Annotated in this window: 54 protein-coding genes, 3 tRNA genes and 1 pseudogene (2 of these 58 cut by a window edge); 19 read left to right on the forward strand and 39 right to left on the reverse strand. The window is 57.9% G+C overall.

From position 1 onward, the window contains the following. Positions 1-131 carry the 3' portion of a helicase HerA domain-containing protein gene (locus NW822_RS07720; protein WP_414404051.1) on the forward strand. It extends 1585 nt beyond the left edge of the window, so only the last 131 of its 1716 coding nucleotides appear in the window; the start codon falls outside the window, past its left edge; the stop codon is at positions 129-131. Here NW822_RS07720 and NW822_RS07725 read toward each other — a convergent pair. The 3 genes from NW822_RS07725 to NW822_RS07735 all read right to left on the reverse strand — a co-directional run bounded on the left by NW822_RS07725 (position 101) and on the right by NW822_RS07735 (position 3039). Continuing rightward, entirely contained in the window at positions 101-1345 is a 1245-nt protein-coding gene (locus tag NW822_RS07725; RefSeq protein WP_414404052.1) for an FAD-dependent hydroxylase, read from the reverse strand. The genes NW822_RS07720 and NW822_RS07725 overlap by 31 nt on opposite strands. Positions 1346-1351: 6 nt before the next feature. Continuing rightward, entirely contained in the window at positions 1352-2329 is a 978-nt protein-coding gene (locus tag NW822_RS07730) for a methyltransferase domain-containing protein (protein WP_414404053.1), read from the reverse strand. Positions 2330-2622: 293 nt separating this feature from the next. Next, complete coding sequence (locus NW822_RS07735) at positions 2623-3039, reverse strand: DUF4278 domain-containing protein (RefSeq protein ID WP_414359871.1); 417 nt, start codon at positions 3037-3039, stop codon at positions 2623-2625. A gap of 196 nt (positions 3040-3235) precedes the next feature. Between NW822_RS07735 and NW822_RS07740 the strand changes: the two genes are divergently transcribed. After that, complete coding sequence (locus NW822_RS07740) at positions 3236-5155, forward strand: cation:proton antiporter (protein WP_414404054.1); 1920 nt, start codon at positions 3236-3238, stop codon at positions 5153-5155. On the opposite strand, the gene NW822_RS07745 is transcribed toward NW822_RS07740, so the two are convergent. Further along, on the reverse strand, positions 5152-6516 hold the full coding sequence (locus NW822_RS07745; RefSeq protein ID WP_414359877.1) for a CRTAC1 family protein: 1365 nt from the start codon (positions 6514-6516) through the stop codon (positions 5152-5154). The genes NW822_RS07740 and NW822_RS07745 overlap by 4 nt on opposite strands. A 72-nt stretch (positions 6517-6588) precedes the next feature. Here NW822_RS07745 and rpsT point away from each other — a divergent pair, with 72 nt between their 5' ends. After that, entirely contained in the window at positions 6589-6891 is a 303-nt protein-coding gene (gene rpsT / locus NW822_RS07750; protein WP_414359880.1) for a 30S ribosomal protein S20, read from the forward strand. A gap of 25 nt (positions 6892-6916) precedes the next feature. On the opposite strand, the gene NW822_RS07755 is transcribed toward rpsT, so the two are convergent. Beyond that, complete coding sequence (locus NW822_RS07755; RefSeq protein WP_414404055.1) at positions 6917-7378, reverse strand: hypothetical protein; 462 nt, start codon at positions 7376-7378, stop codon at positions 6917-6919. Between the two features lie 138 nt (positions 7379-7516). Between NW822_RS07755 and NW822_RS07760 the strand changes: the two genes are divergently transcribed. Then, positions 7517-7589: transfer RNA gene (locus NW822_RS07760), tRNA-Arg, on the forward strand. Here NW822_RS07760 and NW822_RS07765 read toward each other — a convergent pair. The 4 genes from NW822_RS07765 to zds all read right to left on the reverse strand — a co-directional run bounded on the left by NW822_RS07765 (position 7551) and on the right by zds (position 14161). Further along, on the reverse strand, positions 7551-9857 hold the full coding sequence (locus NW822_RS07765) for a GAF domain-containing protein (protein ID WP_414404096.1): 2307 nt from the start codon (positions 9855-9857) through the stop codon (positions 7551-7553). The genes NW822_RS07760 and NW822_RS07765 overlap by 39 nt on opposite strands. A gap of 575 nt (positions 9858-10432) precedes the next feature. Next, positions 10433-11563 (reverse strand): citrate synthase, encoded by a 1131-nt coding sequence (locus tag NW822_RS07770; protein ID WP_414359885.1) that lies wholly within the window; start codon positions 11561-11563, stop codon positions 10433-10435. 67 nt (positions 11564-11630) lie between these two features. Continuing rightward, positions 11631-12590, reverse strand: coding sequence for a sugar phosphate nucleotidyltransferase (locus NW822_RS07775; RefSeq protein WP_414404056.1), 960 nt, complete (start codon positions 12588-12590; stop codon positions 11631-11633). 125 nt (positions 12591-12715) lie between these two features. Beyond that, positions 12716-14161 carry a 9,9'-di-cis-zeta-carotene desaturase gene (gene zds, locus NW822_RS07780; RefSeq protein ID WP_414404057.1) on the reverse strand — a complete coding sequence of 482 codons (1446 nt, stop codon included), beginning with the start codon at positions 14159-14161 and terminating at the stop codon, positions 12716-12718. Positions 14162-14298: 137 nt separating this feature from the next. Here zds and NW822_RS07785 point away from each other — a divergent pair. Further along, positions 14299-14370 (forward strand) — tRNA-Gly (locus tag NW822_RS07785). A gap of 48 nt (positions 14371-14418) precedes the next feature. Here NW822_RS07785 and NW822_RS07790 read toward each other — a convergent pair. The 4 genes from NW822_RS07790 to NW822_RS07805 all read right to left on the reverse strand — a co-directional run bounded on the left by NW822_RS07790 (position 14419) and on the right by NW822_RS07805 (position 16620). Continuing rightward, on the reverse strand, positions 14419-15024 hold the full coding sequence (locus NW822_RS07790; protein WP_414359894.1) for a D-alanyl-D-alanine carboxypeptidase family protein: 606 nt from the start codon (positions 15022-15024) through the stop codon (positions 14419-14421). A 178-nt stretch (positions 15025-15202) separates the two neighbouring features. Then, positions 15203-15640: a peroxiredoxin gene (locus tag NW822_RS07795; RefSeq protein WP_414359897.1), complete on the reverse strand. Its 438-nt coding sequence runs from the start codon at positions 15638-15640 to the stop codon at positions 15203-15205. A 45-nt stretch (positions 15641-15685) separates the two neighbouring features. Next, entirely contained in the window at positions 15686-16324 is a 639-nt protein-coding gene (locus tag NW822_RS07800; protein ID WP_414404058.1) for an HD domain-containing protein, read from the reverse strand. A gap of 83 nt (positions 16325-16407) precedes the next feature. Continuing rightward, entirely contained in the window at positions 16408-16620 is a 213-nt protein-coding gene (locus NW822_RS07805; RefSeq protein WP_414404059.1) for a hypothetical protein, read from the reverse strand. Positions 16621-17373: 753 nt separating this feature from the next. On the opposite strand from NW822_RS07805, the gene treY reads away from it, so the two are divergent. Further along, positions 17374-20175 carry a malto-oligosyltrehalose synthase gene (treY, locus tag NW822_RS07810; protein WP_414404060.1) on the forward strand — a complete coding sequence of 934 codons (2802 nt, stop codon included), beginning with the start codon at positions 17374-17376 and terminating at the stop codon, positions 20173-20175. A gap of 5 nt (positions 20176-20180) precedes the next feature. Here treY and tpiA read toward each other — a convergent pair whose 3' ends face one another. The 3 genes from tpiA to NW822_RS07825 form a co-directional block, all read right to left on the reverse strand. After that, on the reverse strand, positions 20181-20945 hold the full coding sequence (gene tpiA / locus NW822_RS07815) for a triose-phosphate isomerase (protein ID WP_414370455.1): 765 nt from the start codon (positions 20943-20945) through the stop codon (positions 20181-20183). Between the two features lie 92 nt (positions 20946-21037). Next, a complete protein-coding gene (locus tag NW822_RS07820) occupies positions 21038-21757 on the reverse strand; it encodes a hypothetical protein (protein ID WP_414404061.1) in 720 nt (239 codons plus the stop codon). 7 nt (positions 21758-21764) lie between these two features. After that, positions 21765-22442 (reverse strand): hypothetical protein, encoded by a 678-nt coding sequence (locus NW822_RS07825; protein WP_414404062.1) that lies wholly within the window; start codon positions 22440-22442, stop codon positions 21765-21767. A 138-nt stretch (positions 22443-22580) separates the two neighbouring features. Here NW822_RS07825 and NW822_RS07830 point away from each other — a divergent pair, with 138 nt between their 5' ends. Next, on the forward strand, positions 22581-22961 hold the full coding sequence (locus NW822_RS07830) for a hypothetical protein (protein WP_414359912.1): 381 nt from the start codon (positions 22581-22583) through the stop codon (positions 22959-22961). Between the two features lie 19 nt (positions 22962-22980). Here NW822_RS07830 and NW822_RS07835 read toward each other — a convergent pair whose 3' ends face one another. Both NW822_RS07835 and NW822_RS07840 read right to left on the reverse strand, forming a co-directional pair. Beyond that, the gene (locus NW822_RS07835) at positions 22981-24096 is read right to left on the reverse strand and encodes an aldo/keto reductase (RefSeq protein ID WP_414404097.1); all 1116 of its coding nucleotides are present in this window, start codon (positions 24094-24096) and stop codon (positions 22981-22983) included. A gap of 88 nt (positions 24097-24184) precedes the next feature. Next, positions 24185-25474: a cysteine desulfurase gene (locus NW822_RS07840; RefSeq protein ID WP_414404063.1), complete on the reverse strand. Its 1290-nt coding sequence runs from the start codon at positions 25472-25474 to the stop codon at positions 24185-24187. 143 nt (positions 25475-25617) lie between these two features. On the opposite strand from NW822_RS07840, the gene NW822_RS07845 reads away from it, so the two are divergent. Both NW822_RS07845 and psb35 read left to right on the forward strand, forming a co-directional pair. Further along, positions 25618-25836 (forward strand): hypothetical protein, encoded by a 219-nt coding sequence (locus NW822_RS07845; RefSeq protein ID WP_414404064.1) that lies wholly within the window; start codon positions 25618-25620, stop codon positions 25834-25836. An 88-nt stretch (positions 25837-25924) separates the two neighbouring features. Beyond that, positions 25925-26221, forward strand: coding sequence for a photosystem II assembly protein Psb35 (gene psb35, locus NW822_RS07850; protein WP_414359919.1), 297 nt, complete (start codon positions 25925-25927; stop codon positions 26219-26221). 100 nt (positions 26222-26321) lie between these two features. Here psb35 and NW822_RS07855 read toward each other — a convergent pair whose 3' ends face one another. Both NW822_RS07855 and NW822_RS07860 read right to left on the reverse strand, forming a co-directional pair. Then, positions 26322-27473, reverse strand: coding sequence for a glucose-6-phosphate dehydrogenase assembly protein OpcA (locus NW822_RS07855; protein ID WP_414404065.1), 1152 nt, complete (start codon positions 27471-27473; stop codon positions 26322-26324). Positions 27474-27598: 125 nt separating this feature from the next. Next, on the reverse strand, positions 27599-29197 hold the full coding sequence (locus NW822_RS07860; RefSeq protein WP_414404066.1) for a glucose-6-phosphate isomerase: 1599 nt from the start codon (positions 29195-29197) through the stop codon (positions 27599-27601). 156 nt (positions 29198-29353) lie between these two features. Between NW822_RS07860 and ribD the strand changes: the two genes are divergently transcribed. Further along, positions 29354-30460 carry a bifunctional diaminohydroxyphosphoribosylaminopyrimidine deaminase/5-amino-6-(5-phosphoribosylamino)uracil reductase RibD gene (gene ribD, locus NW822_RS07865; protein ID WP_414404067.1) on the forward strand — a complete coding sequence of 369 codons (1107 nt, stop codon included), beginning with the start codon at positions 29354-29356 and terminating at the stop codon, positions 30458-30460. Between the two features lie 10 nt (positions 30461-30470). Here the strand turns inward: ribD and NW822_RS07870 are convergent, their stop codons facing one another. Beyond that, positions 30471-30698, reverse strand: a complete 228-nt coding sequence (locus NW822_RS07870; RefSeq protein ID WP_414359929.1) for a hypothetical protein — start codon at positions 30696-30698, stop codon at positions 30471-30473. Between the two features lie 193 nt (positions 30699-30891). On the opposite strand from NW822_RS07870, the gene NW822_RS07875 reads away from it, so the two are divergent. Further along, complete coding sequence (locus NW822_RS07875; protein ID WP_414359932.1) at positions 30892-31137, forward strand: hypothetical protein; 246 nt, start codon at positions 30892-30894, stop codon at positions 31135-31137. Here NW822_RS07875 and NW822_RS07880 read toward each other — a convergent pair. From NW822_RS07880 to crtE, 4 genes are all read right to left on the reverse strand, one after another. Then, positions 31101-31961, reverse strand: coding sequence for a DUF1350 family protein (locus NW822_RS07880; protein ID WP_414404068.1), 861 nt, complete (start codon positions 31959-31961; stop codon positions 31101-31103). The genes NW822_RS07875 and NW822_RS07880 overlap by 37 nt on opposite strands. Positions 31962-32149: 188 nt before the next feature. Continuing rightward, positions 32150-32749: a hypothetical protein gene (locus NW822_RS07885; protein WP_414404069.1), complete on the reverse strand. Its 600-nt coding sequence runs from the start codon at positions 32747-32749 to the stop codon at positions 32150-32152. A 42-nt stretch (positions 32750-32791) separates the two neighbouring features. Then, positions 32792-33253 carry a divergent PAP2 family protein gene (locus NW822_RS07890; protein WP_414359940.1) on the reverse strand — a complete coding sequence of 154 codons (462 nt, stop codon included), beginning with the start codon at positions 33251-33253 and terminating at the stop codon, positions 32792-32794. 58 nt (positions 33254-33311) lie between these two features. Next, on the reverse strand, positions 33312-34205 hold the full coding sequence (gene crtE, locus NW822_RS07895) for a geranylgeranyl diphosphate synthase CrtE (protein WP_414359943.1): 894 nt from the start codon (positions 34203-34205) through the stop codon (positions 33312-33314). A gap of 234 nt (positions 34206-34439) precedes the next feature. On the opposite strand from crtE, the gene hemE reads away from it, so the two are divergent. Further along, positions 34440-35540 (forward strand): uroporphyrinogen decarboxylase, encoded by a 1101-nt coding sequence (gene hemE / locus NW822_RS07900; RefSeq protein ID WP_414404070.1) that lies wholly within the window; start codon positions 34440-34442, stop codon positions 35538-35540. A 182-nt stretch (positions 35541-35722) separates the two neighbouring features. Here the strand turns inward: hemE and NW822_RS07905 are convergent, their stop codons facing one another. Beyond that, on the reverse strand, positions 35723-36145 hold the full coding sequence (locus NW822_RS07905; RefSeq protein ID WP_414404071.1) for a hypothetical protein: 423 nt from the start codon (positions 36143-36145) through the stop codon (positions 35723-35725). Positions 36146-36819: 674 nt separating this feature from the next. Here NW822_RS07905 and NW822_RS07910 point away from each other — a divergent pair. Then, on the forward strand, positions 36820-37305 hold the full coding sequence (locus NW822_RS07910) for a transposase (protein WP_414404072.1): 486 nt from the start codon (positions 36820-36822) through the stop codon (positions 37303-37305). Between the two features lie 110 nt (positions 37306-37415). Here NW822_RS07910 and NW822_RS07915 read toward each other — a convergent pair whose 3' ends face one another. From NW822_RS07915 to NW822_RS07945, 7 genes are read right to left on the reverse strand one after another with little or no spacing between them, the layout of a single operon-like run. Next, the gene (locus NW822_RS07915; RefSeq protein WP_414404073.1) at positions 37416-37868 is read right to left on the reverse strand and encodes a molybdopterin synthase catalytic subunit; all 453 of its coding nucleotides are present in this window, start codon (positions 37866-37868) and stop codon (positions 37416-37418) included. Beyond that, complete coding sequence (locus NW822_RS07920) at positions 37869-38132, reverse strand: MoaD/ThiS family protein (protein ID WP_414359954.1); 264 nt, start codon at positions 38130-38132, stop codon at positions 37869-37871. It abuts the gene before it with no gap. 8 nt (positions 38133-38140) lie between these two features. Beyond that, complete coding sequence (gene moaC / locus NW822_RS07925; RefSeq protein WP_414404074.1) at positions 38141-39208, reverse strand: cyclic pyranopterin monophosphate synthase MoaC; 1068 nt, start codon at positions 39206-39208, stop codon at positions 38141-38143. 4 nt (positions 39209-39212) lie between these two features. Continuing rightward, positions 39213-40151 (reverse strand): GTP 3',8-cyclase MoaA, encoded by a 939-nt coding sequence (moaA, locus tag NW822_RS07930; RefSeq protein WP_414404075.1) that lies wholly within the window; start codon positions 40149-40151, stop codon positions 39213-39215. A 1-nt stretch (position 40152) separates the two neighbouring features. Beyond that, positions 40153-41316, reverse strand: a complete 1164-nt coding sequence (locus NW822_RS07935; protein WP_414404076.1) for a molybdopterin molybdotransferase MoeA — start codon at positions 41314-41316, stop codon at positions 40153-40155. A 55-nt stretch (positions 41317-41371) separates the two neighbouring features. Beyond that, the gene (locus NW822_RS07940; RefSeq protein ID WP_414335726.1) at positions 41372-41839 is read right to left on the reverse strand and encodes a nitrate reductase associated protein; all 468 of its coding nucleotides are present in this window, start codon (positions 41837-41839) and stop codon (positions 41372-41374) included. 26 nt (positions 41840-41865) lie between these two features. Then, positions 41866-43944, reverse strand: a complete 2079-nt coding sequence (locus NW822_RS07945; RefSeq protein WP_414359966.1) for a molybdopterin oxidoreductase family protein — start codon at positions 43942-43944, stop codon at positions 41866-41868. Between the two features lie 943 nt (positions 43945-44887). Between NW822_RS07945 and NW822_RS07950 the strand changes: the two are divergent. From NW822_RS07950 to NW822_RS07965, 4 genes and pseudogenes are all read left to right on the forward strand, one after another. After that, positions 44888-45166 (forward strand): annotated as a pseudogene (locus tag NW822_RS07950) (hypothetical protein); the annotation flags it as partial. An 80-nt stretch (positions 45167-45246) separates the two neighbouring features. Next, complete coding sequence (locus NW822_RS07955; protein WP_414359968.1) at positions 45247-47454, forward strand: phosphoketolase; 2208 nt, start codon at positions 45247-45249, stop codon at positions 47452-47454. Between the two features lie 26 nt (positions 47455-47480). Continuing rightward, positions 47481-48815 carry an AAA family ATPase gene (locus NW822_RS07960; RefSeq protein WP_414404077.1) on the forward strand — a complete coding sequence of 445 codons (1335 nt, stop codon included), beginning with the start codon at positions 47481-47483 and terminating at the stop codon, positions 48813-48815. Then, positions 48808-49452 carry a Rho termination factor gene (locus NW822_RS07965; RefSeq protein WP_414372602.1) on the forward strand — a complete coding sequence of 215 codons (645 nt, stop codon included), beginning with the start codon at positions 48808-48810 and terminating at the stop codon, positions 49450-49452. The genes NW822_RS07960 and NW822_RS07965 overlap by 8 nt, the downstream gene beginning before the upstream one ends. Before the next feature lie 37 nt (positions 49453-49489). Here the strand turns inward: NW822_RS07965 and NW822_RS07970 are convergent, their stop codons facing one another. After that, positions 49490-50044, reverse strand: a complete 555-nt coding sequence (locus tag NW822_RS07970; protein WP_414404078.1) for a GDYXXLXY domain-containing protein — start codon at positions 50042-50044, stop codon at positions 49490-49492. A 130-nt stretch (positions 50045-50174) separates the two neighbouring features. Here NW822_RS07970 and NW822_RS07975 point away from each other — a divergent pair. Beyond that, positions 50175-50246: transfer RNA gene (locus NW822_RS07975), tRNA-Met, on the forward strand. 65 nt (positions 50247-50311) lie between these two features. On the opposite strand, the gene NW822_RS07980 is transcribed toward NW822_RS07975, so the two are convergent. Further along, positions 50312-50794 carry a DUF29 domain-containing protein gene (locus tag NW822_RS07980; RefSeq protein WP_414404079.1) on the reverse strand — a complete coding sequence of 161 codons (483 nt, stop codon included), beginning with the start codon at positions 50792-50794 and terminating at the stop codon, positions 50312-50314. Between the two features lie 25 nt (positions 50795-50819). Beyond that, a complete protein-coding gene (locus NW822_RS07985; RefSeq protein WP_414404080.1) occupies positions 50820-51263 on the reverse strand; it encodes a DUF29 domain-containing protein in 444 nt (147 codons plus the stop codon). A 142-nt stretch (positions 51264-51405) separates the two neighbouring features. On the opposite strand from NW822_RS07985, the gene NW822_RS07990 reads away from it, so the two are divergent. Next, the gene (locus NW822_RS07990) at positions 51406-51702 is read left to right on the forward strand and encodes a DUF2470 domain-containing protein (protein WP_414359976.1); all 297 of its coding nucleotides are present in this window, start codon (positions 51406-51408) and stop codon (positions 51700-51702) included. A gap of 71 nt (positions 51703-51773) precedes the next feature. Here the strand turns inward: NW822_RS07990 and grxC are convergent, their stop codons facing one another. The 3 genes from grxC to menB form a co-directional block, all read right to left on the reverse strand. Continuing rightward, the gene (grxC, locus tag NW822_RS07995; RefSeq protein ID WP_414359978.1) at positions 51774-52034 is read right to left on the reverse strand and encodes a glutaredoxin 3; all 261 of its coding nucleotides are present in this window, start codon (positions 52032-52034) and stop codon (positions 51774-51776) included. A gap of 37 nt (positions 52035-52071) precedes the next feature. Continuing rightward, entirely contained in the window at positions 52072-54870 is a 2799-nt protein-coding gene (gene polA / locus NW822_RS08000) for a DNA polymerase I (RefSeq protein WP_414404081.1), read from the reverse strand. 61 nt (positions 54871-54931) lie between these two features. Beyond that, a protein-coding gene (gene menB / locus NW822_RS08005) for a 1,4-dihydroxy-2-naphthoyl-CoA synthase (RefSeq protein WP_414359983.1) crosses the window boundary here: on the reverse strand, positions 54932-55360 show its 3' portion. The gene runs 396 nt beyond the window's last position; the window shows 429 of its 825 coding nt (coding positions 397-825); its start codon lies beyond the right edge, outside the window — the gene reads right to left on this strand; its stop codon occupies positions 54932-54934.

The following is a 55360-nucleotide window of genomic DNA, read 5'->3' on the forward strand; positions in this document are numbered from 1 at the left end:
CGGTGGTGGTGCAAACCCGACCCTACGACGAAAAGTTCTACGCCCAGATCGCCGATCCCGACTGGTCACAGGCCGAGGATGCGGAGGTGTTTCGGGCGGCTCAGAAGGCCAAGGAGGAGCTGGGGCTGTAGGGAGAGCTTCCCCAGAGGCCAGTCATCAAGCGCAGCAAAAAGCGCCGCAGCGGCGGGAAGAGGATCATTCCTTGCAAAACCAAGCGCCGCAAGACCACTAGGGGCCAGTAGGAGTTGGAGAAGGTGCGGGTAAGTAAATCTGTGAAGAGTAGCACCAGCCAGTTTTCCCAGCGGCGCCGGCGGCCGTAGCGCCGTAGGACTTTGACATCCCCCAAATCCTCGTGCCGTCTATAGGCCTCCAGCAGCACCTGGGCCAAGGCAGCGGCATCGCGGATACCGAGGTTTAGCCCTTGGCCCGCCACTGGATGGCAGTGGTGAGCTGCATCCCCCACCAATGCCAGGCGGTGCTGATAGTAGCGGCGGCTCTGCCGCAGGCGAGCCGGGAAGAGCTGGGGGGAGTTCAACAAAGTAAGGCCGCCGCCCTGAGGGCCATAGTAGCGCTGCATCTTGGCCAAGAAGTCGGCCTGGGGGAGCGCCAGGGTAGCCTTGGCCTGCTCATGGGGCAGGATCCAGACCACCTGGCAGCGATTGCCGGGCAGGGGCAGGATGGCAAAGGGTCCAGCAGGCCAGAAGCGTTCGTAGGCGATGTTTTGGTGATCTTGGGCAGGGGCCACCAGGGCGGTGATGCAGGACTGCCAGTAGTCCCAGCCGTCGCTAGGGATCCCTGCCCCCTGGCGCACCTGGGAGCGCAGGCCGTCAGCAGCCACCACCAGGGAGGCGGCCAGCCGGCATCGGCCTTGGGTCGTTTCCAGCTCCACCTCAGCCGTGGCCTTTCCATAGGTGACCCTCTCCACCCTGGCTTCGTAGTAGCAGGTGATCTGGGGATCCGCAGCCACCCGCTCCTGGAGCACCTGCTGCAGCCAGCCATGTTCGCCGCAGTAGAAAACTGCCGTTTCCCCCACATCCTCCGGCCTAAAGGTCACCCGCTGGGGAGCGTTGGCGTCGGTCAGAATCACCTGGGCAAAGGGTGTGATGTGGGGAGCCAGCGCCTCCCACACCCCGATGGCCCGAAAGATGCGGATCGAGAGCGGCGAAAGGGCATAGGCCAAGGGGCGCTGCCTGACTGCCTCAGCCGACTGGGCCTCAATGAGGGCCAAGCGCAGGCCGGATCCCTGCAGGGCACAAGCTAGGGTCAGGCCCGCAATGCCGCCGCCAACGATGATCACGTCGTAGAGGGCGTCTAGGGTCTCCGGAGGGGGAGCAAGGAGCGTCATTGTCTCTCATTGGGTGCTGTAGCCAACTACTTCTGGGGAGGCGGAGTTCGCCGGCGCGGCAGCCCGCACCGCCCGGAACATGCCAAAGCGGCAGAGGCCAGTGCCGAAGGCCAGGCGCATGAGCAAGAAGGTGGGCACCTCCCGCAGCGACTTAATCAAGCCTACCAAGCCAAACTTCAGCAACCCTTCGGGACGGACAACCCCCTGCCAGATGGAATCCAGCCAAGAAGGAAGGGTCTCCTGGGTCCAGTCGGCAGTCTCCACCCGTCCCTCTACCAGCCCCGTGGCTTCTAGTGCTTCCACAAAGCCTTCAATGCTAGAAAAAGCGGGGTGCGACCACTGATCCAACAACTGCCGCATCACCAGCCGCTCCCAGAAGGTGAGGGGCTTTTGACGGTCGTCGCGCTGGTTCCAGTCCGCCACCACCAGGATGCCGCCTGGCTTGAGCACCCGCAGCATCTCGCTGGCGTAGCGGGCCTTGTCCGGCATGTGGGGCCCCGCCTCAATGGACCAGACCACGTCAAAGCTGGCGTCGGGAAAGGGCAGGTTGAGGGCATCCGCTACCTGAAACCGGACGGGGAGATCAGGGGGGGTGAGCTCTTGGGCCCGCTTCACCTGCTGGGGGCTAATGGTAATGCCGGTTACGACAAAGCCATAGTCGCGGGCCAAGATGCGACAACTGCCGCCAATGCCACAGCCCACATCTAGCACCGTCGTCCCCGGCGGCAGCCGATCCAGCCCGCCCCAGCGCACCATCTCGTGGACAAAGTCGTGTTTGGCCTGGATGAAGTTTTTCCGCCGCGGCGGGGATCCGTAGTGGCCAAGGTGAATATGTTCGCCCCAGTAGAACTCCAGGATTCCATCCCGCGTCCACTCGTCGTAGGCACGGGCTACGGATTCCGGGGAGCGATACTTACGGGCAGTCAGCACATAGGCTACCAGTCCTCCCCCTAGGAGCAGAGCTGGGGCCAAAATCCAAAGCATTAGGTGCATCAATTACTCGGGTCGAGGGCGACCGACCCTTCTAGACTGCTAAAGGGAGCAGGCTTTGGCGCGATCCCTGCTTACCTCTTGCACAGCTCTGCTGCCCCCGGTAAGACGGCAACAGAGGGACTCCAAGAGCCTGCTAGGGCATTATAGCCTCGAAGAGCAACCTCCTCTCCTTTTCGGGGCCTCTCTGCTTCTCCTAGGAAGTTCAAAGTAGCCAACACCTTGCCCACCTGCTAGCTGCAGAAGGAGCCTTAGTCCCACCCCCTAGGAATCCTTTTGCCTGAGGACTAGCTCAGGCTAACTCGTGTGCGGTCGTAATCTAAGCGGAAGGTGGGGTGCACTTTCCCTTGGATACGGTTCCAGAAGTTGCGCACGTTGGTATGCAGGCCAACCCGTTCTGTACCGCGTACCAGCATTGCCTGCTGCCGAATTCGAATAGCGCGTTGGTGGCCCGCCATTAGGAAGCGAGCTAGCTCATCCAAAGCGTGGAAACGCCTAGGAGCTGCTGCTGACTCGGCAGCCTGGGAACGAGAGGCTACTCCCCGGTAGAGAAAGTCCAAGTTGGTGGACAAAACCGGCGGCTTGGTCAGGTGGCGGAACCGCCAGTCCAGCCCCCGATAGCGGCCCCCCACTTTGCCCGGGGAAACAGTTGCCGCCGTCGGTGAGGGGGTGTAGCTAACACCACGGTAAGAGAGTTTCGTCATTTTCGCCTCCTTTGGGGTAGCTCCTTACTTCCGTATTATAAGCTACCGTTTTGAGGTTTTCTATGTAACCTTTAACAAATTTTAGCCACCCTCCCCGCGACTGCCCCTGCTGGCCTGGAGGAGGCTGAGATCTGTCCAGGGGGCTGAAGAAGGCAGTATCGTGGAAGAGCTCCCAGGATCGGCTACAAATTTCGGGGTGAGCGTCCCTGTGCAGGAAGACTTTCGCCTAATTCTGGACATTGCAACAGTACTGGCAGCAGCGGCAGCAGGAGGGTTTCTCGCTGCACTGCTCCGGCAGCCGGTGCTCTTGGGTTACTTGCTGGCCGGGATCCTAGTGGGGCCGACAGGGTTGGGGTGGATCAAAGAGGTGGTGCAGGTGGAAACCCTGGCCCAGTTTGGCGTGACCTTTTTGCTGTTTACCTTGGGGGTGGAGTTTTCCCTCAAAGAATTGCGCCAAGTGCGTGGGATTGCCCTGGGCGGCGGTCTTCTGCAGATTGGTCTCACGATTGCCATCACGGCGGTGCTGGCGGTGGCTAGCAGCTGGCTGACACCCGTGCAGGGGATCTTTTTGGGGGCAGTGCTCTCCTTGTCTTCCACGGCGGTGGTGCTCAAAAGCCTCACCGAGACTAACCAGATGGACACGCCCCAGGGCCAGGCCATGCTGGGGATCTTGATCGTGCAGGATTTAGCAGTAGGGCTAATGCTGGCGGTGTTGCCGGCTTTGGACGCTCCTCTGCCGGAGCTGGCGGGATCCCTGGCTAAGTCAGTAGCAGAAATTGGCCTGGTGGGCGTAGGGGCGGTGCTGGGTGGTATTTGGCTGGTGCCTGCTCTGCTGCGGCTATTGGCCCAGCAAGAGAGCAAAGAGGTATTCCTCCTGGGGGTGATCAGTCTCTGTGTGGGGATTGCTCTGTTGACAGAGCAGCTGGGCATTTCCAGCGAGATTGGGGCCTTCCTGGCCGGGTTGATGATTTCAGAAGTGGAATACGCCGACCAAACCCTGGCCTACGTAGAGCCCTTGCGAGATGTGTTTGCCGCCCTCTTTTTTGCCGCCATTGGCATGCTCATCGATCCTCACTTTATTGCCGACCACCTGATGCTGATTCTAGGGCTGGTGGGGCTGGTGATGGTGGGCAAGTTTTGCCTGGTGGCCCCTCTAGCGGGGCTGTTTGGCTATCCCCTCCCGGCAGCGGTGTTGGTGGGGCTAGGCCTTTCCCAAATTGGGGAGTTTTCCTTTGTCCTGGCCAGCGAGGGGCAGGCGCTGGGGCTGGTGTCGCGGCAACTGTACTTGCTCATCGTCAGCACCACCGCTGTTACCTTGCTTGTTACTCCCTTTTTGCTCAAGGGGGCGCCAGGGCTGCTGAGGAAACTGCAAGGTATCCCCTTTGTGTCCCGTTGGCTAGCAGCCGAGGAGCAGCCTCGCGACTTGGATGCCAAAGCTCCCCAAGAGGGCCACGTGGTAGTGTGCGGCTACGGTCGGGTGGGGCAGGATGTAGTGCGCATTCTGCAAGCCCGCCGCCATCCCCTTTTGGTAATTGACTCCTCAGAACGGGTCATCCAACAGTTGCGCTCGCAGGGGATCCCCTATCTCTACGGCAATGCTGCTAGTGCCCCGGTGCTGGAGAAAGCTGGCCTAAACCATGCCCGCGCCCTGGTGATTGCCCTGCCGGATCGCCTAAGCACCCGCCTCTGCCTCAAACAAGCGCTGAAACTGGCGCCCCACCTGGAGGTAGTGGTGCGAGCCACCCACGAAGAGGACATCGAACAGCTCTATCAGTTAGGGGCCAGAGAGGTCGTCCACCCGGAATTTGAGGCCAGCCTGGGCTTGTGCAGCCATGTGCTGCTGAAGCTGGGCGAGCCCCTAGGGGTCATCCAGCAGGAGATTCTGGCCATTCGCAGCAGCCACTACCGCGATTTGCGACCTCTCCACCCCAGTTGCCTGATCCCCACGCCTGTCAGTTGGCTGCTGCCGGCAGCCCAGATCCCTGCCAGTGTCAACAGCAGCCCAGCGGACTCGGGGCCGGCTTGGTGGGAACACTGGCAGCGACCCGTTGAGCCGGAATGGGCAGGGATCTCAGGCTCCCCTTCTGTCGAGATGCCTAACGAGGAGGCCGCCTAGCCTGGATAGGGGATCCGCAAAAGCTGGTTAACTGGTGGGCAAGCCACCTGCACCTGTTTTCCGTCCGGCCACTGGATCTGGATTTCCTTGACCAGTGTTTCGGATCCCAGGCCAAAATGGGCCACCGGCTCCATCTGACAGAGGTAGCCGCTGCCGGCATCGATGGGGCGGATCTGCGTGCGGGTAGGGGTGATTAGCCGCACCAGGGCGCCGCGGGCCGGGGATCCCTGGCGAGTCAGGGGCAAGACCCTTAGCCAGTTGTTGGCATTAGCCAGGGGCCGGTAGAAGCTCAGGGGCTGGGCGCCCGACTCCCCGTGGGCAATGAGCAGCTCCAGGCGCCCGTCCCCATCCACATCGGCGACTGCCGCTCCTGTTCCCAATCCCTGCGGCTCAGCAGCCTCTCCAATGTCAATGGCCTGCCAGCAGCCAGAGCGCCAGCCAAACAGGCGGTTGGGCTCGCCGATGTTGTTAAAAAACAGCTCCGGGTAGCCGTCGTTGTCAAAGTCGGCAGCAATCACGGTGCGAATGCGGGAGGGCCTGGCCAGCTCCGGGGGGGCCACGTTCTTAAAGAGGCCGCTGGGGGTTTGGATCCAGAGGCGATGCGGCCCTTCCCAATTGCCGTAGACCAAGTCCAGCCGCCCGTCCCCGTCTAGATCCACCGCCGCCACACCGCGCCCGTGCTCGTTGGGATCCGCCAGCCCCACTTCAGCGGCAATTTCTTCAAAGGTGCCATCTCCCCGGTTGCGGAACAAAAAATTGGGCCCCTGCTCGTTGACGGCAAAAATGTCCATCCGCTGCGAGACTAGGGGCACGGCCACCAGCCCCCGCCCGCCTGTTACCCGGTTCACCCCCGCCTCCGGCGCCACATCGGCAATCATCTGGTTGAAGCCCAGCTCGTAAAGGCGCATGGGGCCGCCGTAGTTGGCTACAAAAAACCCATACCGCCCCTGGCCAAAGCGATCCACGCAGGCCACCGAGCGACCTGCTGTCAAGTTGAGGGCATCTTGGTTGTGGGGCAGGGAGAACAGATCCACCCAGCGGGATCCCTGCCAGTCGAAGAGGCGATCCCCAAAGCGCTTGCGCCCCCCGAAGGTATCGGTATTCAAAACATAGAGTTCTTCTTGGCCGTCGCCATCAAAGTCGCCGGCAGCCACCCCAATCGCCATGCGCCCCGCATCGGCCAGGGTATCGTCCACCAGATCCACCAGGGCCTGGCCATTCCACTTCAAAACCCGGTTCCGGCCGCGGAAGCCGCACACGAACAGCTCAAAAGCCCCGTCCCGATCCAAGTCGCAAACGGCAACCCCATAGCAAAGGGCAGGGGGGTTGAACTGGATGAGAGAGCTGCAATCTTGAAACATGGGGATCCCGCCCGACCACGAGCTCCAAGCTCTGATGGTATGCTTGATCTTTGCTGTTTTTCTCTTTTAACCATGCCACGGACTAAATCCGCCATCAAGCGCCTCAAGATTGCCGAGCGGAACCGCCTGCGCAACAAGGCTACCAAAGCCCTGGTGCGCGCCCTCATGAAAAAGGTGATCTCCCTCTCTTCCGCCTACGCGGCCAACCCCCAGCCGGAAACCCTGCAGGAGATCCAGGCGGCGATGAGCGCTGCCTTTAGCCGCATTGACAAGGCAGCCCAAAAAGGCGTGCTGCACAAAAACACAGCTGCTCGTCGCAAGGCCCGTCTGTCCCGGATTGTGCAACGCTCGCTGGCTGCTGCAAGCACCTCCTAAGTCAGTACTTGGGAAGCGGTGCGTTCTACTGGCGGGAATTCAGGGTGCGTACCAGCCAGCGCCGCAGGGGGTGCCAAGGGGGTAGAGACAGGATCCAGCGGGATTGCCGCTCCAGGAGCCAGCGCTCGAAGGGATAGAGGCCAAACAGCTCGTAGCGGCTTTGGGCAACTAGGATCCCTAGGGTAAAGCTGACACAAAGCAGCAGGCCAAAGGTAGGCCAGCTAGGGCGGTAAAAGAGGGCATAGCGCAGGCCCGTCCAGGTGAAGTACTGCCAGAGACGGAGGAGATCTGCCCGCAGAGCCCAGAGACTGGGGATCCCGACCAATAGCCACACCAGGCTCAAAAGGACAAAACTGCCGCCGTGGTAGAGCTGCAGCAGGCGTCTAGCGGCTGGCGAGAGGGATCCGCAGCCGGGGGAGGTTTCCGACTCGCGGACGCAAGCAGCCTTCTTTTCATCGACTGGGCTAGGATCGGGAAGTGGTGGCATCGGGATCCCGGTTCTCCCCACCAAGACCTTCGTTATAACTTTAGCGACTGGGATCCCTGCAGGAAGCTCTTGTACAGCTGGGAAGGAGCAAGTTATAGAGAGGCGAACTGCTCCAAGGATATAATGGCTCTGCAACTTGCCTTGCTAGCTCAATGGATAGAGCACCGACCTTCTAAGTCGATGGTTGCAGGTTCGAGTCCTGCGCAAGGCGCTGAGTGTCTTGCTCGGCGGGTGAGTTTTGGGGCAATCGACTTTGGGATGGACACCACACCCGAAAGATGACCTGACCAGAGTGGCTTTCTACAGTCAGGGATCCCTCTAACATCTCCATAGCCTTTTGGGCCAGCGGCAGGCCTAGGCCTGTCCCTCCGGCCTTGCGGCGATCCAACTGTGGGATGCGGTAGAACTTTTCAAACACATGGGGCAACGCCTCTGGAGGAATTTCCACCCCTGTATTGCGCACCTCGATCAGCCAGCCGGGACGGCCCTGTTGATGGGTCTGGCTAAAGCGCAAACAGATGCTTTCCCCAGCCGGCGTGTACTTGCAGGCGTTGTTCAAAAGTTCGCCCACCACCCGCGACAGCAAGCCCTCATCTGTACGGAGGGGCAAAAGGTCGGGATCCCATTCCAACTGAAACTGTTGGTTCTGCTGGGCAGCTCGCAGCCGGAAGGGCTCGGAAAGATTGGGGATCCACTCCTGAGGAGATAACCAGGTTAGGTTGAGATCCCTATTTCCGGCTTCAATAGCTTGCAATTCCAACAGCTCGTTGATCAAGTCCAGCTCGCGGTTGGTCTCCATCTCCAAAATCTGCAAGTAACGCCGCTCCCGCTCCGTCAGGTTGGCCCTGGAGAGAAAAGCAATTGCCAGCTTCATGTTGGTCAAAGGCGTGCGCATCTCGTGGGAGACCATGTGCAGAAACTCATCCTTGAGGTGGTTGAGCTTCTGCAACTGCTGCACCTGCTGCTGCACGGTTTGGAAAAGCCGGGCCTGGCGAATGGCAATAGCACACTGGCTGGCCACCCGCCGCATCAAGCGCTGTTCCCGCTCGCCAAACACCTGACCCGGCGGACGCGCTCCACAAATATTTCCCAGCAGGAGAAATTCGCTGTCCTGAGCATCGCAAATGGGAAGTACCAGCAGCGTGTGGCGATCGTAGCCGGGCCAGCAGGGGTGGCCAAGGTGGCTGAAATGGCAGAACTGCCCACCTTGAAGCGGCTGGAGCACCTCGGCAAACTCGGCAAAGGGGATCTCCAGGGGAAAACGGCGGATCCCTTCTCCAGGTCGATAATCCAAGGCCAAAACGCTAACCTGTCGTTCTGGGTTATGGAGGGCAATCATGCAGCCGGAAAGACCCAGTCTGAGGGCCAGTTCTTGCGCCACGGTCTCCAAAATCTTTTGTTCATCTAGGCTGGAGCGAATTTCTTCCGTGATCAGTTGCAGCAGGGCCTCGTCTTCGTAGGCTTGCTGCAGTTGGCCGTTGCGCACCCGCACTTGGTAATCCAGTTCGGCGTTGGCTTGCTGCAGCCTTTGATAAAGTTCCGCCTGTCGAATGGCGACTGCCAGGTGATCGCCAATTGCCCTAGCTAACTCGATCTCTTCCTCTTGCCAATCGGGTTCAGAGATCAGGCGCCTCAGGGCTAGAGCGCCCCACAGTTTCCCTTGACAGGCCACCGGGATCCCTAGCCAGGGGCCGAGCTGGCAGTCTTGCCTTTCCTGCAATGCAAAGGGATCGGAAACTTGCTTGGGATCCGCCACGTGAAAAACTTGCAGCCACTTGAAGTGCTGGATGGCTGGAATCTCTGGATCATCTGGTATGCGCAGGTGGAGAGCACTGGGCACATCGGGGGAGCGAACATAGCCGGCAATGCCCACCCACACCTTCTCGGCAGGCAGATATTGGTAAAGGGTAACCCGCGCTGCCTGCAAAACCTGGCCTACTTCCTGCACCGCTACCTCAAAGAGGGCGGGTAGATCCAAAGAGGTGCTGATGGCCTGAATGAGCCGGTTAAGCAGTTTTTCCCGCTGCACCTGTTGCTGCAGCTTTAGCTCGGCCTGCTTGCGCTCGGTGATGTCCAGGGTTACCCCGACTACATGGCTGGGATCCCCTTCCGGCCCCAGGAGCACAATCCCCTGAGAGAGGTGCCAGCGCACCTGCCCGTCTGCGAGATGGGCACGGTACTCGACTGCCAAGTTGGGATCCCCCTCCAATGCTCTAGGCCCCGCCAACTGGAGAGCTTCCTTCACCCTTTGGCGATCCTCGGGGTGAACGCTCTCGAAAAACATCTCCAGAGTGAACTCCTCGCCGGGATCCCGTCCGTACTTGGCCTTGCACTGAGGGGAACTGCTCAGCTCCCCGCTGCGCAGATCCAGTTGCCAGTAGCCCAGTTGGGTGGCCTCCAGAGCCAAAAAGAGATGCTCTGGATAAAAGCCGCCGTCTTCTGGCCGCACCGGCACCAGGCGGTATTGAGCTGAAGCCATCTCCCCCACCAAAACGGTTGGTTGTTCCAGCAGCGCTACCTCATTGTGGACGATCCTCGAGATCCTCTTGCCAGGAATCCTTAACTTTAAGCATGATTTCTGCTCAAAGATGTGTTAGCCAATACAGGATCTTTACTTCACGCTAAACTTCAGATCCGGAGAGCCGACTCTTGCCCGCAGCTTGTGGCCGAGGGGGGCCTCCAGGTGCGCCTTGGAGCCCGACACTGGGATCCCTCTAGCAGGTGGGGTTAGAGCAAGCCGAAATGAGTTTGGAGGAGTGCCGCATCAAGCTCCTTCCTTGCGGCCTTGCCCTCGGCGTGGGTAAGTTTCTGCTGACTTTGAGCTGGGCTCTCTTCCGCCGGAACCTAACCTGCTCTCTGTCCGCCGCAACCTGGCTGTTGGTGGAGAAGCCTGCAAGGAGCGTGCACTGGGGTGGAAGCTAGCTTGCAGACCAGTTCAGGGTTTCTCAAGGGCGGCACTTCCTTATCCAGGGCTTTCGCGCCGCGTTTTTCGGGGAGTTCACCTAGGTTACTGTCAAGGTGCGCAGGGCACCCTATGGCAACGTCAAACAGGACTTAGCTCCGCTCCGAGATGGGGATGTACCGTTGCTGTCGCTTACCGGTGTAGACCTGGGTGGGGCGGAAGAGGCGATTATCCGCCAACTGCTCCCGCCAATGGGCCAGCCAACCTGCTACCCGGGCAATGGCAAACACTGCTGTAAACAAATCCTCTGGGATCCCCAACTTGGCGTAGACCAGACCTGAGTAGAAGTCCACATTGGGGTAGATGCCCTTTGGCCCCAGCAGCTCTGCGCACACCCGTTCCACCTCTAGGGCAATGTCGTAGTACTTGTCGTGGCCGTAGCGCTCGAACAGCTTCTCAGCAATCTGTTGCAGGATGGTGGCCCGCGGATCCTTCACTTTGTAGACGCGGTGCCCCATGCCCATAATCCGCTCTTTTCTGGCCAGCTTTTCCTCAATGAACAAGCGTACATTCTCCACCGAGCCAATCTGCCGCAACAGCTTCATCACCTCTTGGTTGGCTCCGCCGTGCAGCAACCCTGAAAGGGTGCCCACTGCTGTGGCCAGGCTGCTATAGGGGCTAGCCAAGGTTGAAGCACTAACCAAAAGGGCAAAAGTTGAAGCGTTGACGGTGTGCTCGGCGTGCAGGATGAGGCAAGTATCGAAAACGCGGGCCAGCCAGGGATCTGGCTTTTTGCCCGAGAGCATGTAGAGGAAATTGGCGGCATGATCCAGGCTGTCGTCAGGGGGAATGGGATCGTTGCCCTGGCGCATCTGGTGAAACATGGCCACCATCGTCGGCAGTTTAGCCAGCAGACGGGTAACCGTGACAAAGACGTAGTCGGGATCTGACTCCCGCACGGGGTAGAACATGCCCAAGCTGGCGACACAGGTCTGCAGAGCGTCCATCGGGTGGCCCGATTCGGGAAATGACTTGATCATGTCGCGGATGCGGTACTTGACCCGCCGATGGCTGCGGACAGCCTGATCAAAATTGTCCAGCTCTGACTGGGTCGGCAGCTTGCCAAAAATCAGCAAATAAGCTGTCTCTAGAAAGGTACTATGAGCCGCCAGCTCCTCAATGGGGATGCCGCGGTATTCCAGGATCCCTGCCTGGCCATCGACAAAGCTAATGTTAGAGCGCGTGGCCGGAACACCTTCTAGCCCAGGCCTGTATTCCGCCATAGTTGAATGCCTATGTGCTCCCTCAAACGAGAGAACTAAGGGCGCTATTAGACTTGCCATCCCCTCATTAAACCACGAGAAGGCCTGGCCCGTAAGCCCCCGGCTGCAGGGAGCCGTTGACCCAACTGTAGCTGCCAAGGATGGTGCCGGGAGGGATCCGAGCATGGGGTCCCAAGCGGGTATGGGCGCCAACGTAGCAAGGGGCTTGCAGCTGGACGGCGGGATGGATCTCAGCCGTTTTGTGAACCCAGATCCCGGGCGCCTGCTCTTCCACATCCTCGAGAGGGAAATCCCTCATCCGACCTAGGAGAATGTCCAACTGGCCCTGGTAGTAGCTGGCCGGCGTGCCTAGATCCCGCCAGTAACCCGTGTGCAAGTAGGCTTGCAGCCGCCGCCCTTGCTGGAGCAGATCGGGGAAGACGTGCCGCTCAAAACTGAGGGGATCCCCGCTAGGGTAGTCCTTGAAAATGGCTGGCTCGAGGACGTAGGTACCGGCGTTGATGGTGTTGGTGGTTAGGGTGAGGGCTTCCGCAGGGGTGGGCTTTTCCCGAAAGGATTGGATTTGACCCCCTTCCCCCACCTCCACCAGGCCATAGGCGGTAATGTCCTCAACACAGACAAGCGTAAGGGTGGCGACGGCCCCACTCTGTAGGTGGCATTGGATCAAGGCCAACAAATCCAGATCGGTGAGGATATCGGCGTTGAAGACTACCAGGGGATCCCCGCTGAAATAGGGCTGGGCCAACACCAACGCCCCCGCCGTATCCAGAGGTGTTTCTTCGACGATGTAGCGGAGCTTCACCCCCCAGGCAGTGCCATCTCCCAAAGCCGCCTCGATCTGCCGGCCCAGATAGCCCACGCTAAGCAAAATCTCTGTCAGCCCCGCCCGGCGGCAGCGCCCAATTAGCCACTGCAAAAAGGGCACCCCCAGCAAAGGCAGTAAGGGCTTTGGCTGCCATAGGGTCAAAGGCCGTAAGCGAGTTCCCTGCCCCCCTGCTAAAATCACCGCCTGCATAGCCGTCCTCAAGCCACCTTTCCCGCCTAGATAGTAGGGGAAAAGGACTTGGTCTGCCAGAGCCGACTGGCCAAGGCTAGCTCAGGCCTAGAGGCGAGCCAGGGACGCCACTGCACCAAACGAGGATCTGCGATCTGCTAAGCTGACGGCTCTAGATCCCGGTGGGCAGCCAGGATGGCCTGGGCAGCCAACTGGCCAGAGAGAGTAGCCCCTTCCATGCTGTCGATGTAGTCCTGGGCAGTGTAGCTGCCAGCCAGGAAGAAGTTGGGCACGGGGGTTTTCTGCTGGGGCCGATAGGGCTCCATGCCCGGCGCCTCGCGGTAGAGGGAGTGGGCTAGCTTGACCACGCTGTACCAGGTCAGGTTCAGCTGCCGCGAGGAGGGGAAGAGCTCATGCACTTGGTGTAGCACCCGCTGGGCAATCTGCTCGTTGGGCATGGAGATAAAGGGCTCCCCAGGGGTAAGCACACACTGCAGCAGGGATCCCTGGCCGGGTTTGTAGTAGTCGGCGGGGCTGGTGAGGGCGAGATCCGCAAAGCAGGAGAAATCAGCATCGGCGGTGTAGAGGAGGTTGTCGATGCCGAGCGGCTGGGGGTAGTCGGCAGCGCGTTTGGCCCGGCCCTTCAGCTCCGTCACCCAGCCGTCGAAGCGCAACTGCACCGTGGCAACCGGCACAGAGTCCAGCTTGTAGATGTTGTCGAATTGGGGCCACTGCCGCCACACCTGTGGGATCAGGCGTTTTGCCCCTTCTACCGCCGTTGCACACACATACACATCCGCCTCCACGCGCTCGCCGTTGGCCAAAACCAGGCCGGTTACTGCGTAGGGAGGGGAGTCGCTCACTTCAATGCGGCTGACCCCGCGGCGGGTATAGACCTGGCCACCGCGGGCTTGCAGGTAGCGGACGATGGGCTGGGTGAGGTAATTGTCCGGGGCCCCCTTGAGAAGATTGAGCTTGGAGGCATCGGTTTTGCTGGCAAACATCTGAAAAATGGTCAGCATGCAGCGGGCAGAGATCTGCTCCGTATCGATGAAGCCTAGGGCATAGGCAATTGGGTTCCACATCCGCTTCAGGCTGGCCTCGGATCCCCCGTGGCGGCGGAACCACTCGGCAAAGCTCATCCGATCCAAGGCGCGAATCTGCCGCATTGCTCCTTCGTAATCCAGCAGGCCACGAATCAGAGGGCTAGTGCCCAGCGCCAGAGCGTTGCGCAGCTTATCGGCCCAAGAGAGCTGCTCGGTGGTAAAAAAAGCCTTGAGGCCGTTGAAGGGCGCTCCTAGGGGAAAGCGAAAATCGAGGCTGGCCACCTGCCCACCGCGGTTGATAAAGGTGTGGACGTGCTGCTTGGGCAGCAAATTCTCGTAGGCCCCCACCTTTTTCATCAGAGCAAACAGGTTGCTGTAGTTGCAGAAAAAAACGTGCAATCCCATCTCAATGTGGTTGCCCTCGGCATCCTGCCAGGATCCCACCTTGCCACCAACAAAGGGCCGTGCCTCATAGATCCGCACCTCATGGCCTGCCTCAGCCAAGTGAACCCCCGTTACCAAGCCGGCCAGTCCTGCCCCAATAATGGCTACCCGCATCGCCATTCCCTAAGCCCCGCCAGGGGCTGACGCAACTGCAAAGAAAGATGAACTTCTCCCATTTTGGAACAAAATGCCGCCCACACCCCCCCTTGACAGACAGCCGCAAAATTTGTCACTATACGTGGTCAGCTAGTGCGGATGTAGCTCAGTGGTAGAGCTTCTCGTTGCCAACGAGAAGGTCGCGCGTTCGAATCGCGTCATCCGCTTCTCTGCCATCTACCCTTAGCCCCTCCCCCTAGGGGGAGGAAGGCCAGTCAGCGCCTGTAGAAGGTCTCTAAGCTGTGGCGGTCGCCCACGAAGCGCCAGTGCCAGGGCTCGTAGCTTACCCCTTGTGGGTTGCCGCGGGGAAAGGATAGCTCAAAGCCGAAACGAGCAGCATTTTTCTCCAGCCAGCGGAACGCAGGAGTCTTTTCAAAAGCTTCCTGGATATCCCACTGCGGAAACTGGGCATCCCCAATGTCGATGGCGTAGCCAGTGTGATGCTCACTATAGCCAGGGGGGGCGCTGACCGCTGCCCGTTCTTCTGGTCGCAGAGCCTTCGCTTGGGCTACTTGAAAAAACAACGCCTCCTGCTCCGCCACTGAGCGAAACCCAGAAATAGGGACAAGACGGATCCCGTCGGCTAGGGCCGCTGCGCTCATTCGCCGGTAGCTCTCGGCAGCAGCGTGGCGCAGGCGCACCTCGCGACCGTGGTAATAGCCCACCACCTGGAGACTCTCTGGCGGAGCTTCGGCATAGGCATAGTGGCCCAGCAGAGAAGGCCTGCCCTCTCCTGGTTGAGGTTGAGAACCAGAGAGCTGGCCAGCCTCCTCCTGCTCTAGGGGCTCTCTCCTTTCCTCTGATCCCGGCAACCTACCCACTGCCCACGCTGTTGAGAGCAGCAGCGCAAGCAAGGCTAGACCTAGACCTAAGCCCAGGCTCCAGGAAGCTGAGGAACTTTGTGCTTTTGCTGGAGGGGGAAGGTAGCGACGCGCAACTGGAATGTCGTCGTTCATACCCAAAGAAGGTTAGGAGGCAAGCCCCTCAGGCTCAGCCTCCTCACAGGCCCAAGTCTGCCAAGATATCGCGGGCGTGGGTTTCGGTGTTGATGTTTTGGTAGACCCTAGCAATTTTGCCCTCACCATCAATGACGTAGGTTACTCGCTTGGCGTAGCCGCCTCCGTCCACGTCGTAGGCGCGGGCAATCACACCGTTGCTGTCCACCAAGAGGGGGAAGGGCAGGTTGTACTTTTCGGCAAACTTCTTGTGGGAGGCTTGGTCGTCCATGCTCACCCCCAGCACCACCAAGCCTTTGCTCTGATAGTCAGCGTAAGCATCACGGAAGCCGCAGGCTTCTTTGGTGCAGCCAGGGGTGTCATCCTTGGGGTAAAAATAGAGGATTACCGTTTTCCCAGAAAAATCGGCCAGGGAAACCGGGTTGCCATGGGTATCGATGGTGTTAAAGCCAGGAGCAGGGGTGCCAACCGCGAGAACCATAGACAGGTAACCTAAAGGGGAATAGGACTGCCCTCAGCATTTTCTTCAGCCCTCCTCCTCCCTGTCAAGCGCCGGATTCGGCCCGGCTGTCCGTTGCAACTCGGCCACCACCTCCTGGAGCTCCGCCGCCAACCCCGAAGGTAGCCGTCGTCCTAGGATCTCCGCCAGTGAGCGGTAGTACCAGAGGGATCCCTCCTTACCGCCGGAGAAGCGCTCCCAGAGCTGATCCCCCAGCTGGCGAAAGTCCCGCAGGAGGCAGCGGGCGTTGTGCAGCTTGTCAGCTGCAGCCACCAACAGAACCGAAGCATCTGCTGTTTCCAAATGCTTTAGGTAGGCCGTTTTCCGCTCTTTCCAGTTTTCTTTGGGCTGGCCTCGGGAGCTATCGCTTTCAGTATCCGTGCAGCCCAAGATGATCTGCAGCACTCGTTCTCCAAAGCGCTCCCGCAGCTGCTGTTCAATCTGGGCCCGTGGCTCGCCGCTATAGCGGGGGCCATCCTCGAGGCTGTCATGGAGCAAAGCGGCAATGGCCTCATCCTCATCGGCGCCGTACTCGAGAGCAATGGAGGCCACCGCCAGCAGGTGGCTGAGGTAAGGGATCCCTGTTCCCTTGCGGGTTTGAGCAGCGTGCCATCGGTAGGCGTAACGCATGGCCTCGGCAAACCGCGGCGTCAACAGAGTGGACATTTGAGTGGACATCGGTACCTCTCCGGTCAGGGTTGGAACAAGATTGGGCAGGGATTGCAAGCAACTGGTCGAAACCGCAGAGTTCAGCCGCTGGCCGCTGTCTGTTTTACTGCTAGCGGCTCCGGGATCCCAGCCCCCTGCCAAGTGTACTGCCAGGCAAATGAGCTGGGCGTGGGTATTTGGCTGCTAGATAGCACCTCTAGGCAGCGGCCCTGGCTTGGGGGTAGGATCAGCTCCCCCTCCCCATTGGCCTTGCGGCTGCTATCGGCATAGGTGACGACCGGCTTGGTTACCACCTAGGTGGTCCAGCTTTCTCAGCTCAGTTAGAGGGGATCCCCATTGCTGAGTGCTGGTGTGCAGGTCAGCGCCGTCAGTGAACACCCCCAAAGCTTGGCGAGTGGGGGCCAACTGTTGCCACACTAACAGATGCGACGTGGGCCGGGCTTCGAGAGCGTCAATCCGCGCCTGTATCGTCTCCAGTTGAGCCGCTATCTGTTCCTGTTGCTGCCAGCTCTGCCCTAGGGCTGGGCAAAGCCGCTCTTCGCAGCGGCGGACGGCTGGGTACAGTGACAGCCCAAGGCGATTCTCCGGACAACCCTTGTCTGCTGGAGAAGACTTGCTGGCCAGTATGGCGATGAGAGCTGAGGGCAGCAGAAGAGGCTGTCCAAAGGAGAATCCTTCTCCCGCCCTGCCTTAGCCAAGCTGCCATGACTAGAGACCAGCCCCCTTTTGGGTTCAGGATCGACTTGCCCCCCAGCAAGGCCAAACTTTTGCGCTTGGGTCTTGGGGATGTCTACAGCTGCCTTGTAGAGCAGACCCTGCAATCCCTACCAGGAGTGGCCTAGTCGAGGGTTGGGTAGAGCCTAAAAATGGGAGGCATGCTACTGTCAGAAGGCAATGGCGGCTCCAGGGATAGGATCGGGACTCATTGGCGGCTTCAGGGCCCCGCTGGCTGCTGCCCGGAAGCCAGCTGGAGCTGCAGGGAGTATGTCAACCTAGAAAAACCCTTCTAGTCGCGGGTCAAACCTTGTCGTTGTTTTGAGGTCACCATGCGGATCCCGACTTGCACCTATCGCATCCAGTTTCACGCCGGTTTTGACTTCGAGGCAGCACGGCAAATTGTCCCCTACCTCAAGTTGCTGGGTATCAGCGATCTGTACGCTTCTCCCATCTTTCAAGCTCGCAAAGGCAGCACCCACGGCTACGACGTGGTGGATCCCACGCAGATCAACTGCGAACTGGGGGGAATCGAAAAATTTGAAATTCTATGGGAAACTCTCCACCAGCATGGAATTGACTGGATCCAGGACATTGTTCCCAATCACATGGCCTATGACGGCCAAAATCGAATGTTAATGGATGTTCTGGAAAGCGGTCCCAACTCAGACTTTATCGATTACTTTGATGTTGACTGGGATCACTCCTATCTTGGTATCAAGGGCAGAATTTTAGCACCGTTTCTGGGAGATTTCTACAATAAATGTTTAGAGTCTGGGCAGATCCAGCTTCGTTACGATGCCGATGGCCTTAGCATTAACTACTACAACTTGAAGTTCCCTCTCAATATCGACACCTACGCCGATGTTTTTACTTACAACTTGGGCAAGTTGCGACGAAAACTAGGACGCAGTCATCCTGACTACGTTAAGCTACTAGGGATCCTCTTCAGCCTCAAATTTATTCCTAGCAAAGAAGATCTTCTAGAGCGTACCGACCAAATTAATTTTGCTAAACACTCTCTGTGGGAGCTTTATACCTCTAGCCCTCATATCCAAAGCTTTTTTGATGAGAATATTGCTATCTTTAATGGCAAACCAGGAGATCCCTCAAGCTTTGATTTACTGGACAGTCTTTTGGCACGGCAAAACTTCCGCCTTTCCTTCTGGAAAGTAGGTGCTGAAGAGATCAACTATCGTCGCTTCTTTACCATCAACGACTTGATCTCACTGCGAGTAGAAGACCGAGAAGTCTTTCGCAAAACGCACCAGCTCATCTTTAAGCTTGTAGAGCAAGGCCGTTTTACAGGCTTGCGTGTTGACCACATTGATGGTCTCTTTAACCCCGAGGAATACCTCCACCGTCTCCGGGAGCGCTGCCCAGATCTCTACATTGTAGTAGAAAAAATACTAGGGCCTGAAGAGAAGCTGCCCCAGCAGTGGCCAGTGCAGGGTACGACAGGTTATGACTTTCTAGCTAAGCTGAACGGTATCTTTTGCTGCTCTGAGAACGAAGAAGCTTTTGAGACTCTATACCAAAACTTTACTAATCTACGTCAGTCTCCCGAACAGGTAATCGAGGACAAAAAACGCCTAATCATTGAGCGCAACCTTGCGGGAGACATGGACAACTTGGCCTTTTTGCTTAAGCGGATCACCAGCCATCACCGCTACGCTAACGACTTTACCCTCTACAGTTTGCGCCGAGCTCTGGCAGAGGTTTTGGTGTGTTTCCCAGTCTACCGGGTCTACATCCATGAAGGGATCCTCAGTCCAGAAGGTCAACAGGCTATCCGCCAAGCTGTAGAGAAGGCTAAGGAGAACCTGCCCATCTTGGTCAACGAGCTGAATTTTCTGCAGCGTTTTCTCTGCCTTGAGTTTCCTGAAAATGCTTCAGAAGAAGAGAAAAAAGAGCAAATCTACTTTGCTATGCGTCTACAACAGTTGGCTGGCCCTCTCATGGCTAAAGGGGTAGAGGACACTGCCTTCTATGTTTACAATAGGCTGCTATCCCTAAACGAAGTGGGTGGGGATCTGTGTCGCTTTGGTATTTCTGTCCAAGAGTTCCATCGCTTTAACCAAGAACGAGCAGCCCAGTGGCCCTTCTCAATGAATGCTTCCTCTACCCATGACACCAAACGCGGCGAGGATGTGCGGGCTCGACTGAATGTACTCTCGGAACTACCTGCTGAATGGGAGAGACATATTAACCTTTGGCACGAGCTAAATGCTGGCTATAAAGCTTACCGCAAGCAAGCGAAGCGTTCGGAGATGCCGGATCGCAACGATGAGTATTTTCTCTACCAGACTCTGATTGGCTCCTATCCCTTTCAGCCGGAGGAAGTTCCCACCTTTATCCAGCGAGTTAAAGACTACGCCATTAAAGCGGTTCGGGAAGCCAAAGTTCACACTGCCTGGCTTCGCCCCGATACCGAATATGAAGCAGCTACCCTTGCTTTCATTGATCAGATCCTGCGGCCCTCAAGCCCCTTCCTGGAGTCTTTCCTGCCCTTTCAGCGCAAAATTGCCCACTTTGGCATCTTTAACTCTCTCTCTCAAACCCTGCTGAAGCTCACTAGCCCCGGGATCCCGGATATCTACCAGGGCACGGAGCTGTGGGATCTCAGTATGGTAGATCCCGACAATCGTCGGCCCGTGGACTTTTCCCGTCGCCTAGCTTACCTCGAAGAAATCCAGCGGCGAATTAAGCAGGATCCTCTGCAACTTATCCAGGATCTTCTGCTCCACCGCCACGACGGCCGCATTAAGCTGTTTCTCATCCACCAGGTGCTAAGGGCACGTCAGGAACAGCGGCAGCTGTTTCTAGAGGGCAGTTATGTTCCCCTGCAAGTAAGCGGCTCCTATGCCAACCACGTCATCGCTTTTGCCCGTCAGCACGACAAACAAGTCGTCCTGGTGGTGGCGCCCCGCTTCTTAACCTCGTTAATTGACGAGACGCAGGATCCTCTAGGAGAAGCTGTTTGGAAAGATACGGAAATTCAACTGCCGCGCTGGAAGCGGCTGGAGTGGGTAAATGGTCTCACCCAAGAAGGGATCCCACCTGGCGACACCTTGCCGGTGGGCGCCGTCCTCAAGTCTTTCCCGGTGGCTCTGCTGTGGGGGCAATCTCGCTGAGGAACCTAGGGAGCCGCTGCCGCAGGGGTTAGGGTCTGGAAGTTGACAATGCGGGCAAACTCTTGGGGATCGAGGCTAGCGCCCCCCACCAGGACGCCATCAATCTGCGGCTGGGCCATCAGCTCGTCAATATTGCTGGCTTTAACGGAGCCACCGTAGAGGATGGGCAGGTGGTCGGCACCCAGATGCTGGCGGATAAGGCCAATGACGCGGTTGGCCTCAGCCGCTGCACAGGTTTTCCCCGTGCCAATAGCCCAGATTGGCTCGTAGGCAATCACGAGGTTTTGCAGATCGATCCCTGGCAAGGCGCGATCCAACTGCCCCACAATCCAGGACTCGGTTAGGCCCTGTTCCCGCTGTTGCAAGCTTTCCCCCACACAGAGGATGGGAGTGAGCCTGTGCCGCTGGGCCGCTGCCAAGCGCCAGTTGACGGTTTCATCGGTTTCGCCAAAGTATTGCCGCCGCTCGCTGTGGCCGACGATCACGTAGCGCACCCCCAGCTCTGCCAGCATGGGGCCGGAGATCTCTCCCGTAAACGCCCCTTGATCCTCCCAGTGCAGGTTCTGGGCTCCCACAGCAATGCCGGATCCCCGCGTTTCTTCTACCACCACAGCCAGGTCTGTGAAGGGCACGCAGAGAATGATCTGCCGCTGCGGCCTCACCCCTGCAGACGAGGCTTGCAGGGCTGGACGAAACTCGCGCAGAAACTGGCGAGCCTCAGCCTGAGTCTTGTGCATTTTCCAGTTGCCGGCAATGAGGATGGGGCGCAAGATGGATCCTCCCTAAGCGACACAATGATGTAGTCAATCGCTGGGATCCCGAGCCTGGGGGATCCCGAGCTTTTTTCGTATGTCACAGTGTATCAGCAAGAGGTTTCAGAAGAGGGCGAGGGAGGTTGTTGACGCCGCTCCTCCAAGCTGGCCGCAAGGGCAGCTAGGCAGTCTTGGAGGGGGGATCCCTGCTCTAGGTGCCGGACGGCAACGGCATAGGCTTTGGGGTGAGCTTGCAACAAGGCCCGGCTCTGGCGGAGAAAGCGGTTGATGTAGGCCCTCATTTGAGCCGCAGAGGTCAAGGGCTGGGCTGCTGAGATCCCTGCCAGCAGCTTGGCCACCTGTTGTCTATCCTCCTCATCTCCCACCACTTGGCCATATTGGAGAGACTCCGCGGCAGCCCCTGCCATCCAAAACAGGCCGTAGCGCTCTAGATCTGCCCAGGGGATGCCCCCCTGGGCTTCCCAGGTGCGCATGGGGGCTTGATCCAGCTGCACTCCCCCGTAGCCGGGGATCCCGTGTCGGAAAGCCTGCCAGGGGCCCAGCACGTAGCCGCGCAAGGGGATCCCTAGCAGGTGGGCCACCAAAAGGTGTCCTGCCTCGTGGCAGATGACCCGCCGCCGATAGGCTGGAGAAGCCCAATCCAGCAGCGCGCCCAGCAACCCCGAGAGCCGCCCCCCAAAGGCCACCTGCTCGACAATCACCAAGCCCACCATCCCAGCCAAAGGCAGAGCCAACCGCGGCCCCAGGGCCGCCGACACCACCAAGGCCGCCACGATCCAAGCTGCGCGGGTGATTCCAGCCTCTGACATAAGGTTTCTATGCCTTCACCTCCGGTCCTAGCTCGAGCGCCAGCAGCTCGTCGGCCAACTCCAAAAACGCCTCCCGATCCAGATAGGAAACATCTCCCACCCACTCCCCTAGCTTGACCACGTAGACTTCGCTCAAGGTCGGTCGGCGCCGCAGATCGCGGGAATAGGCCTTCACCAGCGCCAGCACCGATTGCTTTTTAACAATTCGCCGGTAGCGGGGATCGTCCCTGGCCCGCACTCGGTAGAGGACTCCTGTTTCATCGCCAATTTCCATCTCAAACTGGCGCTCGCGCACTTCTTCGATATAGAGTTGCCCATCTTCACCCACCTTTTCCCGCTCTTCCACCACCACCTCGTAGCGGCGGGTGCTCAACACCTGCCCAAAAAACAGTCCTCCGTACGGGATCTCGCGAAAGGCTAGCTGCCGGCGGGAGATGGTGTACAGCGGCCCCCACAGAACGGGATAGAGCAACGAGAGAAACCCCGCCAGAAAGGAGACCGCCCCCAGGAAGGATCCCTCGCCAAAAGCGCGAGACAGCACCAGCAGTGCTACGCCCACCAAAATGGCTGTAATGATCCGGCCTACGCTGTTGAGGGCATCGCTCCAGTAGGCTAGGTACTGAATCCGGGTGGGCAGCAGGGGAATGACCGACTCGCACTCTTCTGGGGTGAGCTCCAACAACATGCCCTGGGGTCCTCAAAACAACCAGGCCCACCCTTCTCCCTGATGAGGGTGAACTAGACCCCATCTTAGAATGAGGCAGAGATGCCTTGCTGCTCAATTTGCCCTTGCCACTCCCCCTAGGCGCCGTCGACATTCACAATGCCCGGATCCCAGGTTTCTTCGACCATCAGACAGGAGGTGGCCCAGTTGGACGAGGGATCTCGGCGCGACAAGGCGTGGCTGGGAGATGCGGTGCTGAGCCTATTTGCCCGCCAGTGGCTGCTCGGCCCGCCGCCCGACTGGCAGGTGCCTTCCCCTCCCGGCTGCGATCTTAGCCGCGCCGAACTCTTCACCTGGCTCACCTCCAACCAATTTTTGTCGGCCCTCCGGGACCCTACCCAGCTGGAAGCAGAAATCGGCCTCATCTACGAAAGAGAGGGTCTCCAGGCCGCCTTTGCCTACATACAGGAACAGCTACTGCCCTTGTTCGTGAGACAGGTACACAACCGCGCCAAAACCCTGCGCGGCAAACGGCGCTAGAGTCTTGAACTCCCCTCTCTCACTCCCACAGCCGCCGGATGGGAGAGCGGTGCAAAAGGCGGTGAGTTTCCGCCAACAACTCTGGGATCGGCAGGTGCTCCGGACAGCGGGGCAGACAGTCGCCGCACTCGCTGCAGCGGTCGGCAGGCACTCCTGGAAACCAGTGCCCCGCCTGGCCAAACATGTTGTAGCGGTACTGGGCAAACTCGGTCATCTCATGGGCAATGGCCAAGTTGCGCAGCCGCAGCACCTCTGGGATGTGGATCCCTTCTGGGCAGGGCAAGCAGGCATAGCACTGGCTACAGCGACTGGATCCCAGGCGTTCTTGCTCTGCTTGGCGCAGCCGCTCCTGCACCTGCAGGCCCTCTGTCCACCAGCGCTCGGGATCCCGCAGGGCTGCCAGGGCTGTCTGCAGCTCGCTGGGATGGGTAACGCCCAAACTAAGGGTATGGATACGGGGATCCGCCAGCAAAAAGCGGTAGGCAAACTCCAAGGGGCTAAAGGGCGCACAGCTCTCCTGCAGGCGCTGGGGCGGGCGGTAGAGCATCCCCCCCTTGTCGGCGGGGGAGATGATGAACACTCCCATATCCTGCTGGGCTGCCGCCTCCAGGGCCGCGGCATTGCGCTGCTGGAAAAAGTGGTAGTGCAAATTCACAAAGTCAAAATGGCCCGTCTGGATGGCCTGCAGGATTAGCTCCAGGGATCCATGGGTGGAAAAGCCGATGTAGCGCACCAGGCCCTCCTGCTGCGCCTGCCTAAGGAGCGGCAAGCCCTTCTGCAGTACCCACTCCAGGTGTTCGGGTAGGTTGATGCCGTGGAAGGCAAACTGGTCCAAATACTCCACCCGCAGCCACTGCAGGGATCCCTCCAGCCGTTCCCGCAGCCTCTCGCCGGGCGTGAGCTTGGTGGTTAGGATCAAGCGCTGCCGCGGCACCGCCAGACTCTGCAAGATTTCCCCCAAAAGCACCTCGGCCTGGCCGTAGGCCTGCGCCGTTTCCAGGTGGTTGATCCCTGCTTCTAGCGCCGCTGCCACCGTGGCCTGGGCCTGTTCTGGTGGCACGTTGACCAGGCGCATACTGCCCAAAGAAAAAGCCGACATGAGCTGCTGCGTGCGCCCAAAGCGGCGGTAGAGCATTGGGGAGCTCCCCCCGCTTTCCGGCTCCGGCGCAGCTGGGTGATGTGGGCTCAGCATCGACTTCCTCGGCGATGGACACCCCCCAACTTTACCCCAAGGCCTCTCTAAAAAACGCCACCGCCTCTGCCAGCACCTCCAGGAAGCGATCCACCTCGGCCAGGGTGTTGTAGAGGTAAACGCTGGCCCGGGCTGTCGACTGCACCTGCAAGTGGCGGTGTAGGGGCTGGGTGCAGTGGTGGCCAGCCCGGATGGCAATCCCCTGCTCATCCAGCAGCGTGGACAGATCGTGGGGGTGAATGCCCTCCACCGCAAAGCTAACCAGCCCTGCCCGGCGCGCCGGATCCTTGGGACCATAGACTGTAATGCCTGGAAGGCGCTGGATCCCTTCCAGGAGGCGAGCGGTTAGCTTTTGCTCATGGGCATGCACGCGCTCTAGCCCAATCTGGCTTAAGTAGTCGACGGCTGCCCCCAAGCCCACCGCTTGGGCAATGGCTGGCGTGCCTGCCTCAAACTTGTGGGGGATATCGGCATAGGTGGCGTGATCCCAGTCCACCTCGGCAATCATCTCGCCCCCACCCAAAAAGGGCGGCATGGCCCGCAGCAGCTCCCGTTTGCCGTAGAGCACCCCAATGCCTGTGGGACCGCACATCTTATGGCCAGAAAAGGCCAGCCAATCGCAATCCAGGGCCTGCACATCCACTGGCATGTGGGGCACACTTTGACAGGCATCCAGAAGCACCTTAGCCCCATAGTGATGGGCTAGCGCAATCACCTCCTGAACAGGGTTAATGGATCCCAGCATGTTGGAGACGTGGGTCACCGCCACCAGACGGGTGCGATTGCCGAGTAAAGAGCGGTAGTGCTCCAGATCCAACTCACCCTCGGCCGTGATGCGGATGAACTTGAGGCAGGCCCCCGTCTTTTGAGCCACGAATTGCCAGGGGATTAGGTTGCTGTGGTGCTCCATCACCGACAGGATGATCTCATCCCCCCGCTCTAAGGTGCTCATGCCCCAACTGTAGGCCACCAAGTTAATGGCTTCGCTGGCGTTGCGGGTGTAGATGATCTCCTGCGGGGAAGGTGCATTGACAAAACGGGCAATCTTCTCCCGCGCCCCCTCGTAGGCCTCCGTGGCTTCGTTGCCCAGGGTATGCACCCCCCGGTGTACGTTGGCGTTGCTGTGGCGGTAGTAGTGATCCATCGCCTGCAAAACCGCCAGCGGCTTCTGAGAAGTGGCCGCGTTGTCAAAGTAGATGAGCGGCTGGCCGTTGATCTGGCGCTGCAGGATTGGAAAATCCAACCGCACCTGGGCAGCTAGGTCGGCAGCGGAGTCAAAAGCCTGTTCCAGCTTGGGAGAAGAAAGAGGGGATACCGCCATAGTCTGCGCAGAAGCCTACCTCCCTCAGTATGGCATTGCTCTGGCCAGCCGCCCCGAAAACTCTCCCTTGCTGGCAGAAGAGAGTTGTCACGGACTGTAATTTGATGTTAAGTTTGTTTACATCCAGTTACAAGGCATTACCCATGCAACCCTCTCCTAGGATCCCTTCCCGCCTCGACTCCGCTTCTGTGGCCCAATACTACGACACCACCAACGACTGGATCCCGAGCTGGACAGAGCAGGCGGAGCGTTGGAATGGTCGCCTAGCCATGGTGGGTTTGGTGATTAGCGTTGCTACAGAGGCGCTGGTGGGCCACAGTGTTTTCGCCACCACTCTCGCCCAGTGGCTGGGACTGCAATAGTTCAGTACGCCAGCACCAGGTCGGGCGTCTTGCCTAGGTCTAGGGACTTGCCCAAGCGGTTGACTTTTTGACTGAACGGAACAGGCCGATGAGACTCGACAATCCCTTCCTTCCCTACATTGCCGTTATGGTGAGCGGGCTGGTGGCGGCTGTTGTCCTCGGTTCAATAGCTTTCTTCAACTCCAAGCGCCCTGCGGGCTGGGAGGGTGCTGCTCGTCCGCGATACGTGCCTCAGTACGAGGCTTCGCCCACGTGGGAAATTGGCTGGACTGAGCAAGCTGAGCGGTGGAACGGGCGTTTGGCCATGCTGGGATTTGCCATCAGCATTGCAGTGGAAGCCCTGGTAGGCCACAGCGTGCTGGCTTCTGTCCTAGGGCTGCGCTGAGCTGGCTTCAACAGGAAATCTCTCAGGGTGGCCTGAGAAGTCAGGGCTTTCGTTGGCCAAACGGGGGTTGGGGTAGATCCTTGCTAAGGAGTTTGGGACTCTACCCCAGCCCTTTGCTTTTCTGCAACTTGAGGATCTGGGCCACCACCCCCAGGGTTTCTTCGTAAAGATAGTCGGGGCCAGGCCGCTGCAACTCGGCAGCCAGGAGCGTTTCTAGAGAATCGTGCTCCAGGGGGGTTACCTGGCGAACCACGCATCTCTGGGCACCTCCCATGGCCTCCATACGCATGCATCCCGTGGTTTCCGAACAGAGCACGGTGCAGGCGTCAACTTCCTGGTTGCTGGAGGTGAGGCGCAGCCCGATGAGATCCCCCGGCTGGCTCATTTCGGAAGCCAAAGGTACGGCAGCCAATTCTGCCCTCACCTCGCCTCCTGTTTGGGTTTGGAAGCGGATGCGGTCAATCTCATAGTCATGTTCCTGAGTCTGGGCTCGCTCGGTGGGCGTCCACCCTAGCCGGCTGGCTAGCCAGCCCAAGAAAAGGAGAGCCTGGCAGGGATTGCCGGCTTTGTAGTCAATCGTTACCTGATCTATCCAGTACAGCGACTCCCGCCGGTCGGGGGGATCGAAGGCTTGGGCAGTAAGCTCCTGCCAGGGCAGCAGCCGGCGCCAGTTGAGATCCCCGCAGTGGTGGCCCTCGCGGATGAGAAGGTCCATTTCCTGCAGGTCTTCCTCAGGATTGACAAAGCCTCGCGAATCGACAATGACCCGGTTGCTCAGGGCCACCAACTTTTGAAACAGCAAGCTGTTTAAGTCCAGGTTTCCTTGCCACCACAAGAAGGTGGGCAGGTTGGGGATCAGCAGGGAAGCCACGGTGCTGCAAGCGCGCACAAAAGCCGATTCCGGCGCTTTCAGGGTGATGTATTCGCAACACACCAGTGAGCTGCGCTGCTCACGGGTTACCGGGCAATAGGCGGCTACCTGGGCCTCGATGGCGTCCTCTGCGGCTCCCTCCCGTTTGGCCCTTAGGTCGATGACGCGGCAGGGGTTCTGACTGGCAATGGCTTCAACGGTGGGGGAGGGCAGCAACAAGGCGTCGTCTAGCGCTTCGTACACCAGCAGGGTAAAGGTGGCAGCCCGGGCGGCGACGCTCTCTTCCTTAGAGGACCAGATCTTGGTTAGCTCCTGCTCAATCTCCTCAAGGGAGACATCTTTTGGGGCTTGCAGAGGCAGGACAGCAGCAGGCTGATCCATGGTCTCCTCCGGCAGTAGGCTCTTGCTCGATCCTAGACAGGTAGGCCGGCTGCTCTGGAGGGGCTTAAGGTGAGGTACAGATTGGCCGGCTCCAGCCCTCGCACCCCATCCAGGCAACAGCAGGCTTAGGCGGGCCGGGGCTGGATGCTCAGCTCCAGCGGTCGACCGGGATCCCCTACCAAAACCAAGCCGCGGCCATTGGCATGCAGATGGCGCACAATCCAGTACAGCGTTTCGACGCGCTCCGGGCAGCCCAGTTTTTCCGCCAACTGGGGCAAGGTCAGGGATCCCTTTTGCTCTCGCATCACCTCCAGCACCTGACGCTGGAGCTGCAGGACGGCGTTGGCTGCTTTCTTGCCCGCTTCCACCCCCGGCTGGTGGTAGGCGTTGACCTGGATGAGAGAGGCGTAGAGGCCCACTGCCCGTTCGTAGAGAGCAATCAGGGCTCCCACGGAGCGGGCATCCACCCGCGGCAGGGTTACGGTAATGGAGTCGCGCCCGTTTTCGTAGAGGGCTTGGCGGGTGCCCTGCAGCAGGCCGTCTAGGTAGTCGCCACTGGTTACCTCGGGCTCTACAAAGGGGGAAGGGATCCCGGGCTCGCGATCCTGGAGCACCTCGATGAAGGTCACAAAGAAGTTGTTGAGACCATCCCGCAGCTGCTGCACGTAGGCGTGCTGATCCGTGGTGCCCTTGTTGCCGTAGACGGTTAAGCCCTGCTCCACCAGGTTGCCCTTTAGGTCGTGGGACTTGCCCAGGGATTCCATCACCAACTGCTGTAGGTAGCGGCTAAACAGCGCCAGGCGGTCTTTGTAGGGTAAAACCACCATATCCTTGCGCCCCCGCCCCTCGCCGACGATGTACCAGGCCATGGCCAAGAGGGCAGCGGGGTTGCGCTCCAGATGGGGTACGCGGGTGGCCTCGTCCATGGTGGCGGCCCCGGCCAGCAAAGCCCGGATATCGATCCCCTGCAGCGCCGCCGGCAACAGGCCTACCGCCGAGGTTGCTGACGTGCGCCCCCCCACCCAGTCGAAGATGGGAAAAATTGCCAGCCACCCCTCCTGCCGTGCCTGCTGCTCCAATTGGCTGCCAGGGCCAGTAATGGCCACCGCATGAGCAGGAAAGGGGATCCCCCCCCTCTGATAGGCCAGCGCCACCTCCACCAAGCCATTGCGCGACTCAGGTGTGCTGCCGGACTTGGAGGCAACAATTACTAGGGTTTGTCCCAGTTTGTCCGCTAGCCGCCCCAGCACGCGATCAAACCCGTCGGGATCCGTGTTGTCGATGAAGTGGATGTTCAAGGGCGGCTGCAGCGGAGCCAGGGCCTCGGCCACAAACTGCGGCCCCAGGGCCGATCCGCCAATGCCAATCCAGAGCAGCTCAGTGAAACATCCTCCCCCACTAGCCGGGATTGTGCCGCGGTGGATCTTTTCTGCAAAGGTCTCCACCTGTTCAATACACTCCTGAATTGCCTGCCGGATCTCCGGCGTGGGGGCCAGCTGCGGCGCCCGCAGCCAGTAGTGGCCCACCTGGCGGCCTTCGTCGGGGTTAGCGATGGCCCCGGCTTCTAGAGCCTGCATCTGAGCAAAGGCCTGGGCAAAGAGAGGCCGCAGCGCCTCCACTTGGGCAGGGGTAAAGCGGATGCGGCTGATATCCACAAAAATTTCCAGCTCGGGGTGGTAGTAAAGCCAATCGCAGTAGCGCTGCCAGAGTTGGAGGCTGTCCATGGGATCCCTGCTGCCAAAGCCGTAACCAGCTTACCAAAGCCTCCCCGCTGGGAGGTGCCGCCGGCGAGATAGATCCCTGGGCCAAGAAGCCGATAGAATTCGAGGCACGGGTTGTTGCAATGCTGGCCTAAACGGTGCAGGCCCAGGCCTCCTTCCATGCCCCTCGAGTGTGACCGGCAGTGGATGGAACGCTGCCTCTTTTTGGCTCGCTCCACACCACAGCGCCCCTCCCCTAACCCGCGGGTAGCTTGCGTTATTGTCGGGGGGGATCAGGTGGTGGGGGAAGGCGTTCATCCGGGAGCCGGCCAGCCCCACGCCGAGGTGTTGGCCTTGCAGCAGGCGGGATCCCTGGCCAAGGGCGCTACCCTCTACGTCAACTTAGAGCCCTGCAACCACTACGGGCGCACCCCTCCCTGTACTGAGGCCATCCTGGCTGCCGGGATCCGGCGGGTGGTGGTGGGGATGCAGGATCCCAACCCACTGGTGGCCGGCAAAGGGATCCGCCGCCTGCAGGAGGCCGGGGTCGAGGTAACCGTGGGAGTGCTGGAGCGGGAGTGCCAAGAGCTCAACGAGGGCTTTGCCTTTGCCATTGTGCGGAAGCAGTGCTTTGGCCTGCTCAAATACGCCATGACCCTAGACGGCAAGAGCGCTGCCGTCACCGGCCACAGCCAGTGGATTAGCAACCCCCTGGCGCGAGAGTGGGTTCACCGCCAGCGGGCCTGGCACGACGCGGTCATCGTGGGATCCAAAACCGTCTGGCACGACAACCCCCGCCTGACCTGCCGCCTGCCGGATTTTCAGGGATCCCAGCCCCTGCGGGTGGTTCTCAGCCGCTCCCTAAACCTACCCCCCGTGGCCCACCTCTGGCAGGTGGAGGAGGCGCCAACTTTGGTGATGACAGAAGCCACCGAGACCCATCCCCTCTGGCGATCCCTGGCCCAGCAAGGGGTGGAGCTGCTGCACCTGGATCAAGTAACCCCGGCTCGAGCAGCGCAGGTTCTCTTTGAGCGAGGCTGTCTGAGCGCCCTCTGGGAATGCGGCGGCACCCTGGCCTGGGCTGCCCTCAAGGATGGAGCCATCCAGAAGGTGGCTGCCTTCATTGCTCCCAAGCTCCTGGGGGGGGCCAACGCACCAACCCCGGTAGCAGGCGAAGGGATCCCTGACGTCAACCAGAGCTGGCAACTGCTGGAGCCGCAACTGCAGACCTTGGGAGACAACTGGCTCATTAGCGGAAAGCTTGCCCCCTCCCCCTCTACCCGCTGAGACAGTTGTTTTAGCGACTCCGGGGAATTCGGCTTACTGGCCTAGCTCGGAGATAGAGAAGACTGGCCCGATATTGCACCAGCAAATTGCGCAGGTAGAGGAGCAGGTTGCGCTGGTAGAGCAAACGGGTGTTGCGGTAAATAAGCTTGCTGCGGCAACTAAGCGCTTGGCTGCGCCGCTTCAGGGAGGCCTGAAGAGAACGCTGGAGAGCTAGGGAGCTACGCCTTTGCCGTGCCATATCCAAACCCTTGAGGCTGGATCCAGTGTAAGGGAGCCCTAGTCGGGCAGTCGCCAAGGGACTAGCTAGCCCAAGCAGCAGCCCAACCGCCTGTTGTCCGACCTTCTCTCCCAGAAAGGCAACTTCAGCGTCTCTTTGCCAATGACACGTCAGCAGCAGTGTTGTTACACTAAATTGCAGCGCAGATTACGATATGTTGATTATCCTTGCCATCGTTATCCTGCTGGGATTTTGGGCGCTGCGTCTGATGGAGCAAGCTTTCCAGCGCCAGGAGTTCTCGCGCATGCTGGCGGGAACCTTGGTAGCCATGGCTGCTGGCGGCGTCTTGACCTGTTACTTCCTGATGAGCGATATCCTACGCCTGTTGTTTCCTCTGCAAGCCCACTCTTCTTCCTCCTATGTTCAAGATCTCCTCTCGGATCTCAGCTGGCTCGAATAGGCCAGTTGGGCTAACAACCAGGCTTTAATACGCTGGATCATGAGATAGTTGGGGGCAAGCAAGTTTTGGTAGAGCAACTGTGTGAAAGCGTCGATAGGGCTGAACTCTTGCCCAACTGGGAAAGGATAGCTAAAGCCCAGTGGAGTTAGGTGATCCCCCTCGAGACACTGCCATTCGGTGTGCTCTCCGTACTTGCGAGAAAGCTGTTGGTAGAGCAGCGGAATATCATCGATATCATCCCGCTGAAACTCAACAAGCAGGTTGTTCCTAACTGGGTATTCCTCTTCAACGAGGCGATTGGTCTCTGCTGGAGAAGGCTCAAACTCTAGCCACAAATTCACGGGTGGCGACGAGGATCCCATCCACATCCGCCACAGATCGCTGAGTTGTTGTTGGGGCCACGCCTGGGCCAAGGCCTGCAACACTGGCAGTGCCCGCGCTAGCCCAGCATTGCTGTAGGCCAAAAAAATATTGCCGCGCCGCTGGGATCCCAAAGAAGGAAGGGCTAGGCAGGAAAGGATCTGCAGCTTACCGCCAAGGCTGTGGCCCAAGCCAAAGAGGGGCAACCCCATCAAACCTTTGCTCTGCAGGCTTCTATGGAAAGATTGGGCTGCCTTGAAAGCAATTTGGGCATGATCAATGTCGGTGGGGTAGGCGGTAGCCACAACGGCCATGCCCATGCGGGCCAATTCTTCCAACAGACGGCTGTAGAAAAATTGCGGGGCGGATCCCACAAACGCTCCGCCCAGAAAGTGGATCACGGCGCGGGGTTGGGGAGGCAGAAGCAACCAAGTCTCTCCGTCTGTTTGCCAAGTCAGTGTCACGGCGCTGCACCCCCGCCCGCAATGTTGAATAGGCCCCACAAGCTGTTACTAGCGGGATCCCACTCTATCCTACCGAGTCGACGGGTTTGGATCCCTATTTGTCTAGCCAAGTCAGGGGGTAGCCCCCTCCTCCCCAAGGGGATAGGCTTCTTGGGCAATCCAGAGGGCCCCCAGCAAGAGGGAGGTTTTTAGAACAGCAGCGTGCAGAAGCTGGTCAACAGCAACAGCAAGGCTGTCAGGAGCAGGCTAAAGCTCCACAACCGCAAAGCGGCAACCAGCAGGATCCCGATAACCCAGATAAGCAAGGCATTCCAGTAGGGTCGGTTGGAACCTTGGGAGACGTTAATCTTCTGAAAGAAAGGCAGCAGGATAAACGCCACATCCACCATTAGACGCGGCAGCCGCAGATCCTGAGGCAGCGGCTGATTGCGCACCGCCAAATACAGCAGTCCCCAGCTTACTACTAGCGGGATGGCCAACAGATAGCTCGACTCAGCCAGCAGCGGTCGATCCACCAGTAGGGGAAACAGAGGGCTAATCCCCCAGCCTAGGTAGAGGTAAAAGTCGAACTTCAAAAGTGGCTGCAGCAGAGGGGGCAGGTTAAGGCGCTGCAGCTGTTGCTGAATCCTACTCCCCTGAGCTTTCGCTCCCCTCTTTTGAGGGATCGGCTTTGCCCCAGCTCGCCAACCGCAGTGGTCACAGTAGGGAGACTTGTACCGATAGGCCGGGATTGGCTTACCGCAGGAAGGGCAGCGCTGGAGAGGACGCGGTTGAGAACTGGAGGCCATGACCACCCGTGATGCTCCTGCTCTAGCATGCCTCAAGTGCGTTCAGTTGATTCCCAGGGCAAAAGACAACGTGATACAAGCTGCCCCCAGGGCTGCCCCGGCAAGAACCTGGAGGGGCGTATGGCCCAGCAACTCCCTCAAGTAGGGCTCCTGGAAGCGATCGGCGCCCTTTTCTTCCAGCCATTCTTCCAGAAGGCGGTTCAACACCCGCGCCTGCTTGCCAGCGGCCTGGCGGATCCCAGCAGCATCGTACATCACTACCAAAGCAAAGACCACTGTTGCCGCAAACAGGAGGCTATCCCAACCTTCCTCCAGCCCCACTCCCACGGCCAAAGCGGTCACCAGCGCCGCATGGGAGCTGGGCATCCCCCCCGTCTCCACCAAGACCCGCAGGTTGAGCTTGCCCGAGCGCACATAAGCTAGGACTAGCTTGATGGCCTGGGCTAACACACTGGCCAGCAGAGCAACCCAGAGAACGTGATTAGCCATCAACTGTTGCAGCATAGGGCTCTCCGGCGCAGGAACAGGAGCAAGGTCTCCACGGGGGGCAGGAGGGATCCCTCTAATGCTGGCGGCGAGTGATGAAATCGGCCAGGGCCAACAGCGGTTCAGCTTGGGATCCGTAGGGACGCAGCGCCTCCTTAGCCGATTGGATCAGCTCCTCGGCCTTCTGCCGGGAAGCTTCTAGGCCCAACAAGCTGGGATAGGTAGCTTTGGCGGCAGCTTGATCCTTACCTGCCGTTTTGCCCAATTGCTCGCTGGTGGCGGTAATATCCAAAATGTCGTCCACGATCTGGAAAGCCAGGCCGATATCCTGGGCGTAGTGGCCGAGGCGGGCCAGCAGCTCCTCATCGGCCCCTGCGAGGATCCCTCCCGAGACCACCGCCGCTTCCAGGAGAGCGCCAGTTTTGTGGCGGTGGATGTATTCCAAGGTCTCCAGGGAAATGACCTTGCCCTCCGACTCCAGATCCACCACCTGGCCTCCCACCAAGCCAGTTGCCGCAGCCGCATGGCCAATGCGGGCAATTACCTCCAGCACTCGCTGCGGCGGCACCCCTCGCGTTTGGCTAGCAATATGCTCAAAGGCATAGGCCAGCAGGGCATCGCCCGCCAAAATGGCAATATCCTCGCCAAACACCTTGTGATTGGTGGGTTTGCCGCGGCGAAAATCGTCGTTGTCCATTGCCGGCAGGTCGTCGTGGATCAACGACATGGTGTGGATCATCTCCAGGGCGCAGGCAGTGGGCATAGCCTGCTCCACAGAGCCACCGGCCAACTCACAGGCTGCCAGGCAGAGGATGGGCCTAAGGCGCTTCCCTCCTGCCAAGAGGCTGTAGCGCATTGCCTCATAGATGCGTTCTGGGTATGCCGGCCTAACTGCAGCTGAAAGCGCCTCCTCCACCTGTTGCTGCCGCTGGCTTAGATAGGTTTCTAGGTCGAAGGTTTGGGCAACCAAGGGAGATTTCCTCTTAACTCAGCAACAGCGGGATCCCTGGCGGGCAGCTGACATTATCGCATGTTGCTCGAACTCGGGATCCACGCTCTAGCCCCTCCAAGCTGCAAAAGCTTACTGGGGCTTATGGCGAGGATAGCTAGGGAGGAAAGTGCCGGGATCTCTGGAGGATGAGCTTGCGCTGTTTGTCATCTCGATGTCAGGATTCACTAAGGATCTTCACCTGCTTGGTCTTTCATGTCCCACTCACCTGCCTACCTTAGCGCTTCTCCTGCTACCAACGGCGATGGCAATCGCCTACTGCGGGCAGCCCGCGGGGAAGAGGTGGATCGCCCGCCAGTTTGGATGATGCGCCAGGCGGGCCGCTACATGGCAGCCTACCGCGAGCTGCAGAGCAAGTACACCTTCAAGCAGCGCTGTGAGATCCCGGAGCTGGCCATCGAGATCTCCTTGCAACCCTTTCGCGCCTTTGCCCCCGACGGCGTGATCCTGTTTAGCGACATCCTCACTCCCCTCGAGGGCATGGGCATTGCCTTTGAGCTGGTGGAGAACCAGGGGCCGATTATCGACCCGCCAATTCGCTCCCAGGCCCAAATTGAGCAAATCCGACCCCTAGAGCCAGAAGAAAGCTTGCCCTTTATCAAAACTATCCTCACTACCTTGCGCCGTGAGGTGGAAGGGAAGGCAACCCTGCTGGGCTTTGTTGGCTTACCTTGGACCTTGGCCTGCTACGCTGTCGAGGGGCGTAGCTCCAAAGACTATGCCTACATTAAGAGCTTGGCTTTCACCCAGCCTCAGCTTCTGCACCAGCTGCTGAGCAAGCTGGCCAATAGCATTGCCCGCTACGTGATCTACCAAATTGAGAGTGGCGCCCAGGTGGTGCAGTTGTTTGATACCTGGGCCGGGCAGCTCAGCCCCAGCGACTACGAAACCTGGGCTTTGCCCTACCAAAAGCAAGTGGTGGAGCAGGTCAAGGCTCGGTATCCCCACGTGCCGCTGATCCTCTACATCAACGGCAGCGCTGGTTTGCTAGAGCGGGTGGGTAAAGCTGGTATCGATGTGTTTAGCCTCGATTGGATGAGCGACATGGCAGAAGCCAGGGCTCGCCTAGGATCCCTGGCTGTCCAGGGCAACCTCGATCCGATGGTGTTGCTGGGATCGCCGGAGTTGATCCGCCAACGCACCCTGGAGGTGATTCAGAAGGCGGGACCCCGGGGGCACATCATGAACCTGGGACACGGGGTTCACCCAGCCACCCCTGAAGCTAATGTCCACTACTTCTTCGAAACAGTACGCCAGTCCCCCGAGCTCCTGAGGGCTGCTTCGCAAGCCCTGTGAACCACCCCCCAGCTGCAGCTTGCTTCCGCAAAGCAGTAGCCGGGGCTCTTGAGTAGCCCTGCAATTGACAAGCCAGCCACGAGTTTGCAAAGGCAGCCCCCCAGAGCGCTCACCTTTGCCCTGTTGGAGTCTGCCTCCTCTTGAGATCTCTCCCGTCCGCAGAGCTCAGCCAGTCATTACCCTCAATCAAGCTCGAAAGAGCCGCCCTCCTCTTCCAGCCTCCAGCTTGCTGCCAAGGCGTCTGCCATTGCCGCCTGCAACGCGCGAGTATCCGCCCACAGTTGCGCGGGATCCGACAGCGGATCCGACAGAGGCACCAAACGCAAGATGCGGTTCTCCCGAACCAAGTCAATGACCACGCTGGGCCGTTCCGTGTCCCCCTCTGCTAGCTCCGCGGGGGAGGGATCGCGTAAGCAGGCGTAGTCAAAGCTGTTGAGGTTTAGGTAAAGGCTGCGGTTGGCCACCAAGGTAGCTGCGGTTGCATCCTGAAATACCTCCATCACATAGCCCTCCCCCTGCCTTTGCACCTGACCCTCGACAATATCGAAGTAGCGAACCCGCCCCAAATCCGACAAAAGACGGTAAATGTCACGCTTGTTAACCAAAATTCCGTTATCTACGATACAGGGGGCCCAAGGACGAGTGTCTGTCATGGGGCAGTTGGTCTTGAGGAGCAAGCGGATTGACAACAGCCAAGAAGCAATTAGAAGTAATGCTCAACAACAGCTAACCAATCATCGCAAATCCTCTAGAAAATAGCAATCCCCCACAACTCTCAGACTGGAGCAAACAAAACCCGAGAGCCTCAGCCAACCAAGATGAGAAAAGGCTTAGCTCTGCCCTCCCTCGAATGTACCACAGCTTTCCAAAAAGGGGCACAGATCTCCTCCTTCAAGTATCTCCAAGGTAAAGGACAAGGGAAGCTGGTCGATAGCCAGCAAATTTTCACCTGTATATTGGGGGAAAATAGGCAGCTAAAGGGTTTGAGACACTAGATATTGTAGGTAATGGTGGGGACAGCCCATTGAGACCGAACCTCTGCCCCAGGATGGCTCCCGGCTATCCCTTTCATTTGCCCGGAAAGTGATGCGCGAAGGCCCCTAGCTTTAGCTATGGGGATGAAGCGCTGTTTTTCTTATCCGCTCGAGCATGTGATGTTGCATGCTAGCTAGGGAAGCCAAGCTACTCAACGGAACACCAGAGCAGTACCAAGCTCTGAATGAGGCCATTCGTATCCTTTGAATACAAGCAGTCGGGGTGGAAACTTTCACCTGACGGGATGGCCATCACCTTCACCGACGGCAACCAGGCAGGTACCTTTGCCTTGTACTGCAACGGCAAAGCCAGACAGCTTATCCTCGGCTCCAAGATCAACTGGGTGCGGGTGGTGCGCAGAGCGGATGGATACTACGCCCAGTTCTGCCTGGACAGAGAGCGCTGGGCCCAGGGCAAGTACACCGGCCAGGTGGTGGGTCTCGATCTGGGGCTGCACCACTTCTACACCGACCGCAAGGGGAACACGGTAGATTGTCCCAAGTTTTTGCGCCGGAGCGATAAGCGGCTGAAAAGACATCAACGCAAGTTGAGCAGGATATTCGTCAAGGGAGCTGAGCGGAACTTCTACCAGAAATGGAGAAAGAGGTTGGGCAAGGTACACCTGAAAGTCCAGCGCCAGCGTAGAGACTGGGCTATGAAGCTGGCCCGGTACGTGGTGCTCGCCTCTGGCGGTGCAGAGCGCTTTGTCGAACAACGTCGTGGCGTATGAGGATTTGCAGGTGAAGAACCACCGCTTGGCCAAGTCCATGCTAGAGATCCCCACACTGCTCTTGGTTCAAACAATGACACTCTCTAACGCCAGCCTAGAAAGCCTAGAAATTATTCATCAAATGATTGTTCGAATAGCGAGGGTGTTTTTTGGCACAAAACCCACTGCGGTTCCTCTTCACGATAGTACTCTTTTTTCCAGATTGGCAGCCGATGCTTGATGGCATTGATGATGTAGCGTGTTCCAGCAAAGGCAGCAGCTCGATGGACAGCGGTAGTACCAACCCACACTGCGATGTCGCCAATCGCAAGATGGCCCTGACGGTGACAGGCGATAGCGCCACAGAGATTGAACTTAGAGCAGGCCTCCCGGAGGATCCTTTCGCCCTCCTTCTCGGCGAGGATTTCATAAACTTCGTACTCTAAGCTGAGAACAGTCCTTCCCCTGTTGTGATTGCGTACCCAACCCTCGAAGGTTACGAGGGCACCCGCTGTGCTATCGGCAAGTAAGCGGCTGAGCTCGATTGTTTGGATAGCAGTGTCACTAATCAAAAACCGCAGCATCTAACCTCCACAGACTGGCGGAATAAAAATTACGAAGGCGTGGTCGTCAACCGGACTAGTTAGGTCACAAAATTCGTGATTGACAGCAACTTTAATATCTTTCGCTGCCAGTGGGAAGCCATACTTTGCCTTCACCTGCTGATACAACTCCAGGTAGCTTGATGCATTGGTTTGGAGCACTTCTCTACTTCGTTGAGCCTGCTCCCTCAGCATCGCCACATACTGGATAGTTACAGTTTTGGTCAGGATGGACTGAGTTGTCATAGTTTCGATTACCTTGGGCTTAAAAGACGTTCAAAGGCAGCATACTCCTCTGGGGTATTGACGTTCATCAGTTCGGCCTCACAGTCAGGAGTGACTAGGGTACAGGGTTGGCTGCCAAGGACTTTAACAGGGCAGTATACCCCGGCTGCATAGGCAGCCCTCAGCACTGCTGCAGCCTGAGGAGTATAGATTGCACAGAGAGCCTCTGGAAAGCCAAGTTTGGGGTTAGCATAACAGGTCACCACCGTTTCAGCTTGATAGTGCTCCATTAGCTTTTGGATTGTCTTTGCTTGCAGATTGAGGAGATCGCAAGCAACAACTAACCAGTTAGCTTCGGGATGGGTGTTCAGGGCAGTCAGCAGACCACTGATTGGGCCAACGCTTTCTACTTGATCCGGCAGCGTGGGCAGCAACTCCAGTGGCGTACCCAACCACTGACCGGCACGCGCTGATAGATAAACTCGCTGGCAGTAGGGTTGTAGCAATTCATAGAGATAGGCAGCATAGGGTTTGCCAGTGTGGTTCAGCAGAGCCTTATCCCGGCCCATGCGCTTGCTCTGACCCCCTGTGAGTACCAGACCGTAGAGAGGACGCTCCAGGAGGGCGTTTTTGCCGCCGGACTTGGTCACTAGGCGGGTGTCTCGAATACAGATGTGGGGTGACACCGACTTGCACATGTCGTAGATCGTCAGCGCCGCTACCGAAGCACCACAGAGGGCCTCCATTTCAACGCCTGTTTTGGCGCTAGTTTTGACAGTGCAGTGAATAGTTACAAGCAAACGATCATCAATTTTGATATCAAAGGTGCAGCTCTCGACGGGAATCTGGTGACAAAAGGGGATCAGTTGCTCAGTCTTTTTAACAGCCATAGTACCCGCGATAACTGCTGTCTGAAACACCACTCCTTTCTCAAGGTAAATATCTTGACCAACAATATATGTACTCAAAGCAGGCGGCAATTGAACTATTGCTTGAGCTGTCGCTACTCGCAAAGATGCAGATTTGTTACTGACATCCACCATCTGCGGTTGGCCCTGAGCATCAAGATGCGCCCATACACGATCAGCCTCACCCATAGATCTAGCCCCCTAAACTGTACATCGGATGTAAAACCTGCTCGATCCTGCGCATTGGCTTCATCCCTAAAAGCTGTTGATAAATCTGTCGGCGTTGTTCTGGTGTCACATCACGGATTGGCAAGCCGTTTTCGGTAAATAGGCAAGCAAAAAGACGTCCATCGGCGGTCAAGCGCCAGCGCGAGCAGGTGCTGCAGAAAGGTTGCGACTCGGAGGCAATAAATCCGATTTTGGCAGCCCCATCGACTGTGAAGTAGAATGCTGTAGAATCGGGTACCGTCGGCAGCTGGGTTAGGGTATAGCGTTCCTTTAGGCGAGCAATACACTCTTGTGCTGAAATGTAGCGCTCATCATAAATATGGTTGGCATAGCCAATCCGCATCAGCTCCAAAAAGCGAACTGTCACACCTGTCTCGCGAGCAAATTCAACAAAATCAAACAGCTCATGATCGTTGACGCCGCGCATCAGAACTGTGTTGAGCTTGATGCTAAACCCCTGAGAAATACCCTCCCGGATATTACGAAGAATATCGGCAAGGCAGTCTCGGTGTGTGATCCAGGCTTCAGTAGCAGGCTGAAGGCTGTCGAGACTGATGTTCAGATTATGAACATTGGCAGCTTTAAGGACATCCCAGTAGAGGTGCAACAGCAGTCCATTAGTCGTGAGGCTGAGGGAGGGAATTTTCAGCTCAGCAAGCCCCTGCATGATTTCGGCAAACTCGCGCCGAACCAGGGGTTCGCCACCTGTGATACGAACTTCCTCGATGCCATAGTCCAGCAGCTCACCGATAATGTCTTTGTATTGCTGCGGACTTAGATAGCTGCTTTTGTCCATGAACTCAGGATACAGGGGCATACAGTAGCGACAGCGCAGGTTGCATTGATCGGTCAGGGAGACCCTCAGCTTGCGAATGCGGCGGTTCCATTGATCAACTAGTTGCATCCTAGTACCAGGGATAGAATAAAAAGACTTCGCCAGCCTTAAAGACCACTTGATCTTGGGGGAGCTCTACAAAGCCATCGCTGGTTGCCAGAGCAACAAAGTCGCCAGAGCTCTGAGGCATGATTAGTGTGAGGGCTTGGTTGCTACCAAGCTTGGCAGGTACAAAAAAAGTGAGATTAGGCTCAAAGGTAATGGTCTCACCCAGATAGCCGGAATAAACGGTGCGGTTCAGCAGATAGCGATGCAGACACACAAGAGCTGAGACAGGATTGCCTGGTAGCCCCCAGACAATGGTGTTAGCTTGATGATCAATGCCAAACCACATCGGCTTGCCCGGTTTTTGGGCGACACCGTGAATATAGGCAGTAACGCCACAATGTTGCCAAATTCGAGGTAAGTAGTCGCGTTTTCCCTTCGAGATACCGCCGGTGTAAATCAAGAGGTCATAGCTTTGGGTGTTAGTTTGGTAGTGGGCGATAATGCTAGCCGGCTCATCGGGGATGTGGTCAATCTCGACCTCGGTGTAACCGTAGGCGAGGAGAGCAGCTCTGAGGGCGTAAGCGTTGGAGCATCGCAGTTGATAGGGTGTGGGAGTTTGCTCGATGGAGACCAATTCATCACCTGTGGCTACAAGTTTGATGCGGGGAGCTGCTTCGACTTGGACATGGCTGTAGCCGAAGGAGGCTAGAATGCCGATATGAACGCTCTTGAGGGTAATGCCGGGGTGGAGAACGAGTGCCCCTGCGATGCAGTCGCTGCCTTGTCGATGAATAAAATCACCTCTGCTGCGCTCAACTTCATAGGTGATGGTAGCGACTCCCTGCTCGATACGAATCTGCTCGTAGGGGACGACAAGATCGCTACCCAGCGGCAGGGGACAGCCGGTCATCACTTCGAAGCACTGCTGCGGGTCGGCCAGCGTGGCAGCGCTTACCCCAGCGGCAGCCATGCCCGCAACCCTAAAGCGGCGCTGCCCAGCGGCATAGGCAGCGTAGTTAATGGCAATGCCGTCCACCATGACGCGGTTAATCGGCGGGTAGTCACGATCGGCATAGATCGGCTCAGCAAGAACCCGGCCTGCGCACTTCGCGATTGGGATCGACTCGGTTCTAGGTGGCAGCCACTGGGCTTTGATAACGGCTTCAGCTTCTTGGACGCTGATCATAAGCGCTGAAAGTAAGGCCAACGAATGGAGTGTCCGAGTATGAGCTGCACCTACCCTAGCAGCGCTTATCTTGGCTCCAGGGTGAGGAGAATTCCTGAAAGGCAGGTACAAAGTTACGGTTTTCGTGCTTGGAGCAACTAAGCTTAATGAGGGCAAAGCGCTGCAAGGGCGTTAGCTTTTGCCACAGCTCAAGGGTCAGCACAACCCCCCTGGCTGCTGCTTGCTCAAGGACGCTGGCAGGGATTGCGGTGGCATCTTCCCAAGCCGGTTTTGGATCAACAGGCAGCTCACTAGCTTGTTCTTGGCAGACATTTTCAATAAGGTGAATCAGGTACTCGCGGTAGGCAGCACGGTCGGCAGCAGTATCAGTTGGTCGGTCAATCAAGCTTTGGCGCTGCTGACGACTAAAACGCAGCCACTGATGTAGTTTGAGTTTGATGCCACACTGATCCAGCTTCAAGCGCACAACCATAGGGATGCAGCGGAGGCTATCGGCAAAGTCTTGCTCGAACTGAAAGATCATCGCGTTACCCAAGACATAAAGTGGGCTTAGATTGACAGGGGTTCGATGCGACGAAGTCTGACGGCACAGGCTTTAAGTTCAGGTTGCTTCGAGCTAGGGCAGGCAACCGAGTGAGTGAGGGCATTGCAGGCGGCATCTTCACCCCACAATGGTCCCCAATGCATCGGCATAAATACCGTGCCGGGGCTGATCGCCCGGGTTATTTTAACCGGAAGGGTAGCCTTGCCTCGCCGTGATTCAACCCTTACCCAGTCGCCCTCGGTGAGCCCTAACCTGTCAGCATCACGGGGGTGAATCTCGAGAAAAGGCTGGGGGTGCATTGCTCGAATTTTGGCTACATGGCCAGTACGGGTTTGGGTGTGCCAATGGCCATAGAGGCGTCCTGTAGTGAGGACATAGGGATAGTCGGGATCCGGTGGTTCGGCAAGGCCGTGTGAATGACTGGCGATGAAACGAGCGCGACCTGTAGGCGTTGGAAAGTGGTGATTGGTATAGAGGTTGCGGGTCTCGATTGGTCCAGTACGGGGATAAGGCCACTGTTGGGGGCCTTGGTGCAGGAGCTCATGACTGAGGCCAGAAAGATCACAGGGACGCCCAGCAGTAAGACCGACATATTCGGCAAAAACTGCTGCGCTATCGGCAAAGCTAAACGCCTTGGCAAAGCCCAGACGGCGGCCTACTTCCGCCCAAATTTCCCAATCAGCCCGTGCTTCACCGGGGGGATGGCGCCACGCCGGACAGAGGGTAACGCGGCGCTCGGAGTTGGTCATGGTGCCCGTTTTTTCACCCCACTGAGCAGCAGGCAGCACCAGATGCGCGTAGGCAGTGGTTTCGGTAGGAAAGTAGGCATCTTGGACAATCGTGAAAGGCGATCGCGAGAGCGCTGCTGCTACCCGGTGCAGGTCGGGCAAGCTCACCAGCGGGTTGGTGGCGGCAATCCAGAAAACATCCAGGGCGTCAGCCTCCAGAGCGCGAATCATCCCGAGAGCATCGAGGCCAGGCTCAGGATTGATTGGGCCAAGCTGCCAATACTGCTCCACAGCAGCGCGATCTTCCGGGTTCGTAACCTTGCGATAGCCGGGCAAGAGGTGGGCCAAGCCACCCGCCTCTCGGCCGCCCATGGCGTTAGGCTGCCCCGTCAGCGAGAACGGCCCTGCCCCCGCAAAGCCTATTTGGCCAGTGAGCAAATGGAGATTGATAAGACTTGTAACCTTGGCAGTACCTTCGCTGGACTGGTTAAGCCCCATTGACCACATGGAAAGGGTTTTCCGGGAGTGCTGCCAGAGTCGAGCGACGGCAATTACATCCTCAATTTCTATGCCGCAGCGACTAGCCACACGCGCAGGAGTGTACTCGGCCACCAGAGCTGCATAGGTCTCAAAGCCTTCGGTGTGTTGGGCAATGAAGTCGTGGTTGATGGCCCCCCACTGAATGAGTAGATGGGCAATACCATTGAGCAAATCAATGTCGCTGCCTGGAGCAATCCCAAGATATAGATCTGCACCCTCAGCCGTCTCGGTACGGCGGGGATCCACAACCACCACCTTCAAACTCGGGTCGCTCTTGTGGCGCTTGCGTAGGCGATTGAACAAAATTGGGTGGCACTCAGCGGTGTTAGTGCCGATCAAAAAGGCAAGCTCACAGCTATCGAGGTCAGAGTAGCTACAGGGAGGGCCATCTGAACCCAAGCTTTGGCAGTAGCCCTCCACGGCAGAGGACATGCAAAGGCGCGAGTTGCTGTCAAAGTTATTACTGCCCAGGCAGCCCTTGAGTAGCTTTTGAGCAACGTAATAATCTTCAGTATGCAACTGCCCTGAACCATAGATCGCAATTCGCTCGGGGCGACTCTGGCGAATGCGCTCCACGATCAAATCCAGCGCTTGATCCCAGCTAATCGGCTGAAAATCATCGCGGAGGCTGGAGCGATAAAGAGGCACGGTGGCACGGTTGTGATCAAGGGTTTCGAGAAGGGTGGCACCCTTAACACAAACCATGCCTTGACTGGAGGGATGAGACCGATCCCCACGAATTCTTGTGCCGCCAGCCAGAATTTCCAGGCCACAACCAACCCCGCAGTAGGGACAGAGGCTACGCACGTTATCCATTGCTGATTCTCATCTGAAGCTGGTTTACTCCTCCTGGGCAAAGTGACGGTGGAGAAAGTCGAGGACTTTGTTGCTTGGGTTGCAAAGCTTGGGTGCCGCAGGGATCCCAACAGCCAAGCGGGCAAGGGCGCGGCCATGCTCAAGCCCTTCACGCAGGCCAATATAGGGGTTTCGCCTCCAGATCTTTGGTAATGTGTGCTACCGTTTGTTACCTATTATGCAGTTATGTCATCTTAAAATGCTCATTCAGCATAAAAGGTGCTTTCTGCTCCAGATCAGCCCTCAAACTCAGCAAGCGATAGCTAGATTGAGCAGCAACGGGCCGGCCGCCCTTGGCTCAAGGAGGCATCCCTTACCTACAAATCGCTTCTGATGAAACCTGCTGCCTCAGGGATCCATAGCTTCATCCAAGTCACAGTGTCCACTTGGATGTCGAGGCACATGTGAGCTACAGATTTAACCGTCCACCCTTCCTGCTTGCTGCCAGGGTCAATGCCCACAGCAAGGGGCTAAGTTTTGCAGTCAGATAGTTTTGCGTTCAGATGCACGCAGAACACTCCCCTTTTCCAGAAGGGAGCAGCTTTGCCGCTCCTAATCCGCCACCGAGCACAGCTAGTTGACCCTCCCTCGACTGAAGTCGGGAGATTCCTAAGTAGCCCACAAACGGACTTGTAAAGGTGTTGTCAAACCGCCCTTAGACAGTCCCTCGAGGCAAAGCCCCAAAGTTCTGCTTACTTTTCTCAGTAGGTTAGCCGCAGCGTTAGCATCAGCGTTCACTAACCACCCTTTGGCTGTTTGGCACAGTCCCCGCTTTATCCACTTCCCAGATGCTTGCCACCGGTCGGGTCTTTCACCGTAGTTAGGTAGCTCATCCCTATCCAAGAAACTTGCCTGGGAAGTGTACACCTCGTCTACCTCAATGAACTCAATACCATAGCGTCCTGTAAGAGACCACTACTCCCGGTTGAGGGCTCCTCTTCAACACAAAGCCAGTCAGGGCACATGCAGTTCACGGCGCAGGTGCCGGCAACCGTTGCAACGGCTGTCTGGCAGGGAGAGGCGCTTTCAAGCGTGGGTGGACCACTGCATCTCCACTGGCGTCAGCGGGACGGAGTCGTTTGTGATTGCGCTCTTGGGGGCTGCCGCAAACCAGCCCAGAGGTCCGTGGTTGGCTTGTCAACTGCAGGGCTACCAAGAGCCCGTACTTTATACGTCAGCATGAGTGCGGGTAGTTTACAACATCCAAAAGGCCCTATCAGGTTTAAAGTGAGGAGTAACCCGACAAAGAGTGAGGCTTGGCCAATGACGCTGGCTCAGGAGGCAATTGCCCAAATCCCTGCCTTTTGCCAAGGGATCCAATACTTTGGGGATCCCTGGCCGGAATTTGATCGCCTAGGCCAGGAACCTGCAGTCGATGCTGCCACAGGCAAGCTGCGGGATCCCGGCAGTCCCATGGCTGCCTACCAAACTTTGCTCTATGCCGATGCGCTGCGCTACCTCACCCTGCAGATGACGGCCAGCAAAGCCTCGGGCCACCCAGGGGGCTTTGCCAGCCAGGCGGAGGCCTACGCCGCTTTGGTGTACTTGGGCCAGAAGAATATCCCCACCGAAGTGGGCCACCACGCCCCCGGCTTCTATGCCGCCATGTTCTTGGATGGATCCCTGGCCGAGATGGGCATCCACACCGTCTCTGACTTGCAGGCTCGCTTTCGGGAACGGGAAGGGCTGCTGGGGCACCTCTCTGGCTACATCCCTGGCTTGCTGGCGCCGGCAGGGCCCCTTGGGCAGGGGCAGCACTTTGCCATGGCCGCTGCTTTGCTTTACCCGGATCGCCTCTTTCCTGTCACCATCGGCGATGGGGGGCTGGGGGAGCCCTACGTGATGAGCTCCATGATCCACTTTCACACCGCCTTCCCGCAGCGCACCAACTTCCTGCCGGTGCTGGTCTGGAATGGCTACAGCCAAGAGCACCACAGCATGATCTCCACCCTCACCAACGCCCAGATGGTTGAGTACTGGCGGGGCAACGGCTTCGAGGAAGTGGTGCTGGTGGATGCTAAGGAATTCGACGATGCCCAGCAGCCTGGCCCCTATGTGGACAGCACTCTCTTTTCCCTGGAAGCCCGCTTGGCCTTTGCCCAGAGGGTACTGACCGAAATGGAGCGGGCCATTCAGGCAGCTCTAAGCGGCCACCTGACGGTTTTCATCCTCAAGCAACTGAAAGGGGCGGGCGTGCACGCCAAGGGATCCAAATCCCACAACCTCTACGCCCACCATACCTTGGATAACCCCGACATTGTGGCTGCTCTGCAAGCGCGGGCGCTGCATCCGGCAGCTTGGGCCCTGGTGCGACAAAACTGCGAGCGGGCTGCTGGGGGGCCGGCAGCCAAGGTGGTGGTCACTGAGTCTATCCGGCCTCTGCCGCCGCTGGGATCCCTCAACTTGACGGAGTTTCCCCTGGGCGATAAGCAAGTCTCCACCACGGCCATTGGCGCTCTAGTGGTGCAGGTAGGGCAGAAAGACCCTGACTTTCTGGTGGCCAACGCGGACGGCAACGAGGCCTCCGGCCTTGCCAATGTCAACCAGGGCCTGAAAGTCATCCACCCCACGGTGGATCCCCTCTACAACCAACAGCCCCAGGGCCAGGTTTACGAACCCCTTAGCGAAGATGCCTGCGCTGGCCTGACGGGGGGCCTGGCGCTCTTCGGCGGGCGCTCTCTCTGGTGCTCCTATGAATCCTTTGCCGTCAACGGACTGCCCATCTGGCAGACGGTAACCCAGGCGATGGCGGAGCTGCGCCGCCCCACCCCTTCCGCTATTGCCCTCTTCACGGCTGGAGCATTGGAACAGGGACGCAACGGCTGGACCCACCAACGTCCGGAAATCGAGGCCTATCTAGCGGCCATGATGCGCAACGGCAACATCTTCCCCCTCTTTCCCCCCGACGCCAACTGTGCCCAAGTCGCCTACGAGTGGGCCCTATCGACCTTCAACAAAGGGATCCCGATCTTTGCCAGCAAAACCCCCCTGCCCATCCGCACCACCCTGGAACAAGCGCGCCAAGCCGTGGAGCAGGGCTGCACCGTGCTCCAGGAACTGCCTGGATCCCGCACTGTGGTCTTTGCTGTGGTGGGGGATATGATCCTCCTGCCAGTCTTTGCGGCGGCTGACCAGCTCAAGGCCCAGGGGATCGGCAGCAAAATTGTTTCGGTAGTCAACCCTCGCCGTCTCTACCGCCCTAGCGATATAGCCTGGTCCACCTGTGCCCAACCCGATGGGGAGTTCATGTCTGACCAGGAGTTTGCCGCCTGGTTTGCCGGCGAAGCCCTTATCGGCGTGACTGGCGGATCCAGCCTGATGTTGGAGCCCCTGTTGTTGCGCTACACCGGCCCGCGCGATATTTTTGCCTGGAAACGCGGCGAAACCACCGCCACCCCTGCCGAACTCATGGACTACAACGGCCTAACGGCCCAGGCACTCGCGGAGAGGGCAAAGCAACTGCTAGACTGAGGGGCACATTGGGATCCCTTCAGTCTATGACCAGTGCTATCCCCCTCCGAGAGAAGCTTGAGAGGATATCCCCCACCGAGGGCAAGGAGCAAGTCATTGTCCAACATTTCGCTATCCCCTTGCTCCATGAGCTAGGCTTTGGAGACCTGGAGATTAGGCCTGAGTTTGAAACAGGGTGCGGAGAAGTAGACTTTGCGGCTAGAAAAAACACACAACATACAGACATCTTCTTCAACTCTAGGAAAAACCCATACCTTCTCTTGGAAGTTAAGTCCAGGACAGTCAATCTTAGTGAGGGATTCGCTGCCTATAGAGATGCAGTAGATCAAATAAAAAGGTACTTGCTTGGAGAGCATAGCAAATCAGCAAAGTGGGGAATAATCACCAATGCAAATTACATCCAGCTCTGGAGGAGGCACGGGAAGGTTGTTCACCCTGTTACAGCAAACCTTGCTATCAACCTGGATAACATTGAGAACATCGTGCATGATTTACGAAACAAGATAGAAAACTACGAGCGTGCTTTGACCATATGTGTGTACAACAATAAAGGCGGTGTGGGCAAAACAACAACGGTTATTAACCTTGCAGGAGCATTAGCATATAAAGGGAAAAAAGTCTTAGCTGTTGACTTTGATTCCCAAGGAGATTTGACAAGAAGCTTGGGAGCTACTCCTGGAAAAGTTACACTAACGCAGTGTTTAAAGGATCCCAGGATAGACGTCCACACGATTGTTCAGACATATAGGCTCAAGACACCTAAGGGAATAGTTCCCGTCTTCAACCTCATCCCAAGAGACCCTGAGCTGGAGACACTGACCAACAGTGACGCTGCAGCCTATATCCAGAAAGGAACCAGGCGCCTTCGGGATCTGCTTGCCCCCCTTCGTCGTGAGTATGACTACATCCTAATCGACTGCCCAACTCAGTGGCTTTACTTCAGCCAAAGTGGGCTTTTTGCTGCCGACGTTATTTTGATACCTACCCGACCTGACGATCTGTCTTCTTTAAATAATGCTGTTAGAGTAATTACCAAATTCATTCCAGAAACTGTTAAATCACGACATGACGGAGGCCCCATCGCTTTGCCTATCTTTTTTAATGGCGTCTCCTCGAAAAATCAAAACGCTATCAAACTGGCAAACGAAGAAATACAAAAGCTTATTAAGCAAGAGAAAGATATGGACTTAACCCCGTATTTCCGACTGCTCCTTAAAAAGGGCAATGAAGACAAATGCATTATACCCGACTATGCACTGATATCTTCTGCCACTTTCGCTCGAATTCCTGCTGTTTTTAGGGACAAAAGGATTTTAGAATACTACCAAAGTCTCGCCGGCGAGTACTTTATCGATGAGTGAGTTCTCCGATCTCGGCAAGCTGGTTAACTTACCCCTTGAGAGCATCATGCCTGCCGAGGGGTTTTCTGCTCCCTCTTTCCTGGTTACTGCAGCAGCCGCTCAGTTAAGGGCAACAGGAGGGCGCAACTGGGTGCCGCTGCTAGTGGTTGAAGCTGGCGACTACCAGTACAAGGCCGTTGGCAACCATTTTGTCTATGCAGTTGCTCAAGAAGCAGGGCTGGAGAGGCTCTGGTGTATCATTGTTGACCCAGCTCCGGAGCAGGTGGAGCAGGCCCAAGTTCTCGCCAGAGAAAGGGTTCCGAAGGTCAATCTGACTGAGGCTTCTAGGGAAACTATCTTGGCTGCGCTGAGATACCTGGCTGAGCAGCCCGGCACTCCGCTTAAGGGAGTTGATGTAACCACTGCAGCCGCGCGAATTGCGGAGGCGGATAGGAGCTGGTGGCAGGATCTAACTCCCATAACCAAGCTAGGATGCAGAATTACGCGAGGCAAAAAGTTGGATGCTCTGAAGGAGGTATTTTTCCTAGCTCCTACAGCACCACCTCCTAGTAAGAAGAAATCGTCTAAAAAAACCACGACATCCGCCAGCGTCAAGAAAACAAGCTCAAGTCGCTCGCGGAAAAAGAAAGAGGGCTAAAAGGGATCCTCCCCCCACTGCAGAACAAGGCCGGCCTTTAGTACCGCCGTTCCCCCGCCCAAAGACCCACCAGAGCTGCTTTGCCCCAGGGATCCACCTTCACCTCTGCCCGCAGGGTTTCTGGGCGGTGGCGGATTGCTTCTTCCAGAACCTCTCCCAGCGCTTCTGGAAGGAAAAACTCTTCGATCCCAAACCTGAGCTGCCACCCATCGAACCAACCCTGCAGGACAACTTCCCCAGGCCGCAGATCCCTGGGTCGGTCGCGACTGATGCCAACGGCCTGCCAAGGTTGAGCAGGATCCCCGGCAGGAGGGGCCAAGCGCAGGTAGAGGATCCCTGGCTTACGGAGCTCAGGGGACCAGCCGGGCAGTTTCTTCAGAGTGGAAAGTTGGGCAACGGCATAGCTCAAGGTTACGTAGCGGCCCCGCAAGGGGTCGTAGGGATCCCGAGGAGCAATTTGCAAGTAGATGAGGGTTCCCGTGGCAAGGGTAAGTGCCTTCCGTGTCGGCAGCAGCGCAACCAGGCTTACCTGCAGCAATAGGGCCAACCAGAAGAGGGATCCCTTGAGAGGCCGAGGAGAGGGCGTCTTCATTACAGCACGGTTCTAGGTGGCTTGCTGGAACAAGTTACCCCAAGCTGTGGAGGAAGTTATGCCTGTGGGGATCCTCTTTCAGGGCAGACTTTCCAGCCATAAAGATGCTATCCTAGTTGAGTGTCTTCTCGGCTCAGTAGCTCAGCGGTAGAGCGGGGGACTCATAAGCCCTGGGTCGCGTGTTCAAATCACGCCTGAGCCATCTCTAGCAAGGCTTTGGTTGCAGCCTTTGGAGGCCAGGTTGAGCTGGAGCCCCAGCTTTCGCTCTCAGGTTGCAAGAGGCGGCATTTCCAAGGGCGAGCCAAGCCCCTTGAGCGATCCCGATCCCGGATAAAAGCCGAGATCTAGCACCTGCTCAAGGGTGTAGGGACACTCAAAGGGCAGCTCCTCTTCCGAGAGCGGCGTTTCTTTCACCACCAACAGGATCCCGTCTTGGTAAGCCTCTGGCAGAGCTACCAAAAGCTCAGGCTTGAGGCTGGGACTCTCTTTGAGCAATCGCTGGATTTGGCGACGTTGTTCGCTAATAGTTGCCCGCCAACTTTTGCCGCGAAGCTGGGGCTGGAACTGCCATTTGAGGAGGTGCCCCAGCAGGATCCCCAAGCGATTGACCAATTCGCGGCGCTCTTGCCTGCCCAAAGCCTCGATTTCCTCTGCTAGATGGACAGTATCCAACTGCTGCAACTGTCCTGCCCGCAGCAGCGCTGCCTGCTCCTGAGTCCAGGCATAAAAGTCGCGCTCGTAAAGCTGCATACTCACTCCTGGCGCAATCTGGCAGTTATTCTTCAGGGTAAAAGTTGGGATCCATCGCCTGCTCAAAAGTGTAGGGGCACCGGTCAGGCAGATCCTGCAGAGAAAGAGGCGTTTCTCTCACCACCAGGAGCAGTCCTTTTCGATAGGCCTTTTCCATCGCTTCAGTTAGGTAAGCTTTGAGGCTAGGGCTCTCCGCAATGAGCTCCTGGATATCCTGCCGCTGTTCGATGATCGTGGCTTGCCAACTTTTGCCGCGAAGCTGGGGCTGGAACTGCCATTTGAGGAGGTGCCCCAGCAGGATCCCCAAGCGATTGACCAATTCGCGGCGCTCTTGCCTGCCCAAGGCCTCGATTTCCTCCGCCAAATGCCCAGTATCTAGCTGCTCCAGCCGGCCCGCTCGTAGCAGCGTCGCCTGCTCCTGGGTCCAGGCATAGAAGTCGCGCTCGTAAAGCTGCATGTCCACCCCCATCTGGGCGCTGCCCGGGTATCAACCAATCCTACTGGCTCTAGGAGAAACAAGTGGCTGGGCGCGGGGGAGCTGGCCTGCCTTTAACTGCCGCTGGAGCCAAGAGTCCGCTAGACTAAAATCTGGACATCCCTTTTGCAACTCTATGGCCGACCCTCTCACCCCTCAGGTTAGCGAGCGCATCTGCAAGCACATGAACGAAGACCACGCCGATGCCCTGGCGCTCTATGCCAAAGTCTTCGGCCAAGTGGAAGGGGTGACGCAGGCTCGCATGCAGGCCATTGACTCAGAAGGGATGGACCTGCAGGTAGAGGTAGACGGGGCCCTACGAACCCTGCGCATTCCCTTTGATCACCCTCTCAAAGATTCTGAAGATGCCCACCACACCCTGATTGCCATGCTGAAACAGGCCCGTGCTCGCCTCCGGCAAGCCAGTAGCTAATCTGGGCCTGGCAGCAAAAAAGGAGAAGACCCCGGCACCGGCTAGCCAGCCGAGGCCGGCAAGAGACGGGTCTAGTGAGCTTGCTGCAGGAGCAGGTCCAACTTGCCCTGGGCCTCAAGGGCATAGAGGTCGTCGCAGCCGCCGATGTGCTGGTTGTTGATGAAAATCTGGGGCACCGAACGGCGCCCGTTGGCCCGCTTAGCCATCTCCGCTCGCGCCGCCTCATCCCCATCAATGGCGTATTCGATGTACTTGACTCCCTTGCGGTCTAGCAGTTGCTTGGCGCGAATGCAAAAAGGGCAAAAACGCCAGGTGTAGATCTCAACAGCCATAGGGAGATAACGAACGCTTTCACATAGCTTAACATTCTTAGTTGGCCTCCTTCCAGTTGTGGCCAATTTGAATATCCACCACCAGCGGTATGGAGAGGGGCACCGCCCCTTCCATTTCTCTTTGAATGAGGGGCTGTAAGTCCTGCCATTCTGAGGGCTCTACTTCAAATACCAGCTCGTCGTGAACCTGCAACAGTAAACGCGAACGAAAGTTCTGGAGCTTTTCCTGCAGGCGCACCATAGCTACTTTGATAATGTCTGAAGCGGATCCCTGAATGGGGGCATTCACAGCAGCCCGCAGCTCGGCTTGTTTGCGGTGGCCCGATAGCTGAGACAAATTGGGGAAATAGCGGCGGCGACCCAGGATGGTTTCCACATAGCCGTGTTCTTCCACAAAGGCTTCGGTGGCGCGGAGATAGGAAAAAACGCCAGCATAGCGCTCATTAAATCGCTGCAAGAACTGCTTAGCTTCTGCCAGCGATACTCCTGCCGTGCGGGCAAAACGCTGGGCTCCCATGCCATAGATCACGCCATAGTTAATCGTCTTGGCAAGGCGGCGTTCCTCACTGGTTACCTCTTGCTTTTCAAAGAGCAAGCGAGCGGTTAGGGTATGCACATCTTCCCCGGAGCGAAAGCACTCAAGGAGGGTTGGCTCTTGGCTGAGGTGGGCCAGGATGCGCAGCTCAATTTGTGAGTAGTCAGCCGAGGCCAACAGCCATCCCTCCTGGGGAATGAAGGCCTGGCGAATGCGGCGGCTAAACTCGCTGCGGATGGGGATATTTTGCAAATTGGGGTTGGAGGAGCTGAGCCGGCCAGTGGCAGTAACGGTCTGGTTAAAGTTGGTGTGCACCCTGCCTGTATCGCGTCTTACCAGAGCTGGCAGTGCATCCACATAGGTGGATTTGAGCTTGGCCAGGGTGCGGTACTGGAGAATAGTTTCAATAACTGGGTGATCCCCTTCCAGCTTCTCTAAAACAGAAGCGTCGGTGGAGTATCCGGTGGCTGTCTTGCGAGTTTTTCGGACATCTAGCTTGAGCTTTTCAAAGAGTAGGGATGCCAGTTGTTTGGGAGAGTTGAGGTTAAAGACCTCCCCCACTTGGGCATAGGCCTTTTGCTCCAGGCTTTGTAGCTCTTTTTCCAGCTCCTGAGAAAACTGCTGGAGAAACTCAGTGTCGATACGGATGCCGACCCACTCCATTTCTTCCAAAACATGAGCCAAGGGCAACTCCACCTGGATAAAAAGATTCCAGAGGCGTGGGTCAGTCTGTTGCAGCTTCTCGGTGAGGATAGGCACCAAGCGATAGGCGCAATAGGCATCGGTGCCGCAATATTCTGCCACTTTGGCAATGGGCAGATCGGCAATGGACTTTGCTTTGCCCAGCAACTTTTCGTAGCTGGTGGTGGGCAAATTTAAATAGCTAGCTGCCAAGTCGGCCAAGTTGTGGCTGGCCTCTGGGTTGAGAACGTAGCTGGCCAGCATGGGATCAAATTGGATCCCTTGTAGGCGGATGCCATGGGCGCGAAAAATACTGAGATCATACTTGCAATTTTGCAGGCTTTTGGGCCGATTGGGATCCTCCCAAATGGGCTTTAGGCTCTGCTTAACTAGGTTCCAGTCCAGGTTGGATCCCTGGCGGTGACCAATGGGCAAATAGGCAACATCCCCCTCTGACCAACAGCAGCCAATTCCCACCAGTTGGGCGTCGCGGGGATCCAAACTCGTGGTTTCCGTATCCCAGGCTACGATCCCCGAACAGGCCAACAGCTCTTGCCGCAACAGCTCCAATTGCTCTGGGGTATCCACAATGCGCACTGCCGGCAGAGAAGGGGCGGGAGCAGCGGCAAAATCAAACCAAAGGGCCTCGTCGTAGGCAGAGCCATCCCCTTCAGCTTCTAGGGAACCTGTCCTGGCTGCAGTTGCCTGAGGGGGGATCCCGCCCAAGGTAGCCTGGAGTTTCCGCACTTGAGCAATGAAACTGCGAAACTCTAGTTTCTCCAGCAGCGGCAGCACTTCCTCTGGGTCAAAGCCGGTCAACCTCATGCCCTCCCAGTCAGGCACAAGGGGGACGTCGCAGTGAATCCGAGCCAGAAATTGGGAGTGCCGGGCCGCCGTGATCCCTTCCCTAAGGTACTGCTGGACTTTGCCAGGGATCTCCTCCAAATGGTTGAAAATCTCCTCCAAGCTGCCATAGCGCTGCAAGAGCTCTGCCGCTCGCTTGGGGCCAATCCCCTTGACGCCGGGAATGTTGTCGGAGGGGTCACCACAGAGGGCTTTGTAGTCGACCACTTGCCAAGGCCAGATGCCCAATTTCTCTTTGACCTCTTGGGGGCCAAATTCGCTGACGCGATCCTTGCTGTTGAGGTGCAAAACCCTAATTCTTCCCTCGCGGTCAATCAATTGAAACAGGTCCTGGTCACCGCTTAAGATCTGCACTCGATACTTTTGGGGAACAAGCCTACAGAGAGTCCCCAGAATATCGTCGGCCTCAAAGCCGGGCACTGCCAAAATGGGAATGCGCAGCGCCGCCAACACCTGCTGGAGGTTCTCCACATCTTCAAGAAACTCCGGCGGCGTTTCCGGGCGGCCTGCTTTGTAGGTTTCATCAGCCTCGTGGCGAAAGGTGGGCTGCCGGGTATCAAAGGCAACAGCTACATGGGTGGGGGGGTACTTCTCCAGAACCTCCAGCAGCGATTTCAAAAAGCCAAAGCTAACGCTCGTCGGGATCCCGGTGGAGGTGCGCAGGCCCCCCTCGCGGCTGTGGGCAAAGGCGTAAAAAGCGCGGTAGGCCAAGGAGTGACCATCGACCAAGAGCAGCGTCGGCGTGGGTGCAGCCATCGGCTTAGACCAGGAACTAAGTCCAGCCTAAGGGATCCCGACCTGGACAGGGAGCCGCTCCCTAGGGCCGCCAGGGAAACTGGCGAAAGTTAGGAGGGCGCTTCTCCAAGAAGGCGCGTTTGCCTTCGGCAGCTTCCTCGGTCATGTAGTACAGCAGCGTCGCGTCCCCGGCTAGCTCCTGCAGCCCCATCTGGCCGTCGCAATCGGCGTTGAAGGCGGCCTTGAGGCAGCGGATGGCCAGGGGACTGTGCTGGAGGATCTCCCGCGCCCAGCGGATCCCTTCTGCCTCCAGTTCCTCCACGGGCACCACCGCATTGACCAGGCCCATCTCCAGCGCCTGCGCGGCTGTGTACTGGCGGCAGAGGAACCAGATTTCGCGCGCCTTTTTTTGCCCCACCACCCGCGCCAAGTAGCTGGCCCCAAAGCCGCCGTCAAAGCTGCCCACCCGCGGCCCGGTTTGGCCAAAGATGGCGTTGTCGGCGGCAATGGT

This window comes from Synechococcus sp. H70.2, assembly GCF_047462275.1.
In the GTDB taxonomy this organism is placed as follows: Bacteria; Cyanobacteriota; Cyanobacteriia; order Thermostichales; family Thermostichaceae; genus Thermostichus.

What these genes read in the sequence shown, in the direction of transcription:
- NW822_RS07725 (WP_414404052.1), bottom strand. Translation starts at nt 1,345, where the DNA reads ATGACGCTCCTTGCTCCCCCTCCGGAGACCCTAGACGCCCTCTACGAC.
- NW822_RS07730 (WP_414404053.1), bottom strand. Translation starts at nt 2,329, where the DNA reads ATGCTTTGGATTTTGGCCCCAGCTCTGCTCCTAGGGGGAGGACTGGTA.
- NW822_RS07735 (WP_414359871.1), bottom strand. Translation starts at nt 3,039, where the DNA reads ATGACGAAACTCTCTTACCGTGGTGTTAGCTACACCCCCTCACCGACG.
- NW822_RS07745 (WP_414359877.1), bottom strand. Translation starts at nt 6,516, where the DNA reads ATGTTTCAAGATTGCAGCTCTCTCATCCAGTTCAACCCCCCTGCCCTT.
- rpsT (WP_414359880.1), top strand. Translation starts at nt 6,589, where the DNA reads ATGCCACGGACTAAATCCGCCATCAAGCGCCTCAAGATTGCCGAGCGG.
- NW822_RS07755 (WP_414404055.1), bottom strand. Translation starts at nt 7,378, where the DNA reads ATGCCACCACTTCCCGATCCTAGCCCAGTCGATGAAAAGAAGGCTGCT.
- NW822_RS07765 (WP_414404096.1), bottom strand. Translation starts at nt 9,857, where the DNA reads ATGGCTTCAGCTCAATACCGCCTGGTGCCGGTGCGGCCAGAAGACGGC.
- NW822_RS07770 (WP_414359885.1), bottom strand. Translation starts at nt 11,563, where the DNA reads ATGGCGGAATACAGGCCTGGGCTAGAAGGTGTTCCGGCCACGCGCTCT.
- zds (WP_414404057.1), bottom strand. Translation starts at nt 14,161, where the DNA reads ATGCGGGTAGCCATTATTGGGGCAGGACTGGCCGGCTTGGTAACGGGG.
- NW822_RS07795 (WP_414359897.1), bottom strand. Translation starts at nt 15,640, where the DNA reads ATGGTTCTCGCGGTTGGCACCCCTGCTCCTGGCTTTAACACCATCGAT.
- NW822_RS07800 (WP_414404058.1), bottom strand. Translation starts at nt 16,324, where the DNA reads ATGTCCACTCTGTTGACGCCGCGGTTTGCCGAGGCCATGCGTTACGCC.
- treY (WP_414404060.1), top strand. Translation starts at nt 17,374, where the DNA reads ATGCGGATCCCGACTTGCACCTATCGCATCCAGTTTCACGCCGGTTTT.
- NW822_RS07820 (WP_414404061.1), bottom strand. Translation starts at nt 21,757, where the DNA reads ATGTCAGAGGCTGGAATCACCCGCGCAGCTTGGATCGTGGCGGCCTTG.
- NW822_RS07825 (WP_414404062.1), bottom strand. Translation starts at nt 22,442, where the DNA reads ATGTTGTTGGAGCTCACCCCAGAAGAGTGCGAGTCGGTCATTCCCCTG.
- NW822_RS07830 (WP_414359912.1), top strand. Translation starts at nt 22,581, where the DNA reads ATGCCCGGATCCCAGGTTTCTTCGACCATCAGACAGGAGGTGGCCCAG.
- NW822_RS07835 (WP_414404097.1), bottom strand. Translation starts at nt 24,096, where the DNA reads ATGCTCTACCGCCGCTTTGGGCGCACGCAGCAGCTCATGTCGGCTTTT.
- NW822_RS07840 (WP_414404063.1), bottom strand. Translation starts at nt 25,474, where the DNA reads ATGGCGGTATCCCCTCTTTCTTCTCCCAAGCTGGAACAGGCTTTTGAC.
- NW822_RS07845 (WP_414404064.1), top strand. Translation starts at nt 25,618, where the DNA reads ATGCAACCCTCTCCTAGGATCCCTTCCCGCCTCGACTCCGCTTCTGTG.
- psb35 (WP_414359919.1), top strand. Translation starts at nt 25,925, where the DNA reads ATGAGACTCGACAATCCCTTCCTTCCCTACATTGCCGTTATGGTGAGC.
- NW822_RS07855 (WP_414404065.1), bottom strand. Translation starts at nt 27,473, where the DNA reads ATGGATCAGCCTGCTGCTGTCCTGCCTCTGCAAGCCCCAAAAGATGTC.
- NW822_RS07860 (WP_414404066.1), bottom strand. Translation starts at nt 29,197, where the DNA reads ATGGACAGCCTCCAACTCTGGCAGCGCTACTGCGATTGGCTTTACTAC.
- ribD (WP_414404067.1), top strand. Translation starts at nt 29,354, where the DNA reads ATGCCCCTCGAGTGTGACCGGCAGTGGATGGAACGCTGCCTCTTTTTG.
- NW822_RS07870 (WP_414359929.1), bottom strand. Translation starts at nt 30,698, where the DNA reads ATGGCACGGCAAAGGCGTAGCTCCCTAGCTCTCCAGCGTTCTCTTCAG.
- NW822_RS07875 (WP_414359932.1), top strand. Translation starts at nt 30,892, where the DNA reads ATGTTGATTATCCTTGCCATCGTTATCCTGCTGGGATTTTGGGCGCTG.
- NW822_RS07885 (WP_414404069.1), bottom strand. Translation starts at nt 32,749, where the DNA reads ATGGCCTCCAGTTCTCAACCGCGTCCTCTCCAGCGCTGCCCTTCCTGC.
- NW822_RS07890 (WP_414359940.1), bottom strand. Translation starts at nt 33,253, where the DNA reads ATGCTGCAACAGTTGATGGCTAATCACGTTCTCTGGGTTGCTCTGCTG.
- hemE (WP_414404070.1), top strand. Translation starts at nt 34,440, where the DNA reads ATGTCCCACTCACCTGCCTACCTTAGCGCTTCTCCTGCTACCAACGGC.
- NW822_RS07910 (WP_414404072.1), top strand. Translation starts at nt 36,820, where the DNA reads ATGGCCATCACCTTCACCGACGGCAACCAGGCAGGTACCTTTGCCTTG.
- NW822_RS07915 (WP_414404073.1), bottom strand. Translation starts at nt 37,868, where the DNA reads ATGCTGCGGTTTTTGATTAGTGACACTGCTATCCAAACAATCGAGCTC.
- NW822_RS07920 (WP_414359954.1), bottom strand. Translation starts at nt 38,132, where the DNA reads ATGACAACTCAGTCCATCCTGACCAAAACTGTAACTATCCAGTATGTG.
- moaC (WP_414404074.1), bottom strand. Translation starts at nt 39,208, where the DNA reads ATGGGTGAGGCTGATCGTGTATGGGCGCATCTTGATGCTCAGGGCCAA.
- moaA (WP_414404075.1), bottom strand. Translation starts at nt 40,151, where the DNA reads ATGCAACTAGTTGATCAATGGAACCGCCGCATTCGCAAGCTGAGGGTC.
- NW822_RS07935 (WP_414404076.1), bottom strand. Translation starts at nt 41,316, where the DNA reads ATGATCAGCGTCCAAGAAGCTGAAGCCGTTATCAAAGCCCAGTGGCTG.
- NW822_RS07940 (WP_414335726.1), bottom strand. Translation starts at nt 41,839, where the DNA reads ATGATCTTTCAGTTCGAGCAAGACTTTGCCGATAGCCTCCGCTGCATC.
- NW822_RS07945 (WP_414359966.1), bottom strand. Translation starts at nt 43,944, where the DNA reads ATGGATAACGTGCGTAGCCTCTGTCCCTACTGCGGGGTTGGTTGTGGC.
- NW822_RS07955 (WP_414359968.1), top strand. Translation starts at nt 45,247, where the DNA reads ATGACGCTGGCTCAGGAGGCAATTGCCCAAATCCCTGCCTTTTGCCAA.
- NW822_RS07960 (WP_414404077.1), top strand. Translation starts at nt 47,481, where the DNA reads ATGACCAGTGCTATCCCCCTCCGAGAGAAGCTTGAGAGGATATCCCCC.
- NW822_RS07965 (WP_414372602.1), top strand. Translation starts at nt 48,808, where the DNA reads ATGAGTGAGTTCTCCGATCTCGGCAAGCTGGTTAACTTACCCCTTGAG.
- NW822_RS07970 (WP_414404078.1), bottom strand. Translation starts at nt 50,044, where the DNA reads ATGAAGACGCCCTCTCCTCGGCCTCTCAAGGGATCCCTCTTCTGGTTG.
- NW822_RS07980 (WP_414404079.1), bottom strand. Translation starts at nt 50,794, where the DNA reads ATGCAGCTTTACGAGCGCGACTTTTATGCCTGGACTCAGGAGCAGGCA.
- NW822_RS07985 (WP_414404080.1), bottom strand. Translation starts at nt 51,263, where the DNA reads ATGGGGGTGGACATGCAGCTTTACGAGCGCGACTTCTATGCCTGGACC.
- NW822_RS07990 (WP_414359976.1), top strand. Translation starts at nt 51,406, where the DNA reads ATGGCCGACCCTCTCACCCCTCAGGTTAGCGAGCGCATCTGCAAGCAC.
- grxC (WP_414359978.1), bottom strand. Translation starts at nt 52,034, where the DNA reads ATGGCTGTTGAGATCTACACCTGGCGTTTTTGCCCTTTTTGCATTCGC.
- polA (WP_414404081.1), bottom strand. Translation starts at nt 54,870, where the DNA reads ATGGCTGCACCCACGCCGACGCTGCTCTTGGTCGATGGTCACTCCTTG.